This is a genomic window from Novosphingobium sp. ERW19 (genome assembly GCF_012641315.1).
Lineage (GTDB): Bacteria > Pseudomonadota > Alphaproteobacteria > Sphingomonadales > Sphingomonadaceae > Novosphingobium.
The window spans coordinates 334,563-387,820 of sequence record NZ_JABAIC010000001.1 but is presented as its reverse complement, the minus strand read 5'-3'; the positions used below and the strand labels follow the sequence as shown (position 1 = coordinate 387,820).

Here is a 53,258-nt window from a genome sequence, read left to right as displayed (position 1 = left end):
CACATCGGCCCCTACGCCCGCTTGCGCCCCGGCGCGAAGCTGGAGGAGGACGTCAAGATCGGCAACTTCGTCGAGGTCAAGAACACGGTGATGCACCGTGGTGCCAAGGCCAGCCACCTGACCTACCTCGGCGATGCCGAAGTGGGGGCTGAGGCCAACATCGGCGCAGGCACGATCACCTGCAACTATGACGGCTACTTCAAGTACAAGACTACCATCGGCGAGCGCGCGTTCATCGGCTCCAACTCTGCGCTGATTGCCCCGGTCAAGATCGGCGCGGACGCCATCGTCGCGGCAGGCAGCGCAGTGTCACGCGACGTCGCCGACGGCGAATTGCGCATGGTGCGGGCAGAGCAGCTGGTGAAGCCGGGCTGGGCTGACCGCTTTCATGATGCGATGAAGAAGAAGAAGGCGGAGAAGCGGGGGTAGCGTGCCGAACTACCTTATCGAACCAGCAGCGGTCCGCGATGACTCTGAAGCGCTGGAAGTGGCTAGCGTCTGGATTGCCAAGCAGGGCCTGCATTGCGCGCTGAATGTCGGAATCTACGCTGACCACGACCAAGTCGACGGACGTGAGGCTTGGGGTGTGATCATGGCCGATATGATCGGCCACCTTTCCAATGCATTGCAAGATTCGTACGGCTATGACACTGCCCAATCAAAGGCAGCCATTGTGAACTCGCTTCTCAGGGAAGTCGACGTGCCCACTTCGGAGTTGCATGGTTTCTTCGCGGACTAGAGACTGAACCCGTAGACCGAGTTTGGCGGGGCTGGCATTCCAGCCCCGCGTTCGCTCAATCCAGCATCGACGCCGGCACCTTGCCGCCGTTCTGCGCAAGCTTGCGCATGGTGGCCTTGTGGAGCCAGATGTTCATTTCGGCCGAGCCATCCAGAGCGCCGGTATAGCCGAGTTCCTGGGCGAGTTCCTTGCGGTTGGCGAGGCTGGAATCGATGCCCAGAAGCTTCATCAGGTCGACGATCGAGGTGCGCCAGTTGAGGTCCTTGTCCTGGGCCATCTCGCTGAGGTTGGCTTCGACGTCGAACTGCGAAACGGGCGCCGGTGCGGGTGCGGTTGGTGCAGGCGCTGGCGTCGATGCAGAAGGAGCGGCGGGGGTTGTAGTGGGCGCGGGCTTGGGCGTCTGGCCAGTCTGGGTCGGGCGCGTGCCCTTCCACGAGATGGCGTCCATGATCTTGCTGAAAATGCTCATCGATTGCTCCTGCGATGGGTTTCCACAGGCAACCGGCGAGGGCGGGGATGCGTTCCTCAGGGCTTGACGATAGCGCGATATCATATCATGATATCGTCATGACTCGCATCCTTGCCGACATTCCGGATGAAGATATCGCCGCCCTCGATGCGCGCGCGAGCGAGCAAGGCAAGTCGCGGGCCGCGCTCGTGCGCGAGGCTGTGAAGCTCTATCTCGTGCAGAGCGATACCAGCAACGACTGGATCGACCGCTATGCCGGGCTCTGGGCACATCGCACCGATATCGGCGACAGCGTGGAATATCAGCGCGCCATGCGTGAAGATCGCCGCCCCTATGAAGACATCTGACCTTGTCTGCACCGTTCTTCGACACCAACATCGTCATCGATTGGCTGAGGCGCATGCCCCATGCAGCCCAAGAGATCGCGCGTTATCGCAGCCACCGCATTAGCCGGATAGTGTGGACTGAGGTGATGGCCGGCGAGGCGCTGGAAAAGCGGGACCTCGTCCGGGAAGCCCTGAGCCATTTCGATTGCGTGGAAATCGATGCGCGGATCGCCACGGCGGCAGCAGATATCCGCTATCGCAGCCGCATGAAGCTGATGGATGCCTATATCCTCGCTACCGCGCAGGTTAACGGTTCGATCCTGATTACACGAAATACCAAGGATTTTCCGGCAACCATGCCCGGCATCCGGGTGCCCTATACTCTCTAGTCGAAAGCAGTTGCCTGCATGTGCGGAATTATCGGAATCGTCGGCAAGGAACAGGTGGCGGACCGGCTGGTCGATGGCCTGCGGCGGATGGAATATCGCGGCTATGATTCGGCAGGGATCTGCACGGTCGAAGGCGGGCAGCTGGTGCGGCGGCGGGCCGAGGGCAAGCTCAACAATCTTGTGCTGGAACTCGCGCGCAATCCGGCCTCGGGCCTGATCGGCATTGCCCACACCCGCTGGGCAACCCATGGCGCGCCGACAACGAGCAACGCGCATCCACATGCCACGGGCGAAGTGGCGCTGGTTCACAACGGTATCATCGAGAACTTCAAGACCCTGCGCGACGCCCTGATAGCGCGGGGCCGCAAGTTCGAGAGCGAGACCGATACCGAAGTGGTGGCGCATCTCGTGTCCGAACAGGTCGAGGCAGGACTTTCGCCGCAGGACGCGGTGAAGGCCGTGCTGCCGACCTTGCGCGGCGCCTTTGCGCTCGCCATCGCTTTCCGCAGCCATGACGACATGCTGATCGGTGCGCGGCTGGGATCGCCGCTGGTAGTCGGCTATGGCGAGGGCGAGACCTATCTCGGGTCCGACGCGCTTGCGCTCGCGCCGCTGACGCAGCGGATTACCTACCTCGAGGAAGGCGACTGGGTGGTGATCACCCGTGAGGGCGCGCAGATCTTCGATGCGGACAACAATCTGGTCGAACGCCCCATCGTCGCCTCGGGCGCAACCGCTGCAGCAATCGAGAAGGGCAATTACCGCCACTTCATGCAGAAGGAGATCTTCGAGCAGCCGGTGGTGGTGGCGCAGACGCTGCGCTCCTACTTGCGCCGGGTGGAGCAGACCGTGGCGCTGCCGCAGATTGACTTCGACCTTGCCAGCATCAATCGCGTGACCATCGTCGCCTGCGGGACGAGCTTCTATGCCGGCATGGTCGCCAAGTACTGGTTCGAGCAGTTCGCGCGCCTGCCAGTGGACATCGATGTGGCGTCCGAGTTCCGCTACCGCGATCCGGTGCTGGAGCCGGGCGGCCTTGCGCTGTTCATCTCGCAGAGCGGCGAAACCGCCGACACGCTCGCGGCGCTGCGGCACTGCAAGGCGGCGGGGCAGACCATTGCAGTGGTCGTCAACGTGCCGACGAGTTCGATGGCGCGCGAGGCGGATCTGCTGCTGCCGACCCATGCCGGGCCGGAAATCGGGGTTGCCTCGACCAAGGCGTTCACCTGCCAGCTGGCGGTGCTCGCGGCGCTGGCGGCGCACCTTGCGGTCAAGCGTGGGCGGCTGACACGCGAGGAAGAGGCCGAGATCGTCGAGCAGCTGGTCGAGACGCCGGCCTGCCTCAACGCGGCGCTTGCCCATGACGAGGAGATCGCCGGCATGGCGCACCTGATCGCGCCGGCCCGCGATGTCCTCTATCTCGGGCGCGGGCCGGACTATCCGCTGGCGCTGGAAGGAGCGTTGAAGCTCAAGGAAATCAGCTACATCCACGCAGAAGGCTATGCCAGCGGCGAGATGAAGCATGGCCCTATCGCCTTGATCGACGAGGCGGTGCCGGTGATCGTGCTGGCGCCTTCTGGCCCGCTGTTCGAGAAGACCGTGAGCAACATGCAGGAAGTGCGTGCGCGCGGCGGCAAGGTCGTGCTGATCTCCGACGCAGAAGGCATTGCCGAGGCGGGTGAGGGGTGCCTGGCCACGATCGAGATGCCCAAGGTGCACCCGCTGATCGCGCCGCTGGTCTATGCCGTGCCGGTGCAATTGCTCGCCTACCACGTCGCCGTGGCCAAGGGCACCGACGTCGATCAGCCGCGCAATCTGGCAAAGTCCGTCACTGTCGAATAGGCAGGCGCTATAGCGCCCGCCATTCTCCGGGGGCGATGCCGTCCAGCGTCCAGTCGCCGATCTGCCAGCGGACGAGGCGCAGCGTGGGGTGGCCGACGGCTGCGGTCATGCGTCGGACCTGGCGGTTGCGGCCTTCGCGGATGGTGAGGCGCAACCAGCTGTCGGGGATGGATTTTCTCACGCGGATCGGCGGATCGCGGGGCCACAGCGCCGGGTCGTCGATGCGCTCGACCTTGGCGGGGAGGGTGGGGCCGTCCTTGAGCGTGACACCCTTGCGCAGGGCCTGCAATGCGGCCTCGTCGGGCTCGCCTTCTACCTGGACAAGATAGGTTTTTGGCAGCTTGTGGCGGGGGTCGGCGATGCGGGACTGGAGGGGGCCGTCGTCGGTCAGGAGGAGCAGGCCTTCGCTGTCATGGTCCAGCCGGCCAGCAGGGTAAACGCCCGGAAAGTCTATGAAATCCGCAAGCGTAGGCCGGGGCGGGCCGGTGCGTTCGGGGGAGAACTGGCACAGTACGCCGAAGGGCTTGTTGAACGCGATGAGGGCCATGCGGGGGGCTTAGGCGCTTGATTCCTGGGCGGCAATCGCGCGTTTCCAACTCTCTCGGGCAGAGAGGAAACTCCAGCGGTCGCGCAGCGAACTTGGCACGAACTCTTCGAGACCGACCGACAGTGCTAGCATTATCGCGTATCCGACCGAGATATCGGCCATGGTGAACCGCCCGGCAGCGACGAATTTCTCCCCCATCATCGCTTCGGCATTGCGCAATCGCGAGCCGAACCATTCGGCGTAATCGCGAGCGATCTCGGGGCGGCGATCTTCAGGCTTGGCGAAGACCTGATAGCGCAAGTGGATTGTCTGCGGGAAGGTGAGCGTCGCTTCACCCATGACGAGGAAGTTGAGGTAGGCGGCATAGCCATCCTCATGCGGGGCGACGGCGAGGTCCGTGGGGCCGTACTTCGTGGCGAGATAGTGCGGGATCGCGACGCTTTCGGTCATCCGCACGTCGCCATCGATCAGGACCGGGATCGTGCCCAGAGGGTTGATGTCGTGCATGCCTTCGTGGCGGTGGCGGGGCGGGAAGGGGAGGGTGTGGAGCCGGTAGGGCAGCCCCATTTCCTCGAGCGCCCAGAGCGCGCGGAAGGAGCGGGCGTTCTTGCAGTGGTAGAGCGTGAGCATCGCCCGAGGATTGCGGGCCTGCGCCCGCAGCACAAGGGCAAGTTTTCGACACATTGCCGCAAAGTGCGGGTCGTGAAGGCAATCCATAGGACAGCACGGGTCGTTACTTACACTGAGGAGAATAAGGATGCGTGTCATTCGAGCGATGGTGTTCTCTGCCCTGGAATTTTCCTTGGCGAATCTGGCCCTGACGCATCCGGCGCTGGCACAGACGGCACCATCAGCCACTGCGCCCGCGCGCCCGGCGGGGCCGCCGATGGTGCCGCAGGGTTGGACGATGACCGTGGGCGTGGCACCGGTGTTCGGGATGGCGTGGCAAGGTTCGAAGGACACCGCGCTTTCGATCTTCCCGGACCTGCGGGTCAACTACAAGGACACGCTGTTCCTTTCGGTGCAGGACGGGTTGGGCTGGAACGCGGTCAATCAGGATGGCTGGAAGGCGGGGCCGATCGTGCGGGCCCGCTTCGGGCGGAACGAGGATGACGGCGGATCGCCGTTCCTGATCGCGGGAGGCAGCGACGCCCTGCGCGGGATGGGCGACGTGGACATTGCCGGAGAAGCCGGGGGCTTTGTCGAGAAGCGGCTGGGGGCGAAGAAGCAGTGGCGCCTGCGCGCCGAGGTCCGGCAGGGCTTTGGCGGACATGAGGGCGTGGTGGGCGACGTGCTGGCGCAGTATTCGGGGCGTTCGGGCAAGGTGATCTATGCGGTCGGGCCGCGCGCGACCTTTGCCAGCGGCGATTTCATGCGGACCTATTACGGGGTGGATGGTGCCCAGGCGGCACGCACCGGGCTGGCGGTTTCGCGGCCTGACGGAGGGCTGGTTTCCTATGGGATGGGGGCGAATCTGATCCGGCCGCTGGACCGGAAGCGCGCGGTGGCGGTCTTTGCCGGTGTTGACCGGTTGGGCGGTGAGCCGGCCGGGAGTTCATTGATCCGCGAGCGGGGGCAGCGGACGCAGTTTTCGATCGGGCTGGGGTATTCCTACCGGTTCGGGCTTTGATTCCGGCGTAGTGCCTATGCCCACCCCCGACCCCTCCCGCCTGCGGGAGGGGGGAAAGGACGCGTCAGTTGATCGAGATCACGCCATCGACGGCGCGCCATTCCTGCGGGCCGATCAGGTGGTTGTGGGCGATGCGGACCGAGTGGAGTGCGGCCTCGATTTCGCGCCGCCAGTGATCGAGGAAGCCGTGGAGGCGCGGGAAGCGTGGGGCGAGATCGTATTGCTGGAAGGCGAACATCTGCAGCAGGCTGGGGTGGTCCGGCAGGTAGTAGTGGATCTGGATGGTGGTCAGGCCGTAGCCTTCCATCTGCAGCCGGATGTCCTCCCCAAGGGTGTTGGCGCCAGTCACACGTCCCATGCTCTTCCTTCCTTCGTACTGGAAGGAGCATCGGCCGATTGGAGCGCGATGCTCCGACCTCATGCAAAGTCGCAGAAACAGTTACAACTGTGACGAAAATTCCTGAAGAAGCGGTGAACCGTCAAGAGGGCTGAAAAGCGTATTCCACAATCAGCGCGCGGCGATGGGGGCGACCTGTTCGCACTTGGCCTTGGTATCGGACGGGCCGCTGCCGCCAAGCATCGTCGCGGCAATGAAGCCACCGACGACGAGCAGGACGAAGCCGACGGTGACGAGGCCGAGGTACTTGTCGATGAAGCGCTTGATCGGCGCACCGAACAGGCGGAACAGCACGCCGACAATCATGAAGCTGATCGAGCGGCTGACCACGCTGGCGAGGATGAACGGCACCAGCGGCATGGCGATGAAGCCAGCGGTGATCGTCAGCAGCTTGAACGGGATGGGCGTGGCGCCCTTGATCATGATGATCTCGACCCCGTATTCGCGCAGGTAGCAGGCCGCCTTGGGGAAGCTTTCGGTGAGGTGCAGCGCGGCCAGCAGCTGGGTGCCGACAGTATCGTACAGGCCATAGCCGATCGCATAGCCGAGCAGGCCGCCCAGCACCGAGGCGATCGTGGCAACCGCGGCGAAGCGCACCGCCTTTTTCGGTTCTGCCAGGCACATCAGGCCGAGCAGGGGGTGCGGCGGGATCGGGAAGAAGCTTGCCTCCATGAACGCGAACAGCGCGAGCCACCATTCGGCATGGGGGTGCGCGGCCTTGGCCATGGTCCAATCGTAGAGGCGGCGAAGCATCGGAATCCCGTTCGTTGTTGCGGATGTGCGGATAGGGGAGGCGGGGGCGGAGTGCCAGTGGTTCTTTGAGTCTGGTTATGTCGAAGACGATAGATAACCTAATTGGCACTTTTTGATTGACTTTCCCGGTCAATTGAGTACATATCAAGAACATCGCAAGGCCGAATCGTTCTGAAAGCGGGAACGGCGGGCGGTGGCGTCAGAAAAGCTCAATTCCGAAAGGGATGGTCCGCATGGCCAAGCCGAAAGTGCAGCCGGGTGCCGATGAGTCATGTGCGGAGGACGCGTGCGTGGACGTTCCCCATGGGGAACTGGAACCTGCGCAGCCGCCGAAGACGAGGAAGAGCAACAGGCCGTGGCGACCGGTGTTCCTTGCCGTGCTGGCCGAAACATCGAACGTGACGGCGGCGGCGGCGGCGGCGGAAATTCCGGCATCGCGGGCGTACAAGGACAAGCGCGACGATGGCGAGTTTGCCGCGCGGTGGCGCGAGGCGCTGTGCGAGGGCTACGACCTGCTGGAGATCGAAGTGCTCCACCGCCTGCGCTTTGGTGAGCCGAAGGACGGCGCCAAGTTCGACAATGCGACGGCGCTGCGGCTGCTTTCGCAGCACCGCGACACCGTGGCGCGCGAGCGGGCGATCCGTGACAATGCCGACGTGGAAGCGGTGCGCAGATCGCTTCACGCCAAGCTGCTGCAGATCCGCGAGGAAGTGCATCGCCAGCGCCAGACGGCCGCCTGCGACGTGAGCGCGCATGGCTGAGCGGGCGATGCTGGACTGGCTGTCCGAAGCAAGCCCCGAGCGCATTGCCGCCTTCGTCGAAGGACTGGACGAGAAGGAGATTACCGAGTGGCCGTTTGACTGGCGGACCTGGGCGCGGGAAAACCAGCTTGCCCCGGACGACGATTGGCGGGTGTGGCTGGTCATGGCCGGGCGCGGGTTCGGCAAGACGCGACTGGGTGCGGAATGGGTGCGCGGTGTGGCCGAGACCGATCCGGAGGCACGGATTGCGCTGATCGGATCATCGCTCCACGAAGCGCGCAGCGTGATGGTGGAAGGCGAGAGCGGGCTGCTTTCGATCGGCGCACCATGGCGGCGGCCGACCTATGAAAGCTCGGTCCGGCGCCTGACCTGGCCGAACGGGGCTCAGGCCTTCCTCTATTCGGCGGGCGAGCCGGAAGCCTTGCGCGGGCCGCAGCACAGCCATGCCTGGTGCGACGAGATTGCCAAGTGGGACAACATGTCGAACCGGGCGCTTTCGACCTGGGACAACCTGCTGATGGGGCTGCGGCTGGGGAGCGATCCCAGGCTGGTGGCGACGACTACGCCGCGCCCGGTGCCACTGGTGGCGCGGATCGTGGGACAGCGTGAAGATGTGGTGGTGACGCGCGGGACGACGTTCGACAATGCCGCGAACCTGCCCGAGCGCTTCATCGAGGCGATGCGAAAGACCTTTGGCGGGACCATGCTGGGACGGCAGGAACTGCTGGGCGAAATGATCGAGGATCTGGCCGGCGCGCTGTGGAGCCGCCGCCTGATCGAAGGGGGCCGCGAGGACGTGGCGCCGCCGTGTACGCGGATCGTGATCGGGGTGGACCCTCCGGCCAGCGCGCACGGTGATGCTTGCGGGATCGTGGTCTGCGGCATCGGGGATGACCGGATCGCCCGGGTGCTGGCCGATTGTTCGGTGGAACAGGCCAGTCCCGAGCGTTGGGCCCGCGCCGTCGTCAATGCTGCGCAGGCCTGGTCGGCTGACCGGGTGGTGGCCGAGGCGAACCAGGGGGGCGAAATGGTGAGTGCGGTGCTGCGTGCGGCACAGGCGAACCTGCCCCTGCGCCTTGTCCATGCGAGCCGGGGCAAGGCGGCGCGGGCCGAGCCGGTGGCGGCGCTCTATGAAGCGGGGCGGGTGCGCCATGCCGGGATGTTCGCAAGGCTGGAGGACGAGTTGTGCGGAATGATGCCGGGCGGAGAATACCAAGGGCCGGGGCGATCTCCGGACCGGGCGGATGCCTGTGTCTGGGCGCTGACCGAGCTGATGCTGGGGCAACAGGCGGAGCCGCGCATCTGGTTTGATTGAAGGTTTTGGTGGGGCTGCCTGGTTTGTGCCGCTTGCCCACCCCCGACCCCTCCCGCCTACGGGAGGGGAGAAGAGAAATGCGCCCTCCCGCCTGCGGGAGGGGCGGAGAAGTGCGCCTTAAGCGCGGTCGTTCAGTTTCATCATGAAAGGCAGACTATGTCGTTCTTTCAATCGCTTGCTGCTGCCTTCAAGGGCGAGGCGGTGACGCCGCGGGCGCCGCTGGGGCGCAGTTTCGTCTCGCCGTGGATTGCCGCCTCGGACTGGCGCGGGGATGCCGCTCGCGGGCCGATCAACTATCCCGTGGCGATCCGCGAGGCTTACTTGCGCAATCCCGTGGCACAGCGTGCGGTGCGGCTGGTGGCAGAGGGGATCGGCGGGGCGCCGGTCAAGGCATCGCAGCCCGAGCTGCTGGCGCTGATCGGTGAGACCAGTGCGGGCCAGCCGCTGATCGAGACGCTGGCGGCGCATCTCATGCTGCACGGCAATGCCTATGTGCAGGTGCTGCGCGATGCCGACGGGGTGCCGGTGGAACTGTTTGCGCTGCGGCCCGAGCGGGTAACGGTGATTCCCGATGCGGCGGGCTGGCCCGCGGCCTTTGCCTACAAGGTCGGCGAGAAGGCGATGCGGATTGACGCCGCGGACGACTTTGGCCGGCCCAACCTGATCCATGTGAAGCACTTCCACCCCCTCGACGATCACTATGGCGCAGGGTGCCTGGAAGCGGCGGAGGAGGCCGTGGCGATCCACAATGCGGCGGCGGGCTGGAACCGAAGCCTGCTGGAGAACGCGGCGCGGCCTTCGGGGGCGCTGGTCTATGATCCGGGCGAGCCGGGGGCGGCGCTTTCGGCCGACCAGTTCGAGCGGATCAAGGCTGAACTGACGGCGGCCTATTCGGGCATGGGCAATGCCGGGCGGCCGATGTTGCTGGAAGGCGGCCTCAGGTGGCAGGCGCTGGCGCTGACCCCGGCGGACATGGACTTTGCCACGCTGAAGGCAGCGGCGGCGCGCGACATCGCGCTCGCCTTCGGGGTGCCGCCGATGCTGCTGGGGATTCCGGGCGACAACACTTACGCCAACTATCGCGAGGCGAACCGGGCGCTGTGGCGGCTGACGCTGCTGCCGCTGGCGGGGAAGGTGCTTTCCGCGCTGGCCGAGGGCTTGGCGGGATCGTTCAAGGGGGCGGCGTTGAGCGTCGATCTCGATGCGGTGCCGGCACTGGCCGAGGATCGCGAGCGATTGTGGGCGCAGGTTTCGGGCGCGGACTTCCTTTCGGCTGACGAGAAGCGCTCTCTTCTCGGGATCGGTGAGGTGCAGGCATGACGCGCGAGGACATGCTGGCGCGGCTGGTCGCGCAGGCCGAGGACGAGGGCGGCGATCTCGTCACCTTGCGGGCGATCGTGGAGGAGGCTTCGGACCTCGGCGCGGCGCGGGTGCTGAGCCGGATGGGGCTGGCCGACGATCATGCGCTGACCGACATGGCCGAGCTTCGCCAGCTGCTGGGCGCCTGGCGCGATGCCAAGGCGAGCGCGTGGAAGGCCGTGGTGACCTGGGTGGTGCGGGGCCTGTTGGCGCTGCTGCTGCTGGGCATTGCGATGCGCCTTGGCCTGACGGAGCTGGTGCGATGAGCGGCCCGGTGCGGTTTGCCGGCTATGCCGCGATCTTCCGCAAGCGCGACAGCGGCGGGGATACGATCCTGCCGGGCGCATTCAAGGGCAGTCTCGAGCGCAGGCTGGCCGAAGGGCTGAAGCTGCCGCTGCTGTGGCAGCACCGCCCGGACCAGCGCATCGGCTGGATCGAAAGCGCGGGCGAGGACGAGCGGGGTTTGCGTGTCGTGGCGCGGATCGATGCTGCGGATTCGGCAGCGGCGCGGGCGCTCAAGGAGGGGGCCGTGGACGGTCTGTCGTTCGGCTACCGCGTGCTCAAGGGCCGGGCGCTGCCGGGCGGGCGCGAGCTGGAGGATCTCGACCTGTTCGAGGTGAGCCTGGTGACCCGGCCGATGCAGCCACTGGCGCGCGTGCATTTCGTCGAGCCGGAAACGGCCTGATTTTTCCGAAACCGAAGTCCCCGATGGGCCGCGCGGTCCCGTGCGACCTGTTTCATGCAGAAAGGACGTTGAGCCACATGGATAATCTGGAGATCGAAACCAAGGCGGATGCCATCGCTGAATCGTTCGACATCGTCGAGCGCCAGGATGCGCATGATGCAGCCATCGCCGCGCTGCGCAGCGAGGTGGAGGAAGTGAAGGGCCGGATCGAGCGTGCGGGCCGCATGGCGGTGCGTCCGATGCTGGCCGGTGGCGCCGAAGGTGGGCAGGAGCTGAAAGGCTTTGTCGACGGCTATATCCGCCATGGCCGCGAGACCGAGCTGAAGGCGCTTTCGGGCACGGTGGCAGCCGATGGCGGCTTTGCCGTCCCGCAGCAGATCGACGAGATGATCGCGCGCCGTCTGGTCGAGATCAGCCCGATCCGTTCGGTGGCCAACGTGGTGCAGACCGGCACTTCGGGCTTCCGCCGCCTGATCTCGATCGGCGGCGCGGCCTCGGGCTGGGTCAGCGAGACAGGTGCGCGTCCGGAGACGGCGAGCCCCAAGCTGGCCGAGATCCTGCCGCCGACCGGTGAGCTCTATGCCAACCCCTCGGCGACGCAGGCGATGCTCGACGATGCGGCGTTCGACGTGGAAACCTGGCTCGCGAACGAGATCGCGACCGAGTTTGCCCGCGCCGAAGGTGCGGCGTTCATCAACGGCACCGGCACCAACCAGCCCAAGGGCTTCCTTGGTGCGACGATGAGCACGGCGGGCGACAATACGCGCGCGTTCGGTTCGCTGCAGTTCGTGGGTTCGGGCAATGCGTCTGGCTTTGACAGCGCGCCGGATGCCAAGCTGATCGACCTGGTGTTCCAGATGAAGGCACCGCTGCGCCAGGGCGCGGTGTGGGTGATGAACTCGACCACGCTGGCGACGATCCGCAAGCTCAAGACCGCGGACGGCGCATTCCTGTGGCAGCCGGGCCTGGTGCAGGGCCAGCCCGATCGCCTGCTCGGCTATCCGGTGATCGAAGCCGAGGACATGCCGGACGTGGCGGCCAACGCCTTCCCGATCGCGTTCGGCAACTTCAAGGCCGGCTACCTGATCGCGGAGCGTCGCCAGACCACGATCCTGCGCGATCCCTATACCAACAAGCCCTACGTCCAGTTCTATGCCACCCGCCGTGTCGGCGGGCAGGTGATGGACAGCGACGCGATCAAGCTGCTGAGAATCACGGCCTGATCGACGCCTGGCTGATCTTTCCGGAGGCCTGAAATCCTCCGGATGCCTGCGGCGGTTCCTCCCCCTGCCGCCGCAGGCCCCCTTTCCTTCCAAGATGACCGGAGATTGCCATGATGCGGGCAATTGTCGCGCCGCCAGCCGTGGCCTCGGCGGCGCTTAGCGAACTGAAGGCCTGGCTCGGGATTACCCGGACCGCCGACGATGGCGAGCTTGCCGCGCTGATGCGCGCCGCGTTTGACGTGTGCGAAGGCTTTACCGGCACGATGCCGCTGCAATCGGGCTGCGAGGACGTGCTGGAAGCCAGCGGCGACTGGCAGGCACTTTCGGCCCGGCCGGTCACCGCGATCACCGCGATGGCGGGGCTCAGCACCGCCGGCCTGCGCACGGCGCTGGCTTCGACCGATTACGAGCTGGACATCCGTGCCGATGGCACCGGCCTGGTGCGGTTACGCCGACCGATCGACCAGACGCGGGTGGTGGCGACCTATGTTGCGGGTCTTGCCGCTGATTGGACAAATCTGCCCGAGGCGATCCGCCATGGCGTGATCCGCCTAGCCGCGCACCAGCACCGCGCGCGTGACGACGAGAAGAAGGCGGCAACGCTGCCGCCGGCGGTGGTCGCGGCGCTGTGGCGGCCGTGGCGGCGGATGCGCCTCGCATGATCGAGGCGCGGGCCGACGGCGCCGGGCTGGTGCGGCGGCTGACCGAGAAGGCCGAGGCGCTGGCCAAGGCGCGGGCGGCAATGCTGGCGAAAGGCAGGAGTGCAGCGCGCTGGCGCATTTCCGGTTTGCTGTGGCCGCTGTTTGGAAAGGAATAGGCGATGGAGATTCCCTTTCGAGCCGCTTTGATCGACTGGCTGGCGAGCGATCCGGCATTGGGCGCGGCGCTCAATGCCGTGGTTGAGGAAGCACCTTCGCGCGTGGCCTTGCCGTGGCTGGCGCTGACGGCGAGCGCGAGCACCAACTGGGGCACCAAGACGCTGGCAGGCCGCGAGATCCGCGTGGCGCTGGAGCTGAACTTCCGCAGCGACGATCCGCTGGGCGGCGCAGCGCTGGTCGCGGCGATCGAGGCGCGGGTCGAGAGCCTGCCCTACGACCAGACTGCGAGCGGTTTCCGCATTGCCAGCATGGCGATGCTGAAAGCGCGGGCCGAGCAGCGCGGCGAAGCGCTGCGAGTGGTCGTGCTGGAATACCGGGCGCGCGTGATGGCGGCCTGACACCTCATTCTGTTTGAAGGAGAACCGACATGGCAGCACAGAAGGGAAGCGCCTTTCTGCTGAAGATCAGCGATGGCGCGGCAACGCCGACCTACAACACCGTGGCGGGCCTGCGCACCACGCAGATGTCGATCAACGGCGAGGCGGTGGTGATTACCTCGAAAGATTCAGGCGGGTGGCGCGAGCTGCTTTCAGGCGCGGGGACGCGCTCTGTAACGGTCAGCGCGGCGGGCATCTTCCTTGGCAGCGCGGCCGAGGGCCAGGTGCGCGGCAATGCGCTTTCCGGGACCATCGCCGACTACGAGCTTTCGTTCGAGGGCGGCGAGAAGATGCGGGGCAAGTTCCTTGTGCAGCGGCTTGACTACTCGGGCGATTTCAACGGCGAGCGCAATTACACGATGACGCTCGAAAGCTCGGGCGTGGTGGCGCAGGTCTGATGGCTGAAGCAGCCAACCCGCACCGGGGTGAAGCGGTGCTTTCGCTTGGCGGTCAGCCGCTGGTGCTGCGCCCGACATTCGGCGCGCTGGTGGCCGCCGAAGAGGAACTGGGATCGCTGTTCGCACTGGTCGAGCGGGCGAGCGCCGGGCAGCTGCGGCTGGCCGAGATGGTCGCGCTGTTCTGGCATGCCTTGCGCGATCGCAATGGACTGGAACGCGCCGACTTTGCCGAGGCGGTGGCGCGCGAGGGCTTGGCCGCCTGTACGCCGGTGCTGCGTGCACTGATCGTGCAGGTGCTGAAGGGCGGCGGATGAGCGGCACCTTCGGCAAAGTGGCAGCGCGGTTATCGGGACAGGCCGCGCTGCTGCTTGGCTGGCCGCCGCACCGGTTCTGGGCCGCGACGCCCGAGGAGCTGGCCACGATCCTTGCCGCGATGCGGGCGCCCGATGGCGAAGGCGTGGATCGCAGCATGATCGACAGACTGATGGAGCAAGACCGTGACGGATGAACTCGACACGCTGATGATCGACGTGCGCGCCAATACCTCAGGCTTCACAGCGGACGTGGCGCAGATGCGCGGGAGCTTCGATTCGATCCTGGTGGATGGTTTCGGGCGGGCGGGCGACACACTGGAGCGGGGCCTGCTGGGCGCGATCCGGCGCGGCTCGCTGGGCTTCGAGGACCTGCGGCGCGTGGCGCTGAACGTGGTTGGCGACATTGCCGCGCAGGCCGTGCAGGCCGGGATCGGCTCGATTGGCGGCGCGACTGGCGCGCAATCGGGCGGGATCGGCGGGTTGCTGACGGGGCTGGTCTCGTCGATCTTCGGTTTGCCGGGGCGTGCAACCGGCGGGCCGGTGGCTCCAGGCAGGGGCTATCTGGTGGGCGAGCGGGGGCCGGAGCTGTTCGTGCCGACGTCAGCAGGGCGGGTGGAGCCTTCGGTTGGTGGTGGCCGGGGGCGCGACGTCAACGTCTCGATCCGCATTGTCAGCCCGCAAGGCAGCAACCAGCCCGAAAGCTTGCGCCGATCGGGCAAGCAGGTGGCGCAGGCGGTGCGCCGCGCTCTCAACGAATTCTGATCAGGCGGGGAACCGGCGATGAGTTACTGGCTGGCAAAGCGCCGCACGGTGCAGCAGACCGACACGATCCAGCGCTTCGATCCGCGCTTCTGGACGGTGAATTTCCCAAGGCCGGCAATGGCTTCGGTGGTGACGACCGCACCCGATGCACTGCGGGTCGATGCGGTGTTCCGCAAGGCGGACGATCTTGTCGGCCTGATCTGGGAATCCGAGGACAAGTGGGATCACCCGCTGCTGGCCTATGAAACGCGGCGCGATTATTCGCGGCTGACGCTTTCATTTCGGTGGCGCTCTGCGGGTGTCCTGCCGCTGGATGCCGTGAACGGGCCGACGCTGACGATCGAGGGACGCGATGCGGATGGCAATGCGCGGGCGTGGTACGTGCGGCTGTGGAACTATGCCAGCGGAACGCCGACCGACGCGCAGATCACGCTGAAGTTCTCGGAACTTGATGGCGGGTTTCTGCTGCCTGCCGAAGCTGACCCTGTGCATCCAGCGGACATCGACCGGTTGTTCATCTCGCTGGTGGCGCCGGCTTACGCTGCCGGTGATGCGACGCCCTTTGCCACTTCGGCAGCGGGGTGGGCGGAGCTTTCGGGCATTTCCTGCCAGGGACACAAGCCGATGCTGGAACTGGGCGATGTGATGGTCCCGCCGCACGGCCTTGCCATGTGCACCGGCTATGACGATGCCTACAACCTGACGCCGGCGCGACTGCTGCGGCAGATCAGGGGCCTCGGCTATCGCGGGAGCATCAACCATTACATCGGCATGAGCCACTTCTATTCGCTGGTGCCGGATGGCGCTGGCGGGTTCGTGGTCGATCCCTGGCAGCCGGCGATTAATCCGGCGGCGCAGACATGGCACGAGGCGTTCCTTGCCGGGGCGAAGGCGATGGGGCAGACCGTGATTGCCTCGCAATCATACGAGGTGCTGGCGCAGAACTGCCCGGCAGCGTGGCAGCAGAAGGCGTGGGACGGAACCCCGGCGCGGACCGGATGGGTGCCGCCATCGGCGCTGCTTTCGCCTGCGAACGCACAGGCGATGGCTTGGGTGCGCAAGGTGGGCGTGGCGCTGGTTGGCCTGTTGCAGGGCGCAGGCCTTCCGGTGCGGCACCAGGTGGGCGAGCCGTGGTGGTGGGTGACGCAGGACCGGCGCATCTGCATCTATGACGATGCGGCGAAGGCGGCGTTTGGCGGCAGTCCGGTGAACATTCCGGACATGGGCGAGACTCTCAGCGCGGCACAGAAGAGCCTGCTCGATCAGGCAGGGGCCTTGCTGGCGCAATCGACGGCGGACCTCGCCGCTGCGGTGAAGGCGGCTGCGGGTGGCGCGGGGGCGGAGACGCTGCTGCTGGCGTTCCTGCCGACCGTGCTCGATCCTGTGACGCCCGAGGCTTATCGTGCGAACTTGCCGGTGGGGTGGGCCTCGCCTGCTTTCGACGTGCTGCAGCTGGAAGACTACGACTGGGTGACAGCGGGCAAGGATGCGCTGCGGGCCAAGGCGCGCGTGATCGCCGAAGCACGGCTGGGCTATTCGCGATCGCAGCAGCATTACCTGTCCGGGTTCGTCCTGCTGCCTGAGAACGCTGCGAGCGAATGGGCGCGCATTGACGCTGCAGCAAGCGAGGCGGTGGGCCTTGGCGTTGCGGAGACCTTCATCTGGGCGCTGCCGCAGGTTTCGCGCGATGGCTTTACCCGGCTTCCCGACATGAGCGGAGACGAGACCATGCAATCCTTCGACGATGTCCTGTTCCCGCTGGCGTTGGGACGCGATGCTTCGGTGACGCCGGAGTTTTCGACCAATGTCACGATCACGGCTTCGGGTTTCGAGCGGCGCAACAGCCTGTGGTCGGACGCGCGGCTGCGCTTCGATGTGGGGCCGGGGGTGCGCTCGGAGGCCGAGCTGGGCGAACTGATTGCGTTCTTCCGGGCGCGGCGCGGGCAGGCGCGAGGGTTCCGCCTGCGCGATCCTTCGGACTTCAGCTCCAATGGTATGACCGGGGTGCCGACGCCGATGGATCAGGTGCTGGGGACGGGTGACGGCGCGACCTCGCGCTTTGCCCTGGTCAAGCACTATGGCGAGGGCGGCGATGCGCAGAAGCGTCGGATCACCCGGCCGCGCGCGGAATCGCTGCGGGTTAGCGTGAACAGTGCGGAAACCGGCGACTTCTCGCTCGATGCCAAAGGCGTGCTGGTCTTTGCGACGGCACCGGCGGCAGGGTCTGTGGTGCGGGCAGGCTTCTATTTCGACGTGCCGGTGCGTTTTGCCGAGGATCGTCTCGACATCTCGGGCGCGGAGTTTGCCGCTGGCGAAGCACCGAGCGTGCCATTGGTCGAACTGCGAGAAGACGCATGAGCCGGACCTGGTTCAGCCAGTCGCTCGAGACCGTGGCGGTGTGGTGGCGGATCGAGCGGCGCGACGGTGTGGCGCAGGGCTTCACCAGCCATGACCGCGACCTGGTATTCGCCGGGCTTCGCCATAGGACGGCGCCGGGCATGGTGCCATCGGCGGTGCGTCGGACAGCCACGCTTGAGACGGACTCGGCGGAAGTTTCGGGCGCGCTGGCCCACGATGCGATCGGCGAGGCGGACCTTGCCGGCGGGCGCTTTGACGGTGCGCGCGTGGCGATGGGGCTGGTCGATTGGGAAAGCCTCGAGTTCGAGACGCTGTTCACCGGGACGATCGGATCGGTCGGCCGCGAGGGGGAGCAGTTCTCGGCCGAGCTGGAATCGCTCAAGCAGGTGCTGGCGCGCGACCTGGTTCCGCGCACGTCGCCCACCTGCCGCGCCGAATTCTGCGGTGATGGCTGCACGCTTTCGTCGGCGCGCTTCACGCATGAGGCCACGTTGACCGAGGTGGGGGCGGGCCGGCAGTGGGTGAGGGTCGGCGGCATTACGCCGGCTGATTTTGCTTTCGGTTGGCTGAGGCCGGTCGACGGTGGCGATGCCGGGGCGGTGCTGCGCGTGCGCGCGGTGGATGATGGCTGGCTCGTACTCGAACGGCCCTTGGCGGACGATGCGGCGGCGGGGCAGCGGGTGCTGCTGCGCGAAGGCTGCGATCACACGATCGCCACCTGTTCGGCGCGGTTCGGCAATGCCGTGAACTTCCAGGGCGAGCCATACCTTCCCGGCAACGACCTGCTTACCCGTTATCCGGCTGCGCAAGGATGAGCGGGGCGCTTGCCGAGGCGGCGCTGGGCCTGTTGGGCGTGCCGTTCCGGCTGCACGGCCGCGATCCGGCCACGGGCCTCGATTGCGTGGGACTGGTGGCCGAATCACTGCGCCGCGCCGGGCGGCGGCCTGATCCGCCGGAGGGCTATGCCCTGCGTTCTACCAGTGTGGCGCGGTTCCTGCGCTGCGCCGCGGCAAGCGGGCTGACGGAATGTGCGGAAGAGGGCGATATCGTGCTGTGCCGGGTCGGGGCGGTGCAATCGCATCTGGCGGTGCGCGTACCTGGCGGCTTCGTTCATGCCCACGCTTCGTTGGGGCGAGTGACGTTCCTGCCCGGACCCCTCCCATGGCCAGTCAGCCTGCAATGGCGACTGGCAGACGAGAAGGATTGATTGCGATGGCAACCCTGCTTCTTACCGCCGTGGGTACCGCGTTTGGCGGGCCGCTGGGCGGTGCGATCGGCGCGCTGCTGGGACAGCAGATCGACGGCGCGGTATTCGGCAAGCGCAAGGTCGAGGGGCCAAGGCTCAAGGAACTGTCGGTCCAGACTTCCAGTTATGGGTCGGCATTGCCGATGCATTTCGGCCGGATCCGTTCGTCTGGCAGCGTGATCTGGTCGACCGAACTGGTCGAGCACAAGCAGAAGAACGGTGGCGGGAAAGGGCAGCCCTCTGTCACCAGCTATACCTACACCGCGTCCTTTGCAGTCGCCGTATCGAGCAGGCCCATCGCGGGGATCGGCCGCATCTGGGCTGACGGCAACCTGTTGCGCGGTGCAGCCGGCGATCTGAAAGTGGGCGGAAGCGTCCGCGTGCATCAGGGCTATGCCGACCAGGCTCCTGACCCGTTGCTCGTGCAGGCCGAAGGGGAAGCGCTAAATCCTGCTTATCGCAGCATTGCGTACGTCGTGTTCGAGGATCTCGAACTGGCGGATTTCGGCAATCGTCTACCTTCCCTGACCTTCGAAATTCTGGCCGATGAAGGCGCGGTCAGTGCGGCCGAGGTCGTGCAGTTCCTGCTGCCGACGGCCGACGCCTCGGGCCTCGGTTCGCTCACGCTGGCGGGATATTCGGTCGAGCAGGGCGGCGTGGCTGATGCGGTGGCCACGCTGGCCGAACTGTCGCCGATTGCCTGCACTGTGGCCGACGAGAAGTTGCGCTTCCGGCTTGGCGACGACGGCCAGGACAATCCCCTTTGCTTGCCGCAGCCATGCGCCGGAGGCGAATCCGCCGAGGATGCGCGTGCCAGCGGCTGGTCGCGTCGGCGCGATGCCCTTCCGGTTTCACAGCAATGTGCGGTCCGCTACTACGATATCGGGCGGGATTATCAGCCCGGTCTGCAACGCAGCATTGGCCGCAGTGCCCCCGGAGACGTGGCTACCATCGAACTCCCAGCGGCAATGACGGCTGCCGAAGCGAGCGTCATCGCGGATCGTGCAGCGCGCCGACGGACGATTGCGCGCGACACGCTTCGTTACCGCATAACCGAGATCGATCATGCCTTTGCTCCCGGTGCCGTGGTGACAACTCCCGTCACCGAAGGCCGGTGGCGGGTGGAGCAATGGGAATGGCAGGCAGACGGGGTCATGCTGGATCTGGTGGCGGTGCCTCCATCTGCTCCTGTGGATACCGCGATCAGCGATCCGGGCAGGGCCAACCAAGCTCTTGATCTGCAACCGGGGCCTACGTCGCTCGCAGCTTTTGAATTGCCTTGGGACGGCGTGGGCGATCCGACGACGGTCAAGCTTCGGGTGGCTGCTTCATCGCCGAGCGCCGGGTGGACTGGTGCCGCCTTGTTCGTCCAGACCAGCGACGGGCAGCTAGCGGCAATTGGATCGACAGGTCGGCGCCGTGCGGTCTTGGGGCGAAGCCTTACGCAATTGCCCAAGGGGACGCCGCTGATCTTCGATGCGAGTGCTACGGTCGATGTGGCACTTGTGCCGCAGGATGCAGCGTTAGCTAACGCAACCTGGGCCCAATTGATGCAGGGCAGCAATCTTGCATACCTTGGATCCGAGCTCATCCAGTTTTCGCGCGCAGAAAGGCTTTCCAGCGGGACCTGGCGGCTCAGCGGTCTGCTTCGCGGGCGTGGGGGGACCGAGGCGGCCATCGCCAGCCATGCCATCGGCGAACATTTCGTGCTGATTGATGATGCTCTGACAAAAATCGATCCAGCGGACGTTGCCGAAGGTCTCGAAATCGCGGCGCTCGGGCGTGGTGACCCGGAAGTCGTCACCACCGAGGTGATCAACCGTGGCATCGGCTTGCGACCATTGGCCCCTGTGCATGGGCGGGCCAGACGCCTTGCCGATGGAGGGATGCAACTGGACTGGATCAGGCGCGCCCGCGGCGGCTGGGCATGGCTGGATGAGCTCGACCTCCCGCTGAACGAGCCCCAGGAACTCTGGCAGATCACTTATGGCACTACGGAGGCAGTGAACCTTGCCTGGAACACGGCTGAGCCGCAACTGCAGCTGACTGCCGCGCAGGTTTCAGGCTTGGGCATCGCGACGGAGGCGCACCGCTTCAGCATCCGGCAGGTGGGCAGGACCTCGCTGTCGCAGCCGCTGATCATCGCAGTACCAGCATGACCCGATTGCACAGAAAGGCAGGTAAATGACGGACCCTATCAGCTATTCGAACGCCACCGCGCGGCTGGGACTCCCGCTGCTCTTTGCCGGGCAGGCGCAGAAGGAAACCACGGTGAACGAGGCACTTGCCTTGCTGGATCTTTGCGTGGCCGGATCTGTTCAGGGCGTTTTGAGCGATCCTCCGACCGCGCCGGCGGCCGGGCAGGCATGGATCGTGGGAATCAGCCCAACAGGAGCATTCACCGGCCACGCAAACGCAATTGCCGGCTGGACGGAAGGGGGGTGGCGCTTCGTCCAGCCAAGCATCGGCATGCGCAGCTATGATGTCCAGAAAGGCGCGTTCCGCCTGTTTGACGGGGGCTGGACCCTTGCTGCGGCCCCGGACAGCCCGCAGGGTGGCGCGATTGTCGATGCCGAAGCGCGGGCGGCAATCGGAGCGCTGATCGAACTGCTGAAAGTAACCGGCACAATTTCAGACAACTGAGTGGAACCAATTCCCTTTAGCGGCATTTCAACCGGACATGAGGGCGCAATCACCGAGAATTTGCACTGCACAATGGAGTCAATCCGTTGTTTTCATGCAACACTCGGTGTGTTTGTCCGCTTGCATGACCACTTTGGAACCGGTAGACAACCTGCACGACGTGGCATGATGTCGCTAAAAGGGGAAACGATAATGCGGAAACTGGTCCTGGGCCTTGCCCTGGCGTCGAGTGCCTTGGCATCTCCTGCGTTTGCACGAGATGATTCTTGGTACGTCGAGGCCGATGCCGGCGCAATGAAGGTTGAAGATTCGGAAGCTCTGAACGGCCAGGTCGTTCTCAGCAACCATGATGGCTACGACTTCGGCGGCATCGTCGGTTATGACTTCGGCGGTTTCCGCCTTGAAAGCGAAGTCAGCTACCGTCGCGCTTACAACGACTCGGTCGATTTCGGCGGACAGACCTTTACCAACCCTCAGGGCCATGCGGATGCGTTGAGCTTCATGGTCAACGGCCTGCTTGATTTCGGTCCTGACGATGGTCTGCAGGGCTTCGTTGGTGGTGGTGTTGGCGTCGCTCGCGCCAAGTACTTCATCAACGCTGGCGGCACTGGCGGCAACGGTCCGGCTGTGGCGGTCAACGATTCCGACACCGGCTTCGCATGGCAGGCTCTGGCTGGCATTCGTGCACCGATCAGCGATCACGTCGATGTTGGTCTGAAGTATCGCTTCTTCAACGCCGACAAGGTCGATCTGGTTGCTGCTGACGGCACCGCGGCTCGCACGCGCTTCCGTTCGCACTCGATCCTCGGTACGCTGAGCTACAACTTCGGTGGTGCTGCTCCGGTGGAAGAAGCGGCTCCCCCGCCGCCCCCGCCGCCCCCGCCGCCCCCGCCGCCCCCGCCGCCTCCGCCGCCGCCGGCTCCGGTCTGCAACAAGGGTCCGTACATCGTGTTCTTCGACTGGGATAAGTCGGACATCACGCCTGAGGCAGCAACGATCCTCGACAACGCGGTTACCGCTTACGGCAACTGCGCAAGCGTTCCGATCATGCTGGCCGGTTATGCCGACCGTTCGGGCACCGTGAAGTACAACCAGGCCCTTTCGGAGCGCCGCAACGTGTCGGTACGTTCGTACCTGACCTCGCACGGCATTCCGGATGGTTCGATCACCAGCCAGGCCTTTGGTGAAAGCAACAACCGCGTGCCGACCGCCGACGGCGTTCGCGAACTTCAGAACCGTCGCGTGGAAATCACGTACGGTCCGGGTTCGGGCATGTAAGGTTCGGCTTTGCCGAAAAAAGAACGAGGGGTCGGAGAAATCCGGCCCCTTTTTCGTTATGATCCTAAACAGATCGGAGACCGTTACGATGCTTTCCAAGGCCGCAATCCTGCCTCTCGCTTGCTCGCTTCTGCTGGGCGCGTGTGCAACGACGGATGAGATGGACAATACTTCGACGCTGGCACGGGCCACGCTTGCTGACGCGGCGGGTGCTTCGGTCGGCACTGTCAGGATCGAGCAATCGGGGACCGCACTCTCGCTGGTCGCCGATGTGCGGAGCATGACGGCTGGCCAGCATGGCATTCATATGCACACAACCGGAAAGTGCGAGGCTCCCGGCTTCACGTCAGCTGGTGGTCATTTGAATCCGACCGCTCATCAACATGGTACGATGAACCCGGCGGGCCCGCATCTCGGGGATCTTCCGAACATCACTGTCGCGGCTGACGGAACCGGGACACTCCGCGCGCCGCTCAGCGGTACAGCCGCCACAGTGCTCGCCAGCCTTTTCGATGCCGACGGCACCGCCATTGTCGTCCACGCCGGGCCGGACGATTACAAGACCGACCCCAGCGGCAACAGCGGCGGCCGCGTTGCCTGCGGCGTGCTTACCCAGGGCTAATCAGGCCAGGGTTTCCCCGGCAGCGCGCGCCCGCTGCTCCAGGCTGGCCAGCGCGCCGGGGACGCTGCGAATTGCCACGAAGAGAAGAACCAGCCCAATCGGCGCTGACACCAGCGTGGACAGCACCCCAAGCGACAGATCATCGCCGTTGGTCGCGGACACATAGCCTGCCATGAACGGCCCGAGCGCCAGGCCGACAAGCGTGGTGGCAAGGAAGAAGGTTGCCGTGGCAGTACCCCGCATGCGGGGCAGGACCAGCGACTGACTGGTCGCTGCGGCACCGCCAAGCGCGCTGCTCGACATCGTTTGTGCCACGAACAGCATGGCTACGAAAGTTGTGAAGCTTTCGGTTCGGAAGGCGATGATCATGGGAATGATCGGCGCGATCAGCCCGAACAAGGTCACCATGATACGGCCGGCGGAGTGGCGCTTGTACAGATGGTCGGCAATGCGGCCGCCGATGATCACACCGAGGAATCCGGCCAAGGCACCGGGCGCGCCGATGAACCACCCAAGATCACCCTTGGCGATGGCGAACACGCGCTCGGCGTAAGGGGCGGCCCAATAGGATGTGGCGTACGAAGTGAATGCCACCATGCCGTACCCCAGCGTCGTGCACAGGAATGCGGGCGTGCCCCAGATCAGGCGGAAGGTTGGTAGGTCACGCGCCCGCAGGGCACTTGCCCAACTGTAGATCGCGTAGAGGCCGACCCCGACGAAGATCCATTGCTGCCGGGTCGACCGTCCCAGCAGCGAGGTCAGAGCGTAGACGCCACCGGCAATGACCACGGCTACGGCAAGATTGGCGATCAGGGCCAAGGGGCCGCGCCGCGCCGCACCGATCAGCGTCAGCGGCGGGACCACCGTCACGAGCTCGGCGAAGAACCCCTTGAAAGGCCGCTCCACGCTCGGCGTTGGCAGTCCGTCGATTGCGCCGCGAATTGGCTCGCGCAGGGTGGCTACCAGCAGGGCCAGAAGCACCCCGGGCAAGCCGACCGCCATGAACGCCGCCTGCCAGCCGACGAGGCCGAAGGGACCGCCTGCAGGATACGCGGCGTTCCATTTCTCGACGATAAGGCCGCCCACCAGCAGCGACAGCCCGCCCCCCAGGAACAGGCCTGAGGAGTAGATCGACAAGGCGGTGGCGCGCAGCCGTTGCGGAAAGTAGTCCGAAATGAGCGAATAGGCAGCAGGGCTCGCCGTCGCCTCTCCGACACCGACCCCGATGCGCGCGGCGGTAAGCTGCCCACCGGTCCGCGACAGGCCCGAGACCGCCGTCATTACCGACCACAGTGCTAGCCCGGCACTCATCAGCCGGACGCGGTGCCAGCTGTCGGCGAGACGACCCAGAGGAATCCCGAACAGGGAATAGAACACCGCGAAGGCAGTTCCATACAGGAAGCCGAGGTCTGCGTCGGTAAGCGACAGGTCCTTCTTGATATCGTTGGCCAGAATCGAAAGGATCTGACGGTCAACGAAATTGAGGACGTAGACCAGCACCAGAATGCTCAGGACGTACCAGCTGTACGCAGTCGCTCCCTGCTCCTGATGGTGCGTCTGGTCCGTGCTAGTCGCTATACCGGGTTCCGTCATTCAGGCCTGCCTCTTCAAACCCTGCGCGTCGCAGGCGACAGCTGTCGCATACGCCACAGGCTTTCCCATCCGGAAGGGGATCGTAGCAGGACCAGCTCTGGCCAGCGTCGAGCCCCAGTCGCGCTGCTTCCTGCGCGATCTGTGATTTCTTGAGGTGCTGGAGCGGGGCGTGGACGGTGACCGTACCACCCTCGCTGCCGATCTTGGTAGCGATCCGCGCCAGGCCTTCGAAGCCTTGCACGAACTCGGGCCGGCAATCGGGGTAGCCGGAATAGTCCAGCGCGTTCACGCCGATGAAGAGGTCCTTCGAGCCAGCAGCTTCGGCCCAGGCCAGCGCGAGCGACAGGAACACGAGATTGCGGGCAGGGACATAGGTAACCGGAATATCGTCGCCCACGCCGTCTTTGGGGACGTCGATATCCGCAGTCAGCGCAGAGCCGCCGAACTGGCGCAGGTCCAGCGGCAGGATTACGTGGCGCTCCACACCAACGCGCTCCGCGATCACGCGCGCTGCGTCGAGTTCGATGCGGTGGCGTTGGTTGTAGTCGATCGTCAGTGCAAGGACGCGGAAACCCTGCTCCTTGGCCAGGCCTGCGCAAACCATCGAATCGAGTCCGCCCGAAAGGAGAACGACTGCGAGTGGGGCTTGGGCGACTTCAGGGCTTTGCAACATTGCCAATGGGCTAGCCGTGCCGTCGGCCCGATGCAATGGTCTCGCGCGTAACTTTATGCTTCCTGCCTCAACGCGGGCACGGACCGAGCCGCCGCGCCTCGGCGACGAAGTTGAATGGCAGGCCGTTGTCGATGCCTTGCGTTTCCAACTGCGCAAGGCGTGGGTTCTCGAAGCGGACCCGGGTGTGGCCATATCCACCGGCCGGACAGGTGTACTGCACTGTCACCATATTGGGCGCATCGTCGATGACAAACCGCCGGCAGGCCTCGCCACGGTGGCGCACTTGGATAAGCTTGCGGCCATTGTTCACGCAGAGCTGAACGGTATCCGCGTCGTCGCGGGCACGCACTTCCCACAGCCCCGGCTCCAGCCTGTCAAGCATGGCAAGAGCAGGCCCTTGCGCAACGCCGGAAGTCGCGGCGAAGGCTGCAACCGCAATCGCTGACAGGACTGTGGGGCGACCGAGGCCGCGCAGCGGGATCAGACGTGATGACATGAAGCTCTACTCGCACCCATGAGCGCGGGCGTCTGTGCCGTTGCTCACTCGATGCTGGATCATATCACGGCGTTTCGCGCGGCGGAACGGTCTGCGTGCGCGGCCAATTGTGAAAAGTGTTGTTACATTTCGGGCCAGGACCGAAAAGTCAGTCGAGGTCGATCGCAAATTCCCGCGAACAGAAGGCGCAGTCAACCACGATCAGCCCGTCGTCATTCTCCATTTCCGCGCGCTCGGAAGCGGCGAAACGAGAAAGAATGTCGCGATAGTGTTCGATCGTGCAACGGCATCCGCGGGTGAGAGCCGTCCCGGTCTCGGCACGGATCTCCGGCTCCTCGTGGAACAGGCGCCACACCACGCTTTCAAGATCGAGCGCCGGATCGACAAGTTCTGCCTCGCTGATCGAGCCACCAAGGACAGACACATGCTCCCACTCGGGATGGTCCAGCTGCACGTGCAGCCGCTCGCGGCCCTCCTCGCCCTCGGGCAGGTGCTGCAGGAGCAGTCCACCGGCGACACAGGCGCCGGGCGTATTGCTGACGCCGATGCGGATCAGCGTGGGAATCTGTTCTGACTGGAAGAAATAGCTCTGGCACGCTTCGGCCAGCGAATTGCCCTCAAGCGGCACGACGCCCTGATAGCGTTGGCCGGTGGCGGCAAGATCAAACGTGATTGCCAGATAGCCTTCGCCGAACAGGGAGAACAGCGAGGGCACCGGGCCCAGTTCGTCAAGCCGCGCGCGGTCATGCCGGACGTAGCCGCGAAGCTCGCCGTTGCGATAGTCGCAGACCAGCAGGTCGACGATGCCGTCCTGCGTCTGTGCCTGCAGCGTCAACTGGCTGTCCTCCCCCTTGAGCAGCGATCCCAGCAGGGCAGTGATCGTCAGTGCTTCGGCCAGGAGGTGGCGGATCGGCGCGGGATAGGCGTGGGCCGAAAGGATCGTATCTAGAACCGGGCCCAGCCGCACTGCCCGGCCGCGCGCATTCTTGTGCGGCAGGGTGAAGTGCATCACCGTATCGAAACCGGTGGACGGCTGGACCTGTTCACTCACTTTACGTCACATCCTTCAAATCTGGCCGAACACCCAGCGCAGGACAGACTTCTGCGCGTGAATGCGGTTCTCGGCCTCATCCCATACGACCGAGCGGGGACCGTCGATCACCGAGTCTGTGACTTCCTCGTTGCGATGCGCGGGCAGACAATGCAGGAACAGGGCGTCGGCCTTGGCGTGCGCCATCAGTGCATCGTTGACCTGATACGGCTCCATCGCCGCCAGCTTGGCTTCAGCATGGGCTTGGCCCATCGAGATCCACGTGTCGGTGACGACCACGTCGGCCCCGCGCACGGCCTCCATCGGATCGCGGACCACACGGATGCCGCCGCCGCTCAGCCTTGCCGTCTCGATCATCGCAGCGTCGGATTCGTACCCTTCCGGAACGCCGATGCGAACGTTGAACTTCATCAGCCCCGCCGCCTCAACGATCGAGTTCAGCACGTTGTTGCCATCGCCCAACCAGGCGACTTCGAGACCGGGCAGGGCCTTGCCGTGCTCGATCACGGTCAGCAGGTCCGCCATGATCTGGCAAGGGTGGGACAGGTCGGTGAGGCCATTGATCACCGGAACGCTGGCATAGCGGGCCAGTTCCTCGACCTTGGCATGATCGTCGGTGCGCAGCATGATCGCATCGGCCATGCGGCTGAGGACGCGTGCGGTGTCGGCGATAGTCTCGCCCCGGCCGAGCTGCGTCGTCCCGGCATCGAGGATAAGAGCCGAGCCGCCAAGCTGCCGCATGGCAATGTCGAAAGACACGCGGGTGCGGGTCGAGTTCTTCTCGAACACCATGGCCAGGACGCGGCCGGCCAGTGGCGCATCTGCGTCCGGCTGGCCCTTGGGAAGGGCGGCGCGCTCCGTTTTCCGGTCAATCGCGTCATTCAGCATGGCGGCGATGGAATCGCCGCCCGCATCGGTGAGGTTGAGAAAATGCCTGGTCATGTAACCGGTGCCTCCAGCGCATAGCTTGCCGCAGCGGCAGAAAGCCGCTCCATGAACTCGTCGATGTGGCTGTCGTCGATCACCAGCGGCGGGATCACGCGGACAGTGTTGTCACCCGCCGAAACGGTCAGCAACTGGTGGTTATCACGCATGTGGGCTACGAACGGACGCGGATCGACCTTCATCATGAGGCCGAGCATCAGGCCACGCCCGCGCACGCCGATGAACAGGTCCGGGTAGTTGCCGATGAACTGTTCGATGCGCCCGCGCAGCCGCTCACCCTTGGCGCGCACGTCGCTCAGGAACTCCTCGTTGGCAACAACGTCGAGCACCGCTTCGCCCGCTGCCATGGCCAGCGGGTTGCCGCCATAAGTGCTGCCGTGCGTGCCGGCGACCATGCCGCGCGCCGCCTTTTCGGTGGCAAGGCAAGCGCCCATCGGGAAGCCGCCGCCGATGCCCTTGGCCGTCGCCATTACGTCGGGCGTGATGCCATACTGTTCGTAGGCATAGAGCGTGCCGGTGCGGGCAACACCGCATTGCACTTCGTCGAAGATCAGCACGAGGTCATGCTCGTCGCACAGCGCGCGCAGGCCCTTCAGGAACTCGTCCGATGCGTCGCGGATGCCGCCTTCGCCCTGGATTGGCTCGACCAGGAAACCGGCGGTATTTGGTCCCATTGCCGCCTTGGCGCCTTCAAGGTCATCGAAATCGACGTACTTGAAGCCTTCGAGCAAGGGAAGGAAGCCCTTGTGCATCTTCTCCTGATTGGAGGCGCTGATCGTGGCCATGGTCCGGCCGTGGAAGGCGTTCTTGAAGGTGATCAGCTCGTACTTGTGGTCATTGCCCACCGCCGAGTGATAGGCGCGCGCGGTCTTTATCGCACACTCTACCGCTTCGGCGCCCGAATTCGTGAAGAACACGGTATCGGCAAAGGTCAGGTCAACCAGACGCTGCGCCAGATGCTCGCCCTGCGGACTGCCGTAGAGGTTCGACACGTGCATCAGCGTTGCGGCCTGTTTCTGGATCGCGCCGATCAGGTGCTCGTGCGAATGACCGAGCAGGTTCACCGCAATGCCGCTGGCGAAATCGAGGTAGCGGGTGCCGTCCTCGGAAATCAGGTGGCAATGCTCGCCTCGCACCGGACGCACGCCGCACCGGGGGTACACGGGCATCAGCGGGGTGATCGACATAGAGCTCTCCTGTTCAGTCACGAATGTTTCCGGATGGCGCAACAATACTGCGCAAGCCAGATAGAAAAAGGGGAATCGACAAACGACAAATGGCGGCCCTTCAGGACCGCCATCTGTGCGCGTATGTGTTGCAGGCCGCCGGTCAGACTACCGGAAGCGATGCAATCGGGATCAACCCTGAATCGGCACCAGGTTGACCGCCGAGTGCTTGCCTCGTCGATCGACCTCGAGGTCGAATTCCAGCTTGTCGCCTTCGTTCAGCTCGCGCAGGCCCGAGCGTTCGACAGCACTGATGTGCACGAACGCGTCCGGCTGGCCGTCATCACGCGTGATAAAGCCGAAGCCCTTCATCGCGTTGAAGAACTTGACCGTGCCGGTCGCCTTTTCGCCAGTCAGCTCACGCTGCGGGGCAGCGGGCTTCGAAGCGACGGGGATGACATCGCCGACGACTTGAAGGTCTGCAGCCGAAATCTTGCCGCCACGATCGACGAGGTTGAATTCCAGCGTCTGGCCTTCAGCCAGGCCTTCGAGGCCGGCACGCTCGACCGCGCTGATGTGGACGAATACGTCCTCACCACCGTCTTCGCGCGAGATGAAGCCGAAGCCTTTCTGGCCATTGAAGAATTTGACGACGCCCTTGCCGGTGCCGACAACCTGGGCAGGCATGCCGCCGCCGCGCGGGCCGCCGAAGCCGCCACCGCCGCCGCCACGCGGGCCGCCGCCGAAGCCGCCACGATCGCCACCGCCAAAGCCGCCGCGATCTCCACCGCCAAAGCCGCCGCGATCTCCACCACCGAAGCCGCCACGATCGCCGCCGCCGAAGCCGCCACGTCCGCCACCGCCACCGAAGCGATCGCCACCGCCGAAGCCGCCGCGGTCACCATAACCGCCGCCGCCAAAGCCGCCACCGCCGCCGTAGGGATCAAAACCGCCTTCGTCGCCGAATCCGTCGCGCTTGTCTCTGCCGCGACCGCGCCGCCCTCTGTCAAAACCCATAGAAATCAATAGACCTTCAATCCGCCCCAACCTTCACGGCACCGCAGGCCGGACGCGGGAACCGGCGGCGCGACGAGGGAATCAGTGCCGGACTCAAGAGGCCGGACCTTACCTTTGCGGCCAAGACTATAGAGCAAAAACACAGGACCGCTAACGGAATCGACAAGTCAGCCACAATTCGCCTCGAAAACTGTGGCATTTGTGCCGATCCGCCAGATCAAGCGTGCGCTACTTGCCGCCGGGCGATGCTTTGGGCAGAAGCGGAGCACACAGATTGTCAGGACACCACGATGTTTCGCAAGATCGACGACAAGACTTATGCCAGCCCCCAGATCGGCCTCGCCGAAGTGGCCTATGCCAAGGCGCTGGGCATCGGCATGATCATCAACAATCGTCCTGAAGGCGAATCCGACGATCAGACGCCCGGTGCTGACATCGAAGCGGCCGCACGGGATGCCGGAATCGCCTACGTCGCGATTCCGGTCAGCCACGCCGGCTTCTCGATGCCGCAGGTCGAGGCGATGCAGGCAGCCTTGGCGCAGGCAGGCGACGCCCCGGTACTGGCCTACTGCCGCTCCGGCACCCGTTCGACCCTGCTCTGGGCGCTGGCGCAGGCCCGCTCGGGCCTTGATCCGGACGAGATTGCCGCGAGGGCGGCTGGCGCCGGATATGACATTTCGCCGATCCGGGCGACGGTCGACATGCTCGCCGGGCAGGCGGGATAACTTGCTCCGGGCGGCGGCGTGAACACCCTGATCGAGACCGCGCTGGGCAATCCGGTCGTGGCCAAGGGATTGCAATTGCTGGGATCGCTACTGGCGATCCTCGTGCTGGCATGGCTGGCGAGACGCATGCAACTGGGCGGCGATCCCCGCATTCATGGCGCGGACGAGGCGCGCGCTCTGGCCGAGGATGCGATCTGCGGCTTCGATGCGCAAGACGTCGTGGTCGACCGCGCCGGCATTGGGGCGCTTGCCCGCGACACGCTCGGCCGGGTACTGCTGATCCGCCAGCACGGCAGCCATTTCGCTACCCGACAGTTGACCAGCCACGCCGGAGTCCGGCTCGACGGACGCTTTCTCACCATCGCCACCGATGACCGACGTTTCGGCACGGTCACTCTTGACCTTGGCGATCAGGCGCAAGTCTGGGCTGCCAGCCTCCGTCGTCTCGGAGCGACCGCATGAAGCCGATTGACGTTGTCACTTATGCGGTGCCGTTCTTCGTCATCATGGTCCTGGCCGAGATGATCTGGGCCGCACGCCGCGCGCCCGAGAAATACGAACCGCGCGATACCTTGACCAGCCTTGCGCTGGGCCTCGGCAGCACCGTTGCGGGAGCTTTGACGGCTGGCGTCGTCTTTGCTGCGGCGATGTGGCTCTACGACCACCGCGTGGCCACGGTGCCGTTCGCATGGTGGGCGTGGATCGCCTGCTTCGTCCTCGACGATTTCAACTACTACTGGGCCCATCGCACCGGCCACCGCGTGCGCTGGTTCTGGGCGAGCCACGTCAACCATCACTCGAGCCAGCACTACAACCTGTCGACTGCGCTGCGGCAGACCTGGACCGGGTTCTTCGCCCTCTCCTTCGTGTTCCGCATCTGGCCGGCGTTCCTCGGCTTCCATCCGGCGATGCTCGTCACAGTCGGTGGCGCCAACCTGATCTATCAGTTCTGGATTCATACCGAGGCGGTTCGTCGCATGCCGCGCTGGTTCGAGGCGGTATTCAACACGCCATCGCACCACCGCGTCCACCATGCCACCAACCCGTTATACCTCGATCGCAACTATGCCGGGGCGCTGATCGTGTGGGACCGCCTCTTTGGCACGTTCCAGCAGGAGCGCGATGATCTTGCGATCCGGTATGGCATCGTCAAGCAGTTGGGCAGCTTCCACCTGCTGCACGCCGCGTTCCATGAGTGGCGCGGGATGCTGGGGGACTTCTGGCGCGCGCCCTTCCGGCACAAGCTGTCGTACCTGGTGCGCGAGCCGGGCTGGAGCCATGATGGCAGCCGCGAAGGCTCGGACGCTATCCGCGCCCGCTGGCTTGAGCGCAACAGCGCCGACTAGCGCTTCTTTACGGCGTTCAGCTTCTCGGCTTGGGCAATTGCTGCCTTGGCGATCGGCTCCATCACCGCATAGCCCTTGGCGTTGGGATGGATCCCGTCCGGTGCAAGTTCGGGATTGATCCCGCCCTCGGCATTGACCAGCGCCGAGTGATAATCCGCGAAGACCGCGCCGCGGGCCTTGGCATAATCCTTCAGCCAGGTGTTGAGCGCCACTACTTGCTTCGCCGGGGACAGCGCCGGTTTCCACGGGAACTTCGCCGCCGGCAGGATGCTGCCGATCACCACGGCGATGCCATTCGCCTTGGCCAGATCGACCATCGCTGCGACGTGGTTCGTGTACATTTCGGGGCTGTTCGGACCAGTGTTCCCGGCAAGGTCATTGGTACCGATCATGATGTGCACGACCTTGGGCCGCAGGCGCACCACGTCCTGATAGAACCGCACCAGGATCTGCGGGCTGGTCTGCCCGCTGATCCCTCGGCCGACAGCACCTGCCACGAACAGCGACGGTGCCAGGCCAACCCAGTTCTCGGTGATCGAATCGCCGATGAACACCACGCGCGGTGCCTGAGCCAGCTGCTTGTCGGCCTCGGCATAGCGGCATTGCCAGGCCCAGTCGTACTGTCGCACATAGGGGTGGCCGAAGAACAGGCCGCGCGTGTCGGTCGGGCAGGGCTTTTCGATCATGCCGTCCCCCGGCGGCGTCACCACCGGCGGCGAAGCGGCAGGGCGGTTCTGCGCCCATGCCGGGAATGCCGCCAGAGCCAGAACCGCTGCCAGAACCAGCCGCATCAGATGATCCCCACGGCCTTTCCGGCGCGCTCGAACATGCCGATGATCGTCTGCACCTGATCTGCCGAATGCTCGGCACACAGCGAGCAGCGCAGCAGCGTCATCCCTGCAGGCGTTGCCGGTGGGCGGGCCAGGTTCACGTATAGACCTTCGTGCAGGAGCGCTTCCCACATCGCTGCGCCACGTTCCAGATCGGGCATGATCACCGCGATGATCGCGCTTTGCGCTTCGCTGGTGCCCAGCTGGAAGCCCTTGTCACGCAGGCCCTTGTGCAGGGTCTTGGAATTTTCCCAGAGGTGCGCGCGCTTGTTTCCGGCGTGCATCAGCTTGCGGATCGATGTCGCCGCGGTGTGCACCACGCTGGGCGGCAGCGAGGCGGTGAACACGTAGGGACGGCACACCAGACGCATGATCTCGAACTTGGGATGGTTCGAAACGCAGAAGCCGCCGACCGTGCCGACCGATTTCGAGAAAGTGCCGATCACGAAGTCGACATCGTCAAGGCAGCCCTGGTCCTCGGCCACGCCGCGCCCGTTGGGGCCGATGAAGCCCATCGAGTGCGCCTCGTCGACCAGCACCATCGCGCCATGCGCCTTGGCGACGCGGATCATCTCCTTGAGCGGCGCAATGTCGCCCAGCATGGAATAGACACCTTCGAGCACCACCAGTTTGCCTGCGCCTTCCGGCACGCGCTTCAGGCGCTTTTCCATGGCCTCGATGTCGTTGTGCTTGAACGGCACGACTTCGGCATCGCCCATCTTGCAGCCGTCCCAGATGGAAGCGTGGCTGTCGATGTCGAGGATGATGTAGTCACCCTTGCCGGCGATCGTGCTGATGATGCCGAGGTTGGCCTGGTAACCGGTGGAGAACACCATGGCATGATCCATGCCATAGAACTCCTTGAGCGCTTCTTCGCACGCCTTGTGCCCGGCATATGTGCCGTTGAGCACGCGGCTACCGGTGGTGCCCGAACCGAAATCATCAAGGGCCTGCTTGCCCGCCGCGATCACGTCGGGGTCGAAGGTCATGCCCATGTAGTTGTAGGTGCCGAGCAGGATCGTCTCGCGCCCGTTGCACACCGCAACGGTCGGGCTGATCACCCGCTCCATCACCAGGTTGAACGGGTCTTCCACACCGCCCGCCAGCAGCGCGCGGCGTTGTTCGATCAGCGGGTCGAACTTCGAAAACAGGTCGGTCATCTTCGATCTCATCCTGAAATCCGCACTGCACCCGCTCAGGACGTGCGGCTGTGCGCGGACGTTGGCCTCAGCCCTGGAGCTTCGTCACCGCATCGATCAACTGGCCATAGGTCTCGATCTCGGCTTGCTGGTTCATGCTGATGATGATGTCGAAGTCGTCCTCGATGGCCGCGACGAAGTCCATCACCGTCAGGCTGTCCCACTCAAGATCGCCGGCAAAAGTGGTCGCTTCGGTAATTGCGATGCCCTTCTTGTTAAAGGGTTCGATCAGTTCGGCGATCTTTTCGGCGGTTGCGGCGCGATCCATCAATTCTTCTCCAAGGAGCAGGAGAGGCCCCCTGCCAGACGATTAAGGCCGAAAAGCGGCCAATGCCCACGCTTGTCAAGCACGCTGCCTCTGTGTCATCCCCGGAAATACGGATAACCGCACAGAACGGCGCCCAGAACGGGGCCAAGAACGGCGCCAAGAACGGCGAGGGGGGAATGATGGCACAAGTCGATGAACAGGCCGAACAACCGCTGGCCGCCCCATCAATGCCGTCACCCTCGGGATACTCAAATCACGCCATTCACCTGGTGCGCACCTCGCAGCAGATCAATCTGACGCTGAGCCAGATGGCCGATGCCAAGGCCTCGATCCTGATGGGCGCGACGTTCCTCGTATTCACCATCGCAGTGGGGCAGGCGAAGAGCGGTGCGATGCCTTGGTCGCTGGGGGTGCTGGCGCTGTTTGCGTTCATTTCGGCGATGTGCGCGGTGTTTGCAGTCCTGCCCTCGGTCAGCAACCCCAGGTCTGCAAAGCTGAACGACGGCAAGCCCAACAAACTGTTCTTCGGCTACTTCACCCACATGGACGAGGGCGAGTGGGCCGATTCAATCCTGTCCGAACTGCGCGCCGATGAAACCGTGTTCCGCACGATGTTGCACGACATCTACCAGAACGGGCAGGTCCTGCAGCGCAAGAAGTACAAGTACCTCGCCTACGCCTACAAGAGCTTCATGGCGGGCCTCTGCCTGACGGTGCTGACCTTCGTCATCGAGCACGCAAGCAGCGTTGCAGCGGCGATTTAACCTTCAGACCAAAGCGTTCACCGCCACCATGAACGGCCCGATCGATACCGGCTTGGCAAGATAACCTTCGGCCCCCGCAGCGCGGATCGTCTCTTCATCGCCCTTGCCGGCATAGGCGGTCACTGCAAGGATCGGGATCGCCTTCAACTCCTCGTCCGCCTTGATCGCCTCGATCAGATCGATGCCCGAAACGTTCGGCAGCTGGATGTCCATGATCACCAGATGCGGCATGAACAGCCGTGTCTTCTCGATCGCCTCGCGCCCGTCGGCCACCGGCTCCACCTCGAAACCCTTGGCGCGCAGCAGGTCGCAGAACAGCTTGCGGTTGAGGTCGTTGTCCTCGACAACCAGAATTCTTTTTGCCACTGACACGCCTGTTTTACGAAAGCTGACGGCGCCACCCTTATTGCCCGCGAAAGGCCCTGACAATCATCCGCGAGCCTTCCTCCCCCGTCGATCCCGCTGCCCTTGCGCTGCAGGCTCTCGGCTGGGTCCTTTCCGATGGCGACCGTGCCGAGCGGTTCCTGAGCCTCACCGGCCTGACGCCGGATGAATTGCGGGCGGGGCTCGGCGATCCGGCGATGCTCGGCGCTGTTCTCGATTTTCTCGCCAACCACGAGGCAGACCTTGTCAACGCGGCCTTCGCGCTCGACATCTCGCCCGAAACCCTGATTGCCGCCCGGAAGGAATTGTCATGAGTAGCCGCCCCCTGATCGTCAGCGATTGCGACGAGGTGCTGCTGCACATGGTCGCCCCCTTCCGTGACTGGCTGGGCGAAAGCCAAGGCGTCAGCTTCAAGATGGACAGCGCCGATTTCTCCAAGGCGATGCGCTACGCCAAGGATGGCGAGCTGGTGCCGCCACAGGAAATCTGGAACCTGCTCAACAAGTTCTTCGATACCGAGATGTATCGCCAGCAGGCCATTGCCGGTGCCGTCGCCGGGATCAACGCGGTCGGGCAGGACGCCGACGTGGTGATCCTGACCAATCTCAACGATCACCGCCGTGACATGCGCGCGCGCCAGCTGGCCGATGTCGGCATCAACGCTCGCGTCTTCACCAACCAGGGGCCGAAAGGCCCTGCGCTCAAGGCGATCCTCGACGAGTACAATCCCTCACGCGCCCTGTTCATTGACGATCTGCCGCAGCACCACGATTCGGTTTCGCAACTGACGCCCGAGGTGATCCGCCTGCACCTGTGCGGCGAACCGCTGCTCAGCCCACATATCGACTGCGCCCACAAGGCCGGCCATGCCCACGCCCGGATCGATGACTGGGAAGCGGCACTGCCCTGGATACTCGAACAAATACATGGAGAAGACGCGTGACCGATCCCGTTGAAGCAAAGCTGGCAGCCCTCGGGCACACGCTGCCGCAGGCCGCCGCGCCTGTTGCCGCCTATGTGCCGACGGTCGAGGCGAACGGGCTGCTCCACGTCTCGGGCCAGCTTCCCTTCATCGATGGCAAGCTGGTGACTGGCCGCCTCGGCGAGAACGTCAGCCTTGAGGATGGCACCGCCGCCGCCCAGGCTTGCGGGTTGATGATCCTCGCCCAGGTCAAGGCGGCATTGGGCTCGCTCGATCGCGTGGAGCGCGTGGTCAAGCTTGGTGCGTTCATCAGCTCGACCGCGGACTTCACCGATCAGCCGAAGGTCGCCAATGGCGCGTCCGAGCTGATGGCTGCGGCTTTTGGCGACGCTGGCAAGCACGCCCGCAGCGCGGTCGGCGTGCCTGTCCTGCCCTTGGGCGCTGCGGTGGAAGTCGATGCTGTCCTTGCTGTTCGCCCTGCTTGACCGCTTTCTGGTCCCCGCGCCGGATCAGGCGCGGGTCGGCTGGCTGCGAGGCGTGAGCTACGCCCATCGCGGCTTGCACGGGGCCGGCGTTCCCGAAAATTCGCCCAGCGCGTTCGCCCTTGCCGTCGAGCGGGGCATGGGCATCGAATGCGATGTCCAGCGCACCGCTGATGGTCAGGCAGTGGTCTTCCACGATTGGGACCTCGATCGCCTGACCGCCGAAACCGGTCCGGTGATCGAACGGCTCGCCGATGCGCTGGCCAGAACCCAGCTTTCGGGCAGCACCGATCGTATCCCCACTTTGCAAGGATTTCTGGATCAGGTCGCCGGTCGCGCGCCGCTGCTGATCGAACTCAAGTCGAAGCGCGAAATCCGGGTCGCGCCGTTGTGCCTTGCCGTGCGGCGCGCGCTCGAGGGCTATCGCGGTCCGGTCGCGGTGATGAGCTTCGACCCCCGCGTCAGCCGCTGGTTCGGTCGCCATTCCCCGCGCATCGTTCATGGACTTGTTGTCACGGAAGAGGGCAAGCGTACTGTGTTCGCCGCGCTCAAGCTGCACCTCGCCTTCTGGCAGGCCCGCCCGCAGTTCCTCGCCTGGGACGTGCGCGACCTGCCGAGCAAGTTTGCTGCCACCCAGCGCAAGCGCGGCTTCCCGGTCCTCACCTGGACCGTCCGCTCTGCCGAACTTGCAGCCCGCGCGGCCGACTGTGCCGATGGACCTATTGCCGAGGGGGCAGGCGTCGAGGCATGACCCGCGCGTGACCTACACCGCGCGCATCCACAAGTCCGTCTCGGAAATCGCTGCCGAAGACTGGGATCGACTGGCGGGGCAGGGCAACCCTTTCGTATCCCACGCTTTCCTGAAGCTGCTGGAAGATTCGGGCTCGGTCGGTGGTCGCTCCGGCTGGTCACCGCTGCCGATCGTGATCGAGGGTGAGGGCGGACGACCCGCCGCCGCACTCCCCGCCTATCTCAAGAGCCACAGCCAGGGCGAATATGTATTCGACCATTCGTGGGCGGACGCCTGGACGCGGGCAGGGGGCAGCTACTACCCCAAGCTGCAGATCAGCGCTCCCTTCACCCCGGCTACCGGACCGCGCATGCTGCTGGGAGACCGCCCGGACCTTGCGATCCCGCTCCTGCGCGCAGCCGAGCAGCTGTGCGACAACAACGGCCTGTCCTCGGCTCACGCCACCTTCATCGAACCTGCCCAGTTGCCGCTTTTCGAGCAGGCGGGCTGGCTCCCACGCTCCGACATCCAGTTTCACTGGGAAAACCGCAACTACCAGAACTTCGCCGATTTCCTCGGCGCGCTCAGTTCCGAAAAGCGCAAGAACGTGCGCAAGGAACGCGCCCGAGCGCAGGATGGCGTCGAGATCCGCCAGCTGACTGGCGATGCTATCCGGCCCGAACACTGGGACGCCTTCTGGGTGTTCTATCAGGACACGGGCGCGCGCAAATGGGGCCGCCCCTATCTGACCCGCACTGCATTCGACCTGATCGGCCAGCGCATGGCCGACAAGGTTCTCCTCGTCCTCGCCTTTGATGGGGACGAACCGGTGGCCGGAGCACTCAACTTCATCGGCAGCGATGCGCTTTACGGCCGCTACTGGGGCGCGGTGGTGGAAAAGCCCTTCCTCCACTTCGAGTTATGCTACTATCAGGCGATCGACGCCGCCATCGCGCTCGGTCTGTCACGAGTGGAGGCAGGCGCGCAAGGTGGTCACAAGCTCGCAAGGGGTTACGAACCCGTGCGCACCTGGTCAGCCCACTACATCGCCGATCCCAACTTCCGCAGCGCGGTCGCCGACTTCCTCGAACGCGAACGCGCAGGCATCGCGCAGGACCAGATTTATCTGGGCGAAAGAACGCCGTTCAGGAAGGGGTGATTGGGCAGACTCAAGCCGCCGCCCGGCCACTCCGCAACCATTCGCGCGCGCGGCGCTGGGCTTCGGCGATCTCGCGCGCGGTCATCTCGTCGGCCACGTCTGCCCGGCACTGTGCGGCTTCGTCATGCCCACCGACGGCTGCAAGGTTGAACCACTTGTGCGCTTCGATCAGGTCGCAGTCCACGCCGTGGCTCCCGGTCGAATAGGCAACGCCCAGGTCGAACAGCGCGCTCGTGTCGCCTGAAGCTGCGGCTGCCAGGCACGTTGCCACCAGCATGTCGGCAATGTCGCGTGATTCGCCGATCGGCGCGCCTTCTTCAGCAACCAGCTTTATCCAGGCCTGCCCCATAACCTCTACCCCCTGAAAGGAAGGCCGAACCCCCGGTCTTCCGACAAGGCAAAGGTCAACGATCTTGGTCAACAAATGGTTAACGACGAAACGATTCCGTTTTCGGATGAAACAGTTTGGGAAAACCTTGTGTGCCTGCTCACCCTTCAGTCGTCATTAATGCATCATAGCCGCCTAAGTGCTTGTGCGCGTCACGGGCCAATCCTATAGGCGCGCCAAGACAAGAGCTTGCGCGCCTGACAAGGGAATGATGCAGGCCGGGAGGGGCGGATAGCTTGTTATGCGGAGGGCCGAATGGCTGGGGTCTTGAGTGACGAGATTGACGTTCTGGCAAAAGCGCGTCGTGCGATGCCGAGCGATTATGTTCCCAATGACGACGAACCCTACATGAATGAAGCCCAGCAGGACTGGTTTCGCCGCCTGCTGATGGAATGGAAGAAGTCGATCCTTTCCGCCGCGGCTGGTACGCTGACCGCACTTCAGGACGGACCGATCCGCGAACCCGACCTCAACGACCGCGCTTCGAGCGAGACCGACTGGGGTATCGAGCTGCGCACGCGCGATCGTCAGCGCAAGCTCATCGCCAAGATCGATTCCGCCATGCGCCGAATTGATGAAGGCGAATATGGTTACTGCGAAGTGACCGGTGAGCCCATCGGCCTTGGCCGCCTCATCGCCCGCCCGATCGCAACGATGACCGTTGAAGCACAGGAAGCGCATGAACGCAGGGAAAAAATTTCCCGCGACATGTGAGGCATGCGTCCCGGGCACGTCGTGTCCGGGACCATGACATTCAGGTTAACAAAGGGCGGCAGCAACTTCTTGTTTACCCTCGACGTTTAGGAAAGTTCTACGAATTTTGACTAGTTCGGTGCGTGCGGACCCACATGGGTTCACAGGCGTGGGTTTTCTCGAAGGAAGACGGGACCTTTGGTGACAGACATCGACCATCGGCAACTGGGGCGCGACAGCCTTTTCCTGATGGCCGAGGTGCGCCTTTCGGGCAGCGAGGCTGAACACCGCATCAAGGTTCGCAATCTTTCCGCAGGCGGCATGATGGCCGAAGGCGAGATGAAGGTGCTGCGCGGAACGCCGGTCCAGGTGAACCTGCGCAACATCGGTTGGGTCGAAGGGGTTGTCGCCTGGATCCAGGATAACCGCTTCGGCATTGCCTTTGTCGAGGAAGTCGATCCCAAACTCGCTCGTGCTCCCGTTGGCAACGGGCCTTCGACACCGCGTTTCGTGAAAGTTCCGATCGCGACCCAGACGGGGCCACTGCGCAAGATCTGACCTGCTGGACGCTGGCGCGCTGCTGCCTTAGGCTGACGCCATGATCCTGCGCTACGCTGTCATTACTGCCTTGGCCCTTGCGCTTGGCGCTTGCGGAAAGTCGCGGGAAGGCACCCTTGAAATCGCCGTGATGGGCAGCCCCTCGGCACTCAAGGAGTCCGGACAGCGCCTTTCGCCTGCCGCGCAACTCCTGCGTTCTGCCACGCACGAAGGCCTTGTCAGCTTTGACGAGCAGGGCCGCGTCGTGCCAGCGCTGGCGGACCGCTGGATCGTTACCGACAATGGGCAAAGCTACATTTTCCGCCTGCGCGACGGCACCTGGCCCGATGGCAAGCGCATTACCGCCGATGCTGCCGCCGCTGCCCTGCGCAAGACCATTGCCGGGTTGAAAGGCAGGGCGCTGGGGCTTGATCTCGCCGCGATCGACGAAGTGCGCGTGATGGCCGATCGCGTGATCGAGATTGATCTATCAGCGCCCGTTCCTGAATTGCTGATCCTGCTGGCCCAGCCTGAAATGGCGCTGCTTTGGCAGGGCAAGGGCACCGGGCCAATGACGAAGGGGCAGGACGAGGAAGGCGCCAGCACCTTTGCGCTCATCCCGCCCGAACAGCGGGGCTTGCCCAAGCAGCCCGACTTCGGCCGGCGCGCACGCAAGCTTGCGCTGACGTTCGCCCCGCCTGACAAGGCCGTGGCTCTCTTCAATGACGGCTATGCCGATGTCCTGCTCGGTGGGCGGATCGATACGCTGCCTCTCGCCGGCTCGATCGGGCTAACCCGAGGCAACGTCCAGCTTGATCCGGTCATCGGCCTGTTCGGCCTGATGGTCGATAGCACCCAGGGTTTTCTCGGCGCTTCTGCCAATCGCGAGGCGCTGGCCATGGCGATCGACCGGGAGGCGGTGATTGGCCGGTTCAATATCGGCGGCTGGCAGGGTACCACCCGCGTCGTCTCGCCCGATGTCGAGGACGATCTCGGCACGATTGGCGAACGCTGGCAGGGCATGTCCGTCGAGGAACGCCAGAGTCAGGCGGCCGCCCGTGTTTCTGCCTGGAAAGGTGCCGGCAGAAGCATCCCGACGCTCAACATCGCCATGCCGTCGGGGCCTGGCTCGGGACGGGTCTTTGACCAGTTGCAAAGCGATTTTGCTCGCATCGGCCTGTCGATCAGGCGCGTGGGTGAGCGGGACCGGGCAGACTTGCGCCTGGTTGACATCGCCGCGCGCTATGGCCGGGCCACGTGGTTCCTCAACCAGCTGTCATGCACCGTGCAAAAGGCAGTGTGCAGCCCCGTCGGAGACGAGCGCGTGGCCGAGGCCCGCAAGTCCATCGACTCAGCCACACGTGCGGCCTTGCTGGCCGAGGCAGAGGCTGAGATCACTGCGGCCAACGGTTTCATCCCGATTGCCCGGCCCTTGCGCTGGTCGATGGTTCGCAGCGGCACGTCGGGCTTTGCGGCGAATCCGTGGGGATGGCATCCCTTGCCGCCGATGGCATGGCTTCCCAGATAAAGGGCATGGACCACTCCGTTTCTGCCACCCGTCCCCAGCGCATTCGCCCGGAATTGCCGGGCATCGGCAACGATCCCGCCGCGGTGCGCCAGCGTATCGAAATGCTTGAGCGCGTGCTCGAACGCAGTTTCACCATCCCCGGCATTCGCCGCGATGTGGGCCTGGATGCGATTGCGGGTCTTGTCCCGATTCTGGGTGACGTGCTGACCGCCGCGATGGGCGCTTATATCGTATGGGAAGCGCGCAACCTTGGCCTGCCGAAATGGAAGCTGTGGCGCATGGGCGCGAATGTCGCGTTCGATACAGCACTCGGCGCCGTGCCGCTGGTGGGCGATGCCTTCGACTTGTTCTTCCGCTCGAACTCGCGCAATCTCAGGATCCTGCGCAAGCATCTCGACAAGCACCATCCCCAAAGCCGCGTGATCGAGGGGTGATTTGCGCCGGGTGTCGATTCTTGACGCGAATTTGAAACAATTGCCAAATGCTGGCGTTCACCCGCGGTTAGGCCGATAGCGCGCAGGCAATGGCAATGATGTTCAACCTTCAAGAGCGGGCGGCGGGAATCGGGCAGACAGCTGCCCGTCTTGCGATGTTGCGCAACGAAATCGCCAGGCGCGGCGCGCTGGCATTCCAGCCGCGTCCGGCTGACGCTCGTGGCCCGAAATGGCAGGCGCTGCTTGGCGAATTGCGCACGCCGGTGGAGCATTGGCAGGCGTCACGACAGGCCCCTGTGCCAAGCGAACCCGCCGCGCAACCGCGCGCCGTCATGCTGCTGCCGGGCTTCGGCACGCACCCCGTGCGCATGAAACCGCTCCGCCTTGCGCTGGAAGCCGCCGGGCACCGCGTCAGCGACTGGGGCCTCGGCTTCAACTTCGGCCCGACCGAGGACCGTTTCGAACGCCTGTGCGAGCGTGTCGTGGCGATGGCGCGCAAGGAAGGCGAGCCGTTGGTGCTGGTCGGCTGGAGCCTTGGCGGCCTGTTCGCGCGTGAGGTGGCCAAGCGCCATCCCGAAGCGGTGCGGCTGGTCATCACCATGGGCACGCCCTTTTCCGGAGACCGCCGCGCCAACAACGCCTGGCGCGCCTACCAGTTGATTGCGGGCCATTCGGTGGACGAACCGCCCATCGGCCGCGACATGGCAACCAAGCCGCCAGTGCCGACTGTCGCGCTGTGGAGCCCCCGCGACGGCATTATCGCACCCCGCTCCGCCTGTGGTCGCAAGGGCGAGCGAGATCTCGCAATTCCAATGCGTTGCACGCACCTCGCCTTCGCCGCGCATCCCGATGTGGCGGCGATGCTGAAGCGGTTGGTGGCAGTCCATTGTGGCATTGCAAAGTCGCCGGAATACCGAAGTGAATTGACTGTAAGCTGACGCTGTTTGACAAGAAGCGGTGTCCGACCGTTTTGCAGACTTGTCGCCGTTCATTGCCATCATCTGGATCACGTTTGTGATTGCAGTTTCGGTTCTCTACCGGAGAAGGGCTGGCAAACCTGTCTTTCCCCAAGTTCCAGAAGATGCTTTGTTTGCGGAGCATTGGGCGTCGGGCATGTTCGCGTCAAACTGCCTTCTTGTTGCGATCACTCCAAACAGTATCTCGGTGGTTCCAAGGTTTCCGTTCAATCTCATGTTCCTGCCGGAAATCTATAGACTGGAAAGGATAATCCCAACTGCCAGTGTCTCCGCCGTTTGGCGGATAAAGGGAATTGTTGGAAACAATGTGGCATTCACCTACGGACCGGATCAAAGAACCCTGAGACTGCGTTTGAGTAAGCCCGACAAGTTCATGGAAACCTTGCGCCCGCTCGTGCCACCTACCGCCAGCTGGCGCGTGAGTTAGCGAAAAGAGAAGTCAAGCCGCCTCCACCTCCACGGCGATGCCGCTCAGCGCGGCGTTGCCTGACAGCGGGTCGACTTCGTTCAGGGTGATGTCGTTGACGCTGACGCCGGGTTTGCCGAGGGCATTGGCCATGGCGACGCCGGGGAGGGCGTGGCCCCAGCCGTGGGGGATGGAGACGGTGCCGGGCATCATGTCGTCGGTGACTTCAGCAGAAAGGCTTATTTCTCCGGCACTTGAGCGGACCTTGACGGTGGCGCCATCAGCGATGCCGCGGCGTTCTGCGTCGGCTGGATTGATCATCACCGTGCAGCGGTCGGGGCCCTTGATGAGGCGGTGACTGTTGGCGAGCCAGGAGTTGTTGGTGCGCAAGTGGCGTCTTCCGATAAGTCTCAGAGAACTAACGGAATCATCATTTTCGGGGATTTCCAACTCTTCGAGGCAAACCATGAACTCTGGTATGGCACAGGCCACACTCTTCGAGGCAGAGCGCAGGCGGGCAGGTAACTGACCGGTGGGCGGTGGACCCAGATCGATGCCCGAAGGCGAGGCTTCTATCTGTTGGAGAGTGAGGGCGTAGGGCCCGGTTTGGAGAAGTCCGTCAAGCGCCTCGCGCGGGGTGGGCGCTTGCACCGATTCACCGCTGATCGCGCTGGCGAGGCCGCGTAGGATTTCCCAATCGTGCAGGGTGCCTTCGGCTTGCGGCAAGGTCGGCGGCGAATAGACCGCAATGGTGCGCGCGGCCATGGGCAGGAGGAACAGGCCGTAGTGGTCGCGCTCCAGCGGGCCGGTGGGGGGCAGGATGTAGTGGGCGTGGGCGCTGGTGGCGTTGCGGTAGATGTCGATCGAGACCATCAAGTCCAGCGAATCCAAGGCCTTGGCGAGGCGGGAGCCATTGGGCGTGGACAGGACCGGGTTTCCGGCGACAACGAACAGCGCCTTGATCTGCCCTTCGCCCGGCGTCTCGATCTCCTCGGCCATGGCGGCGGCGGGAAATTCGCCGAGGACCGAGCGGTGGCCGGAGACGCGCGAGGTGTGCTTGCCGATGGAGCCGGGCGGGAGGACGCTGACGGTGTCCACCGCTGGCCGCCCGAACACCCAGCCGCCCTCGCGATCGAGCTGGCCGGACGCTATGTTAATCAATGAGATAAGCCAGGCGTTCAGTGTTCCATGTGGCTGCGTCGCCACGCCCATGCGCCCGTAGAGCGCGGCGGGGCCGGCGGCGAAGCGGTCAGCCAGGCGCTCGATTTCAGGCAAGGGGATGCCGCAGGCCGTGGCGCAGGCCTCGCTGTCGAAGCGTTGCAGCAGGGCGCCGACTTCATCGAGGCCGGTGACGAAATCCTGCACCGGGCGGTTTGGCTTGCGCGCCATGACCGCTTGCAACAGCGCGATCAGGAAGAAGACGTCGGTGGCCGGTCGGATGAACAGGTGCCTGTCAGCGATCTTCGCGGTCTCGGTCTGGCGCGGGTCGATGACGACCAGTTGGCCACCACGGGCTCGCAAGTCCCTCATGCGATTGCGGAAATCGGGGACAGTCCACAGCGAACCGTTCGACGCCATCGGATTGCCGCCGAGAATGACCAGCGTCTGCGTGCGGTCCGCGTCGGGAATGGGGAACATGCTGGCGTGGCCCCACAGGCGCAGATTGGCGACCTGATGCGGCATCTGGTCGACCGTGCTGGCCGAGAACTTGTTCCGCGTGCGCAGCGCCTTTTCGAGAAAGCCGATGTTGAGCGCGTTGCCATAGGAGTGCGCGTTGGGATTGCCGACGTAGACCGCCGTGCTGTCAGGATCGCGGGCAAGGATGGCGCGGGTCTTATCACCGATCTCGGCAAAGGCCTGTTCGAAGCTGATTTCGTGCCAGTCCGACCCGATGCGCTTCAAGGGTTTGCGCAAGCGGTCAGGGTCTTCCTGCAGGTCTTGCAGGGCAGTGCCCTTGGGACAGATATGCCCGCGCGATAATGGGTTGTCGGGATCGCCCTTGATCGAAAGGACCTTGCCCGCATCGACCTCGACCAGCACGCCGCAGTTGGCTTCGCAGATGTGGCAGGTGCGCTTGTGGACCTGTGGCATCGCCGTTCTCCCGAACTTTTAGTTGAGCGATTAAGTCTCATTCCACGCGCGCCGAAGCAAGCGGAATTGCTTGCCGGATTCTTCGCCGCATTGCTGCAGCCAGTGCGCATCAACTTTATTTCGCAGTGCAGCATTGGCGCGCTTGGCAAAGCGGATTCGTTGTGCAAGCTTGGGGCTCAGACGGGATGAGCCTATGAAAACAACCTCGCCCTCGTCGTATGACGAGATGCTCAACGCCGATGGATCGGTGCGGTCAGCCTACGCTGGATATTGCCAGTGGTATGACGAGCAGCCGCCGGACCTTTTGAGGCGCAAGGGCAGCGAGGCCGAGGCCTTCTTCCGTCGCACCGGGATCACTTTCAACGTCTATGGCAACGAGGACGCGGAAGAGCGCCTCATTCCCTTCGACATGGTGCCGCGGATCATCACCGCGCAGCAATGGCGCAAGCTGTCGCGCGGGATCGAGCAGCGGGTGCGGGCGCTCAACGCATTTCTGCATGACCTGTATCACCGGCAGGAGATCGTGCGGTCGGGCAGGCTTCCGGCGCGCCTGCTCAAGGGCAATGTGGCGTTCCTGCCCGAGATGGTCGGCTTCACGCCGCCCGGCGGGGTCTACACTCACATCGTCGGCATCGACCTGGTCCGTACCGGCGAGGACGAGTTCATGGTGCTGGAGGACAATGCCCGCACCCCGTCCGGGGTCTCCTACATGCTGGAGAACCGCGAGACGATGATGGCGATGTTCCCGGAACTGTTCACCCGCGTGCGGGTGCGCGAGGTTTCGGACTACCCGCGCCGCCTTGCCCGCAGCCTTGCCGCCTGCGCGCCGCCAGCGTGCGATGGCAAGAAGCCGGTGGTGGCAGTGCTGACGCCGGGGATCTACAATTCCGCCTACTTCGAACATGCCTTCCTGGCCGACCAGATGGGGGCGGAACTGGTCGAGGGCAGCGACCTGCGCGTGGAAAACGGGCGCATCGCGATGCGGACCACTTGCGGATACGAGCCGATCGACGTGCTCTATCGCCGGGTGGATGACGAATATCTCGATCCGCTGACGTTCAATCCCAATTCGGTGCTCGGCGTATCGGGCATCATGGACGTCTATCGCGCGGGCGGGATCACGATTGCCAATGCGCCGGGGACGGGGATCTGCGACGACAAGGCAATCTATTCGTTCATGCCCGAGATCGTCGAGTTCTACACCGGCGAGAAGCCGATCCTGCAGAACGTGCCGACCTGGCGCTGTGCCGAGCCGGAATCGCTGAAGTACGTGCTCGACAATCTGGCGGAGCTGGTGGTCAAGGAAGTGCACGGTTCGGGCGGCTATGGCATGCTGATCGGGCCGACCTCTTCGCGCAAGGAACTGGCGGCGTTCGAGGCGAAGCTGCGCGCCAAGCCCGAGAACTACATCGCGCAGCCGACGCTTTCGCTTTCGACTGTGCCGATCCTGACCAAGGCCGGGCTGGCACCACGCCATGTCGACTTGCGGCCCTTCGTGCTGGTCAGCCCCAACGGCATCGACATCACGCCGGGCGGCCTGACGCGGGTGGCGCTGAAGAAGGGTTCGCTGGTGGTCAATTCGTCGCAAGGCGGCGGGACCAAGGACAGCTGGGTACTGGACGACTGATGTTAGGTAGATCCGCAAACGGCATTTTCTGGCTGTTCCGCTACCTCGAGCGCGCGGAGAACATCTCGCGCCTGATCGAGGCGGGGTTCCGCATGGCGCTGACCCGCGACGCTTCCGATGCTTCGGACGAGTGGCGCTCGCTGATCGTGACGCTGGGGCTGCGGCCGGGCTACGAGGCGCGATACGGCCCCGAGTACACCGGCAGCCACGTGTTCAACTACATCCTGCGCGACAAGGACAATCCCGGCAGCGTGCTGGCGATGACCGAGATGGCCCGGACCAACGCGCGCATGGTGCGAGGCGGCATTACGCGCGAGGTGTGGGAATCGGTCAACGACGGCTGGATGAAGCTCAAGGAAGCGCTGGCGCGACCGGTCACGGAGACGCGGCTGGGCGATGTGCTCGATCTTGTCCGGCGGCAGTCGACGCAAGTGCGCGGGGCCATGGAAGGCACCATGCTGCGCAACGAGATCTACAACTTCGCGCGGCTGGGCAGCTTCATCGAGCGGGCGGACAACACCGCGCGCATCCTCGACGTGAAATACTATGTGCTGCTGCCCTCGATATCCTATGTCGGGTCGAGCCTCGACAATGTGCAGTGGGAAAACGTGCTGCGCTCTGTGGCGGGCGAGCGGGCCTATCGCTGGCTCAATGCCGGGCGGATGGACCCGCGCGGCATTGCCGAGTTCCTGATCCTCGACGGACGTTTCCCGCGCAGCCTGGCATTCTGTTATTCCAAGCTGCGATCAAACCTCGCCAGCCTGGCGCGGGAGTATGGCAGTGAGATGCACTGCCATGAAATCCTGCGCGATGCCGATTGCCAATTCCATCAGGCGACGATCGATGCGATCTTCGAGCAGGGCCTGCACGAGTTCATCGGCACGTTCATTCGCAACAACACCACGCTGGCGATGCAGATCCAGCGCGATTATCGCTTCATCGACTAGGGTTCCATGCGCCTCGCCATCGATCATACCACGCATTACGTGTTCACGGGACCGGTCAGCCGGGGCCTGCAGAGGCTGCGGTTGAAGCCCAAGACTTCTGCCGGGCAGCGCGTGCTTGAATGGCGGATGTCGTTCGAAGGGGCGCAGCTGCAGTGCGAATACGATGATGCCCATTGCAATCATGTGGCGTTGATCTCGTTCGATCCGGGCGTGCAGGAAGTGACGATTCGTTGCGAAGGCCTTGTGGCCACCAACGATGAGGCCGGGATCATGGGCAAGCATTCGGGCTTCGTGCCGATGTGGCAATTTCTCGAGCCGACCGACCTGACCAAGGTTGGCCCCCGCATCCGCTCGCTGGTTTCGGCGTTGTCGCAGGAGGGGAACACGCTTGCCACGCTGCATGCCCTCTCCGCGCTGATCCGCGAGCGGGTGGCCTATTCGACCGGGCACACCAATGCCGAAACGACGGCCGAGAGTGCGCTCGCGGCGGGACGGGGCGTGTGCCAGGATCATGCGCACGTGTTCATCGGCGCGGCGCGGTCGCTGGGGATACCGGCGCGCTATGTCAGTGGTTACCTGATGATGAATGACCGGATCGAGCAGGACGCCGGCCACGCCTGGGCGGAGGCGCATGTCGAAGGGCTGGGCTGGGTCGGCTTTGACGTGTCCAACGGCATCAGCCCCGATGCCCGCTATGTCCGCGTGGCGACCGGTCGCGACTATCAGGATGCAGCCCCCATCACCGGTATAAGATACGGTGCGCTGGACGAAACGATGCATGTGAAGCTTGCCGTGGAACAGCAGCGTGTGGAACAATAGACCACACGTTATTAGGCTGGGACAGGGCAAGATCGGGGCAAGGCGATGACGTATTGCGTGGGGATGATCCTCGACAAGGGCCTGGTGATGATGAGCGACACCCGGACCAATTCGGGCGTCGACAACATATCCGTGTTCCGGAAAATGCATCATTGGTCCGTGCCGGGCGAACGCCAGATCACGATCATGACCGCTGGCAACCTGGCGACGACGCAGGCCGTCATCTCGCAGCTTGAGGAGCGCAACAAGGCGCCAAGCGATCGGCGGCCTTCGATCCTCGAAGCGCCGACCATGTTTCAGGTGGCGACGCTTGTCGGCAATCTCCTGCGCAACGTGATCGAGGGGCGGCAGGACAACGGGATGAAGTCGGAGGGGCCGCGCTTCACGGCATCGATGATCGTGGCCGGGCAGATCCAGGACATGGAGCCGCGGCTGTTCATGATCTATCCGGAGGGCAACTTCATCGAGGCCAGCTTCGATACGCCGTTCTTCCAGATCGGGGAGACCAAGTACGGCCGCCCGATCCTGCTGCGCGGCTATGACCGGACGATGAGCTTCGAGGATGCGGTGAAGCTGCTGATGGTCTCGTTCGACTCGACGGTGGCCGCCAATCTTTCGGTCGGGCTGCCGTTCGACCTGCTGGTGATGGAGCGTGACCGCTTCGAGCCGCTGCACCAGCGCCGAATTCTGGCGAGCGATCCTTACTTCAAATCGATCTCGTCGAGCTGGAGCGAGGCACTGCGCCAGGCCTTCCATTCGCTGCCGGACTACACGTTCAAAGCGGACGAGGGCTGATTCCGGAACAGCGATACGAAAAAACTGATTCGAGAATACCGATTCGAAACGAGGCGTTCCTGGTTAATGGCGGTTTTTCAAGATGCTCATAAGTGATGGAACTGCTTGCGAAAAACCGGCGAATTTTGTGTCCTGCATCACATTTTTTGGTTAACCTCGCCCTAAATGGTCCGTTCCGGAAGCGTTCATCCTAAGGAAAAACCTTTATAGCAGGCCGATGAACGTCAGTTCTGGTTCATTACGAAGCTAACCCAAGTGGCAAAGTCAAAAAATCAGGCGCTTAATGAGCGTCATGGTTGATCGTGTCACACTTCATATCCTCGATGGGGATTCCGCTCGTAGGGCGCAATTGGCCCGGCTTGCTTTCGCTGCCGGCCATCACGCCGAGATATACGCCAATGCCGAGGAGCTGCTGGCGCATGCGCCTTCCGGCGGCCTTGTCCTGGCCCAGGATGAGCCGGTGGGAGAAGGCATCCCGCGGCTCATTTCGGTGATGATGCAGGCGGGCCACTGGCTGCCGGTCATCGCAATCGCCGAACCGCCGCAGACTGCCGCGGTCGTCCGTGCCATCAAGGCCGGTGCGCTTGATTATCTCGCCATGCCGACGCAGATCGGCCCCCTGAATGAAGCCGTCGCCCGCGCCAGCCGCGAAGCCGAAGCCTACCGCGCCCAGCGCGCCCGTGCCGCCGAAGCGCGTCAGCGCATTGCCCGCCTTTCCCTGCGTGAACGTGAAGTCCTCGATCGCCTTGCCGAAGGGCAGAGCAACAAGGCGATCGCGCGCGAGCTCGACATCAGCCCGCGCACCGTGGAAATCCATCGCATGAAGATGATGGGCAAGCTTGGCGCCCGCCATGCCGCCGAAGCCGTCCGCCTGCGGATCGAGGCGACCGGACTGGACGACGTCGCCGCCTGACGCAACTTGGCACGATTGACCGGAACGCGAAGGGCGGGGGGCAACCTCCGCCCTTTGCTTATGCGCGTCGGCGATCTAGGGTCAGGACCCTAGCGGCAGAAGGATTTGAGGCCCCCCGGTTCAAGATGCAGATGATCGCGGTGGGCGGCGTTGTAATCCGGGGTCAGAACGGTGCCGAAGCGCTTGCAGGCGCTGTCGCGGATCGTGCGCAGGAAGGCCCGGACTTGCGGCGATGGCGAGTTCCAGTCGTTGACGATGCTGATGCGGCGACCATCGGCGAGTCGAAATGCGGCAATGTCGATCGCATTGGCAGTTGCGTGGGCTGACAGGCGGCTGGTGCCCGCGACGTTGCGGCAGGAATAGCTGCCCATCGTCTCGATCCGTTGCAGCGGGCTGCCGAGGATCTGGCGCGCAGCGCGGTCAACGCCGAAACGCGCCCAACCTTGCAGCGCGGTGGCTGCCGGGCAGGAGACGGGACCAAGATTGGTGACGTTGAGCAGGCCATTGTCGGCCTGCAGGGATTCAAGCCGAACGGTGCCAAGGGTCGAGCAGCCCGCGCCGTAATATTGATCAGAGAGCGGGGTGAAACGCGCTTGCGCGGCGCCAAGATTGGCAAGGCACGCCCGCGTCTGCGGGGACTGGCTGAGCGAAGCCCCAGTGCTTCCGCGCGACGGCTTGCGCACCGGCTGGTCGGGCGAACCGATGCACCCGGCAAGCGTGGCGGTCAGCGATAGGGCGATGAGAGCGCGCCGGACCATGCAGCGGACGATACCGGCAATCGCCTCGCTTGCACAGCACGCAGACGCACGGACTGTCGCATCGGGAGCATAGACCGGGGGAGCATGGGCTGGGAGGAAATGGTGGGCGCTGACGGGCTCGAACCGCCGACCCTCTCGGTGTAAACGAGATGCTCTACCAACTGAGCTAAGCGCCCCTCTTGCGAGGTGGGGCGCTATTGCGCGGATTCGCCGGCAAGGTCAATGGGGTGCGGGGATGAAGATCGAGCAAGCGTGGTGACGGCAGCTTTGTCTGCCGCCACCACGCTTCGTTCAAGATGTCAGAACCTGGCGCGCAGGCCGGCATAGATCGCCCGGCGCTCAACCGGATAGTAGATTGCCGAGGTGCCACTGGCGGTGATGACGGCGGCGATGTCGCCCACGGCCTTCTTGCTGGTGATGTTGCGCAGATCGGCGAAGAGGTCGATACCGCTGGTCAGCGAGGCTCCTGCGCTTACGCCGAGCAGGGCATAGCCGGGCGCGCGCACGGTATTGCGATAATCCGCAAAGGCGCCCTGCGGCACCCATTCCAGGCTGGGTGCGATATGCAGGGCATCGCCGCCAAGCCTGACTTCGCTGCGCAGGACATGGCGTGGCACGACGGGGAGGCGGTTGTTCGCAAACTGGATATCGCCGCGGAAGCGGAAGTCCGAATATTGCCAGATCTGGCGAAGGCGCAGCCAATCAGCCGGCTGCCATGAGAGACCGGCCTCGACGCCCTGATGGCGCGTGCGCCCTGCGTTGAACGTGGCGGCGGGAATGCCGACGTTGGCATCCGGTGTGTATTGCAGCATCTCGCCGGTAAGGTCGGCGCGATAGAGCGATATGTCCCATTCCAGGGTGCCGAGGCGGCCACGAGTTCCCAGTTCTGCCGTCCAGGCGCGCTGTGGGCGCACAGGGACGAACGCGGCTTGCTGGGCGAGCTCGACAAAGGTCGGAAACTCGGCCGAGCGGCTGTAGTTGGCATAGACCTGAACCCCGGCGGCCGGAGTCCACAGGGCACCGAAGCGGGGGGAGAAGGCATCGAAGGCAGCGTTGCCTGTCACCGTGGACGGCAGTTCGCGGACCTGTCGACGCGCGCCGTTGGCATAGATGCCCCCGGCAATCAGCGTCAGGCTCTCTGCGGGGGAGACCCGCAGTTCGCCATAGGCAGTGGACGTGCGCGCGCGCTGCAGTGCGCGGAAGGTGAGCGCGCCGCGCTTGCCGCCGTTGTTGATGAACTGGCGGGCGCGGGTCGTGCCCCACCGGGATTCGCCGCCCAAAGTG

66 protein-coding genes and 1 tRNA gene (2 of these 67 cut by a window edge) are annotated in these 53,258 nt (G+C 64.4%); 46 read left to right on the top strand and 21 right to left on the bottom strand.

The genetic code is table 11. The features are described from left to right. Both glmU and HGI46_RS01990 read left to right on the top strand, forming a co-directional pair. A protein-coding gene (gene glmU, locus HGI46_RS01995) for a bifunctional UDP-N-acetylglucosamine diphosphorylase/glucosamine-1-phosphate N-acetyltransferase GlmU (RefSeq protein WP_168902878.1) crosses the window boundary here: on the top strand, nt 1-429 show its 3' portion. The gene continues 933 nt to the left of window position 1, outside the view; the window shows 429 of its 1,362 coding nt (coding positions 934-1,362); the start codon falls outside the window, past its left edge; its stop codon occupies nt 427-429. A 1-nt stretch (nt 430) separates the two neighbouring features. After that, nucleotides 431-739, top strand: a complete 309-nt coding sequence (locus HGI46_RS01990; protein WP_168902877.1) for a DUF5076 domain-containing protein — start codon at nt 431-433, stop codon at nt 737-739. A gap of 55 nt (nt 740-794) precedes the next feature. On the opposite strand, the gene HGI46_RS01985 is transcribed toward HGI46_RS01990, so the two are convergent. Further along, nucleotides 795-1,208: a DUF3597 domain-containing protein gene (locus HGI46_RS01985; RefSeq protein WP_118072325.1), complete on the bottom strand. Its 414-nt coding sequence runs from the start codon at nt 1,206-1,208 to the stop codon at nt 795-797. A 98-nt stretch (nt 1,209-1,306) separates the two neighbouring features. Here HGI46_RS01985 and HGI46_RS01980 point away from each other — a divergent pair, with 98 nt between their 5' ends. Genes HGI46_RS01980 through glmS form a run of 3 tightly spaced genes read left to right on the top strand, consistent with a single transcriptional unit; the run spans nt 1,307 to nt 3,765 of the window. Continuing rightward, nucleotides 1,307-1,555, top strand: a complete 249-nt coding sequence (locus tag HGI46_RS01980; RefSeq protein ID WP_062341970.1) for a ribbon-helix-helix domain-containing protein — start codon at nt 1,307-1,309, stop codon at nt 1,553-1,555. 2 nt (nt 1,556-1,557) lie between these two features. Next, the gene (locus tag HGI46_RS01975) at nt 1,558-1,923 is read left to right on the top strand and encodes a type II toxin-antitoxin system VapC family toxin (protein WP_118072324.1); all 366 of its coding nucleotides are present in this window, start codon (nt 1,558-1,560) and stop codon (nt 1,921-1,923) included. Nucleotides 1,924-1,941: 18 nt separating this feature from the next. Further along, nucleotides 1,942-3,765: a glutamine--fructose-6-phosphate transaminase (isomerizing) gene (glmS, locus tag HGI46_RS01970; RefSeq protein WP_168902876.1), complete on the top strand. Its 1,824-nt coding sequence runs from the start codon at nt 1,942-1,944 to the stop codon at nt 3,763-3,765. A gap of 7 nt (nt 3,766-3,772) precedes the next feature. Here glmS and HGI46_RS01965 read toward each other — a convergent pair whose 3' ends face one another. Together HGI46_RS01965 and HGI46_RS01960 are read right to left on the bottom strand one after the other, a co-directional pair. Beyond that, nucleotides 3,773-4,312: an rRNA large subunit pseudouridine synthase E gene (locus tag HGI46_RS01965; protein WP_168902875.1), complete on the bottom strand. Its 540-nt coding sequence runs from the start codon at nt 4,310-4,312 to the stop codon at nt 3,773-3,775. 9 nt (nt 4,313-4,321) lie between these two features. After that, nucleotides 4,322-4,942, bottom strand: coding sequence for a glutathione S-transferase (locus HGI46_RS01960; protein WP_168902874.1), 621 nt, complete (start codon nt 4,940-4,942; stop codon nt 4,322-4,324). Between the two features lie 127 nt (nt 4,943-5,069). Between HGI46_RS01960 and HGI46_RS01955 the strand changes: the two genes are divergently transcribed. Then, the gene (locus tag HGI46_RS01955; protein WP_240946525.1) at nt 5,070-5,942 is read left to right on the top strand and encodes a MipA/OmpV family protein; all 873 of its coding nucleotides are present in this window, start codon (nt 5,070-5,072) and stop codon (nt 5,940-5,942) included. A 64-nt stretch (nt 5,943-6,006) separates the two neighbouring features. Here the strand turns inward: HGI46_RS01955 and HGI46_RS01950 are convergent, their stop codons facing one another. Further along, on the bottom strand, nt 6,007-6,300 hold the full coding sequence (locus HGI46_RS01950; RefSeq protein ID WP_168902873.1) for an usg protein: 294 nt from the start codon (nt 6,298-6,300) through the stop codon (nt 6,007-6,009). A 150-nt stretch (nt 6,301-6,450) separates the two neighbouring features. Then, complete coding sequence (locus HGI46_RS01945; RefSeq protein WP_168902872.1) at nt 6,451-7,092, bottom strand: YqaA family protein; 642 nt, start codon at nt 7,090-7,092, stop codon at nt 6,451-6,453. Between the two features lie 290 nt (nt 7,093-7,382). Here HGI46_RS01945 and HGI46_RS01940 point away from each other — a divergent pair, with 290 nt between their 5' ends. From HGI46_RS01940 to HGI46_RS01845, 20 genes are all read left to right on the top strand, one after another. Then, complete coding sequence (locus HGI46_RS01940) at nt 7,383-7,853, top strand: hypothetical protein (protein ID WP_205525237.1); 471 nt, start codon at nt 7,383-7,385, stop codon at nt 7,851-7,853. Continuing rightward, the gene (locus tag HGI46_RS01935; RefSeq protein ID WP_168902871.1) at nt 7,846-9,168 is read left to right on the top strand and encodes a terminase family protein; all 1,323 of its coding nucleotides are present in this window, start codon (nt 7,846-7,848) and stop codon (nt 9,166-9,168) included. Before HGI46_RS01940 ends, HGI46_RS01935 begins: the two co-directional genes overlap by 8 nt. 156 nt (nt 9,169-9,324) lie before the next feature. Then, nucleotides 9,325-10,488, top strand: a complete 1,164-nt coding sequence (locus tag HGI46_RS01930) for a phage portal protein (protein ID WP_168902870.1) — start codon at nt 9,325-9,327, stop codon at nt 10,486-10,488. Further along, entirely contained in the window at nt 10,485-10,793 is a 309-nt protein-coding gene (locus HGI46_RS01925) for a DUF6127 family protein (protein WP_168902869.1), read from the top strand. The genes HGI46_RS01930 and HGI46_RS01925 overlap by 4 nt, the downstream gene beginning before the upstream one ends. Further along, nucleotides 10,790-11,212, top strand: coding sequence for an HK97 family phage prohead protease (locus HGI46_RS01920; RefSeq protein WP_168902868.1), 423 nt, complete (start codon nt 10,790-10,792; stop codon nt 11,210-11,212). Before HGI46_RS01925 ends, HGI46_RS01920 begins: the two co-directional genes overlap by 4 nt. A 77-nt stretch (nt 11,213-11,289) precedes the next feature. Further along, nucleotides 11,290-12,435, top strand: a complete 1,146-nt coding sequence (locus HGI46_RS01915) for a phage major capsid protein (protein WP_168902867.1) — start codon at nt 11,290-11,292, stop codon at nt 12,433-12,435. 110 nt (nt 12,436-12,545) lie between these two features. Then, nucleotides 12,546-13,097, top strand: coding sequence for a hypothetical protein (locus tag HGI46_RS01910; protein WP_168902866.1), 552 nt, complete (start codon nt 12,546-12,548; stop codon nt 13,095-13,097). Further along, the gene (locus tag HGI46_RS01905; protein WP_168902865.1) at nt 13,094-13,252 is read left to right on the top strand and encodes a hypothetical protein; all 159 of its coding nucleotides are present in this window, start codon (nt 13,094-13,096) and stop codon (nt 13,250-13,252) included. The genes HGI46_RS01910 and HGI46_RS01905 overlap by 4 nt, the downstream gene beginning before the upstream one ends. A gap of 3 nt (nt 13,253-13,255) precedes the next feature. After that, complete coding sequence (locus HGI46_RS01900) at nt 13,256-13,651, top strand: DUF3168 domain-containing protein (RefSeq protein ID WP_168902864.1); 396 nt, start codon at nt 13,256-13,258, stop codon at nt 13,649-13,651. Between the two features lie 29 nt (nt 13,652-13,680). After that, nucleotides 13,681-14,088 carry a phage major tail protein, TP901-1 family gene (locus HGI46_RS01895; RefSeq protein ID WP_168902863.1) on the top strand — a complete coding sequence of 136 codons (408 nt, stop codon included), beginning with the start codon at nt 13,681-13,683 and terminating at the stop codon, nt 14,086-14,088. Continuing rightward, complete coding sequence (locus tag HGI46_RS01890) at nt 14,088-14,402, top strand: gene transfer agent family protein (RefSeq protein WP_206065474.1); 315 nt, start codon at nt 14,088-14,090, stop codon at nt 14,400-14,402. The genes HGI46_RS01895 and HGI46_RS01890 overlap by 1 nt, the downstream gene beginning before the upstream one ends. After that, complete coding sequence (locus HGI46_RS01885) at nt 14,399-14,596, top strand: phage tail assembly chaperone (RefSeq protein WP_168902862.1); 198 nt, start codon at nt 14,399-14,401, stop codon at nt 14,594-14,596. The genes HGI46_RS01890 and HGI46_RS01885 overlap by 4 nt, the downstream gene beginning before the upstream one ends. Further along, nucleotides 14,586-15,164, top strand: a complete 579-nt coding sequence (locus tag HGI46_RS01880) for a phage tail tape measure protein (RefSeq protein WP_168902861.1) — start codon at nt 14,586-14,588, stop codon at nt 15,162-15,164. Before HGI46_RS01885 ends, HGI46_RS01880 begins: the two co-directional genes overlap by 11 nt. An 18-nt stretch (nt 15,165-15,182) precedes the next feature. Further along, nucleotides 15,183-17,522: a DUF2460 domain-containing protein gene (locus HGI46_RS01875; protein ID WP_168902860.1), complete on the top strand. Its 2,340-nt coding sequence runs from the start codon at nt 15,183-15,185 to the stop codon at nt 17,520-17,522. Next, complete coding sequence (locus HGI46_RS01870) at nt 17,519-18,337, top strand: DUF2163 domain-containing protein (protein WP_168902859.1); 819 nt, start codon at nt 17,519-17,521, stop codon at nt 18,335-18,337. The genes HGI46_RS01875 and HGI46_RS01870 overlap by 4 nt, the downstream gene beginning before the upstream one ends. After that, on the top strand, nt 18,334-18,729 hold the full coding sequence (locus HGI46_RS01865) for a peptidoglycan endopeptidase (protein ID WP_168902858.1): 396 nt from the start codon (nt 18,334-18,336) through the stop codon (nt 18,727-18,729). Before HGI46_RS01870 ends, HGI46_RS01865 begins: the two co-directional genes overlap by 4 nt. Nucleotides 18,730-18,734: 5 nt before the next feature. Further along, the gene (locus HGI46_RS01860; protein ID WP_168902857.1) at nt 18,735-20,927 is read left to right on the top strand and encodes a phage tail protein; all 2,193 of its coding nucleotides are present in this window, start codon (nt 18,735-18,737) and stop codon (nt 20,925-20,927) included. Between the two features lie 25 nt (nt 20,928-20,952). Continuing rightward, nucleotides 20,953-21,411 carry a DUF2793 domain-containing protein gene (locus tag HGI46_RS01855; RefSeq protein WP_168902856.1) on the top strand — a complete coding sequence of 153 codons (459 nt, stop codon included), beginning with the start codon at nt 20,953-20,955 and terminating at the stop codon, nt 21,409-21,411. Nucleotides 21,412-21,603: 192 nt separating this feature from the next. Beyond that, nucleotides 21,604-22,689, top strand: coding sequence for an OmpA family protein (locus HGI46_RS01850; RefSeq protein ID WP_168902855.1), 1,086 nt, complete (start codon nt 21,604-21,606; stop codon nt 22,687-22,689). A gap of 160 nt (nt 22,690-22,849) precedes the next feature. Beyond that, a complete protein-coding gene (locus HGI46_RS01845) occupies nt 22,850-23,311 on the top strand; it encodes a superoxide dismutase family protein (protein WP_240946524.1) in 462 nt (153 codons plus the stop codon). Here HGI46_RS01845 and HGI46_RS01840 read toward each other — a convergent pair whose 3' ends face one another. The 7 genes from HGI46_RS01840 to HGI46_RS22335 all read right to left on the bottom strand — a co-directional run bounded on the left by HGI46_RS01840 (nt 23,312) and on the right by HGI46_RS22335 (nt 30,252). Then, complete coding sequence (locus HGI46_RS01840) at nt 23,312-24,904, bottom strand: MFS transporter (RefSeq protein WP_168902853.1); 1,593 nt, start codon at nt 24,902-24,904, stop codon at nt 23,312-23,314. It lies immediately after the preceding gene. Then, nucleotides 24,879-25,577: a 7-cyano-7-deazaguanine synthase QueC gene (gene queC / locus HGI46_RS01835; protein WP_118072318.1), complete on the bottom strand. Its 699-nt coding sequence runs from the start codon at nt 25,575-25,577 to the stop codon at nt 24,879-24,881. Before queC ends, HGI46_RS01840 begins: the two co-directional genes overlap by 26 nt. Nucleotides 25,578-25,644: 67 nt before the next feature. Next, nucleotides 25,645-26,073 carry a hypothetical protein gene (locus tag HGI46_RS01830; protein ID WP_206065473.1) on the bottom strand — a complete coding sequence of 143 codons (429 nt, stop codon included), beginning with the start codon at nt 26,071-26,073 and terminating at the stop codon, nt 25,645-25,647. 148 nt (nt 26,074-26,221) lie between these two features. Beyond that, the gene (locus tag HGI46_RS01825) at nt 26,222-27,082 is read right to left on the bottom strand and encodes an Hsp33 family molecular chaperone HslO (protein ID WP_118074514.1); all 861 of its coding nucleotides are present in this window, start codon (nt 27,080-27,082) and stop codon (nt 26,222-26,224) included. 57 nt (nt 27,083-27,139) lie between these two features. After that, nucleotides 27,140-28,066, bottom strand: coding sequence for an ornithine carbamoyltransferase (gene argF / locus HGI46_RS01820; protein WP_168902852.1), 927 nt, complete (start codon nt 28,064-28,066; stop codon nt 27,140-27,142). Beyond that, a complete protein-coding gene (locus tag HGI46_RS01815; RefSeq protein WP_168902851.1) occupies nt 28,063-29,256 on the bottom strand; it encodes an aspartate aminotransferase family protein in 1,194 nt (397 codons plus the stop codon). Before HGI46_RS01815 ends, argF begins: the two co-directional genes overlap by 4 nt. A gap of 171 nt (nt 29,257-29,427) precedes the next feature. Further along, the gene (locus HGI46_RS22335) at nt 29,428-30,252 is read right to left on the bottom strand and encodes a cold-shock protein (protein WP_168902850.1); all 825 of its coding nucleotides are present in this window, start codon (nt 30,250-30,252) and stop codon (nt 29,428-29,430) included. 290 nt (nt 30,253-30,542) lie between these two features. Between HGI46_RS22335 and HGI46_RS01805 the strand changes: the two genes are divergently transcribed. Genes HGI46_RS01805 through HGI46_RS01795 form a run of 3 tightly spaced genes read left to right on the top strand, consistent with a single transcriptional unit; the run spans nt 30,543 to nt 32,323 of the window. Next, nucleotides 30,543-30,977 (top strand): TIGR01244 family sulfur transferase, encoded by a 435-nt coding sequence (locus HGI46_RS01805; RefSeq protein ID WP_062347231.1) that lies wholly within the window; start codon nt 30,543-30,545, stop codon nt 30,975-30,977. An 18-nt stretch (nt 30,978-30,995) separates the two neighbouring features. Then, nucleotides 30,996-31,439, top strand: a complete 444-nt coding sequence (locus HGI46_RS01800; protein ID WP_240344768.1) for a hypothetical protein — start codon at nt 30,996-30,998, stop codon at nt 31,437-31,439. Further along, on the top strand, nt 31,436-32,323 hold the full coding sequence (locus tag HGI46_RS01795; protein ID WP_168902849.1) for a sterol desaturase family protein: 888 nt from the start codon (nt 31,436-31,438) through the stop codon (nt 32,321-32,323). The genes HGI46_RS01800 and HGI46_RS01795 overlap by 4 nt, the downstream gene beginning before the upstream one ends. On the opposite strand, the gene HGI46_RS01790 is transcribed toward HGI46_RS01795, so the two are convergent. From HGI46_RS01790 to HGI46_RS01780, 3 genes are all read right to left on the bottom strand, one after another. After that, nucleotides 32,320-33,114 (bottom strand): SGNH/GDSL hydrolase family protein, encoded by a 795-nt coding sequence (locus HGI46_RS01790; protein WP_168902848.1) that lies wholly within the window; start codon nt 33,112-33,114, stop codon nt 32,320-32,322. The two genes, HGI46_RS01795 and HGI46_RS01790, sit on opposite strands and share 4 nt — an antisense overlap. Then, nucleotides 33,114-34,313 (bottom strand): aminotransferase class I/II-fold pyridoxal phosphate-dependent enzyme, encoded by a 1,200-nt coding sequence (locus HGI46_RS01785; protein WP_118074512.1) that lies wholly within the window; start codon nt 34,311-34,313, stop codon nt 33,114-33,116. The genes HGI46_RS01790 and HGI46_RS01785 overlap by 1 nt, the downstream gene beginning before the upstream one ends. 67 nt (nt 34,314-34,380) lie before the next feature. Then, nucleotides 34,381-34,620 carry an acyl carrier protein gene (locus HGI46_RS01780; RefSeq protein WP_039332481.1) on the bottom strand — a complete coding sequence of 80 codons (240 nt, stop codon included), beginning with the start codon at nt 34,618-34,620 and terminating at the stop codon, nt 34,381-34,383. Nucleotides 34,621-34,799: 179 nt separating this feature from the next. Here HGI46_RS01780 and HGI46_RS01775 point away from each other — a divergent pair, with 179 nt between their 5' ends. Further along, nucleotides 34,800-35,384 (top strand): Pycsar system effector family protein, encoded by a 585-nt coding sequence (locus HGI46_RS01775; protein WP_168902847.1) that lies wholly within the window; start codon nt 34,800-34,802, stop codon nt 35,382-35,384. A gap of 3 nt (nt 35,385-35,387) precedes the next feature. Here the strand turns inward: HGI46_RS01775 and HGI46_RS01770 are convergent, their stop codons facing one another. Continuing rightward, nucleotides 35,388-35,750 (bottom strand): response regulator, encoded by a 363-nt coding sequence (locus HGI46_RS01770; protein WP_039332483.1) that lies wholly within the window; start codon nt 35,748-35,750, stop codon nt 35,388-35,390. A 56-nt stretch (nt 35,751-35,806) separates the two neighbouring features. Between HGI46_RS01770 and HGI46_RS01765 the strand changes: the two genes are divergently transcribed. The 5 genes from HGI46_RS01765 to HGI46_RS01745 are packed head-to-tail and all read left to right on the top strand — an operon-like array spanning nt 35,807 to nt 39,061. Further along, a complete protein-coding gene (locus HGI46_RS01765; RefSeq protein ID WP_168903108.1) occupies nt 35,807-36,082 on the top strand; it encodes a DUF3572 domain-containing protein in 276 nt (91 codons plus the stop codon). Further along, on the top strand, nt 36,079-36,711 hold the full coding sequence (locus HGI46_RS01760) for a hypothetical protein (RefSeq protein WP_039332486.1): 633 nt from the start codon (nt 36,079-36,081) through the stop codon (nt 36,709-36,711). The genes HGI46_RS01765 and HGI46_RS01760 overlap by 4 nt, the downstream gene beginning before the upstream one ends. Next, the gene (locus HGI46_RS01755; RefSeq protein ID WP_039332489.1) at nt 36,708-37,175 is read left to right on the top strand and encodes a RidA family protein; all 468 of its coding nucleotides are present in this window, start codon (nt 36,708-36,710) and stop codon (nt 37,173-37,175) included. The genes HGI46_RS01760 and HGI46_RS01755 overlap by 4 nt, the downstream gene beginning before the upstream one ends. Next, the gene (locus HGI46_RS01750) at nt 37,147-37,923 is read left to right on the top strand and encodes a glycerophosphodiester phosphodiesterase family protein (protein ID WP_240946523.1); all 777 of its coding nucleotides are present in this window, start codon (nt 37,147-37,149) and stop codon (nt 37,921-37,923) included. The genes HGI46_RS01755 and HGI46_RS01750 overlap by 29 nt, the downstream gene beginning before the upstream one ends. A gap of 7 nt (nt 37,924-37,930) precedes the next feature. Next, on the top strand, nt 37,931-39,061 hold the full coding sequence (locus HGI46_RS01745; RefSeq protein ID WP_168902846.1) for a GNAT family N-acetyltransferase: 1,131 nt from the start codon (nt 37,931-37,933) through the stop codon (nt 39,059-39,061). 10 nt (nt 39,062-39,071) lie between these two features. On the opposite strand, the gene HGI46_RS01740 is transcribed toward HGI46_RS01745, so the two are convergent. Continuing rightward, a complete protein-coding gene (locus HGI46_RS01740) occupies nt 39,072-39,410 on the bottom strand; it encodes a sel1 repeat family protein (protein ID WP_168902845.1) in 339 nt (112 codons plus the stop codon). Nucleotides 39,411-39,704: 294 nt separating this feature from the next. Between HGI46_RS01740 and dksA the strand changes: the two genes are divergently transcribed. From dksA to HGI46_RS01710, 6 genes are all read left to right on the top strand, one after another. Then, complete coding sequence (dksA, locus tag HGI46_RS01735; protein ID WP_039332497.1) at nt 39,705-40,163, top strand: RNA polymerase-binding protein DksA; 459 nt, start codon at nt 39,705-39,707, stop codon at nt 40,161-40,163. Nucleotides 40,164-40,343: 180 nt separating this feature from the next. Beyond that, nucleotides 40,344-40,700: a PilZ domain-containing protein gene (locus tag HGI46_RS01730; protein ID WP_346766657.1), complete on the top strand. Its 357-nt coding sequence runs from the start codon at nt 40,344-40,346 to the stop codon at nt 40,698-40,700. A gap of 40 nt (nt 40,701-40,740) precedes the next feature. Continuing rightward, entirely contained in the window at nt 40,741-42,207 is a 1,467-nt protein-coding gene (locus HGI46_RS01725; protein WP_168902844.1) for an ABC transporter substrate-binding protein, read from the top strand. Between the two features lie 5 nt (nt 42,208-42,212). After that, nucleotides 42,213-42,641, top strand: a complete 429-nt coding sequence (locus HGI46_RS01720) for a DUF4112 domain-containing protein (RefSeq protein ID WP_118074508.1) — start codon at nt 42,213-42,215, stop codon at nt 42,639-42,641. A gap of 98 nt (nt 42,642-42,739) precedes the next feature. Further along, a complete protein-coding gene (locus HGI46_RS01715) occupies nt 42,740-43,579 on the top strand; it encodes an alpha/beta fold hydrolase (protein WP_168903105.1) in 840 nt (279 codons plus the stop codon). Nucleotides 43,580-43,598: 19 nt separating this feature from the next. Continuing rightward, nucleotides 43,599-44,045 carry a hypothetical protein gene (locus HGI46_RS01710; RefSeq protein WP_168902843.1) on the top strand — a complete coding sequence of 149 codons (447 nt, stop codon included), beginning with the start codon at nt 43,599-43,601 and terminating at the stop codon, nt 44,043-44,045. Nucleotides 44,046-44,057: 12 nt separating this feature from the next. On the opposite strand, the gene HGI46_RS01705 is transcribed toward HGI46_RS01710, so the two are convergent. Further along, nucleotides 44,058-46,115, bottom strand: a complete 2,058-nt coding sequence (locus tag HGI46_RS01705) for a molybdopterin oxidoreductase family protein (protein ID WP_168902842.1) — start codon at nt 46,113-46,115, stop codon at nt 44,058-44,060. 193 nt (nt 46,116-46,308) lie between these two features. Here HGI46_RS01705 and HGI46_RS01700 point away from each other — a divergent pair, with 193 nt between their 5' ends. The 5 genes from HGI46_RS01700 (at nt 46,309) to HGI46_RS01680 (ending at nt 51,216) form a co-directional block, all read left to right on the top strand. Next, complete coding sequence (locus tag HGI46_RS01700) at nt 46,309-47,742, top strand: circularly permuted type 2 ATP-grasp protein (RefSeq protein WP_168902841.1); 1,434 nt, start codon at nt 46,309-46,311, stop codon at nt 47,740-47,742. Next, entirely contained in the window at nt 47,742-48,689 is a 948-nt protein-coding gene (locus HGI46_RS01695) for an alpha-E domain-containing protein (RefSeq protein WP_118072304.1), read from the top strand. The genes HGI46_RS01700 and HGI46_RS01695 overlap by 1 nt, the downstream gene beginning before the upstream one ends. Before the next feature lie 6 nt (nt 48,690-48,695). After that, nucleotides 48,696-49,508 (top strand): transglutaminase family protein, encoded by an 813-nt coding sequence (locus tag HGI46_RS01690; RefSeq protein WP_168902840.1) that lies wholly within the window; start codon nt 48,696-48,698, stop codon nt 49,506-49,508. A gap of 45 nt (nt 49,509-49,553) precedes the next feature. After that, the gene (locus HGI46_RS01685) at nt 49,554-50,303 is read left to right on the top strand and encodes a proteasome-type protease (protein WP_118072303.1); all 750 of its coding nucleotides are present in this window, start codon (nt 49,554-49,556) and stop codon (nt 50,301-50,303) included. A gap of 292 nt (nt 50,304-50,595) precedes the next feature. Continuing rightward, nucleotides 50,596-51,216 (top strand): LuxR C-terminal-related transcriptional regulator, encoded by a 621-nt coding sequence (locus HGI46_RS01680; protein ID WP_039332870.1) that lies wholly within the window; start codon nt 50,596-50,598, stop codon nt 51,214-51,216. A gap of 89 nt (nt 51,217-51,305) precedes the next feature. Here HGI46_RS01680 and HGI46_RS01675 read toward each other — a convergent pair whose 3' ends face one another. The 3 genes from HGI46_RS01675 to HGI46_RS01665 all read right to left on the bottom strand — a co-directional run. Beyond that, nucleotides 51,306-51,974, bottom strand: a complete 669-nt coding sequence (locus tag HGI46_RS01675; protein WP_168902839.1) for an extensin family protein — start codon at nt 51,972-51,974, stop codon at nt 51,306-51,308. Between the two features lie 100 nt (nt 51,975-52,074). Further along, nucleotides 52,075-52,150 (bottom strand) — tRNA-Val (locus HGI46_RS01670). Nucleotides 52,151-52,273: 123 nt separating this feature from the next. Beyond that, on the bottom strand, nt 52,274-53,258 hold the final stretch of the coding sequence (locus HGI46_RS01665; protein ID WP_168902838.1) for a TonB-dependent receptor. It continues 998 nt past the right edge of the window; 985 of the gene's 1,983 nt are visible here — the last part of the coding sequence; its start codon lies off the right edge, out of view; it ends in the stop codon at nt 52,274-52,276.

Coding starts and splice junctions, on each gene's coding strand:
- HGI46_RS01915 (WP_168902867.1), top strand. CDS start 11,290: ATGGATAATCTGGAGATCGAAACCAAGGCGGATGCCATCGCTGAATCG.
- HGI46_RS01845 (WP_240946524.1), top strand. CDS start 22,850: ATGGACAATACTTCGACGCTGGCACGGGCCACGCTTGCTGACGCGGCG.
- HGI46_RS01775 (WP_168902847.1), top strand. CDS start 34,800: ATGGCACAAGTCGATGAACAGGCCGAACAACCGCTGGCCGCCCCATCA.
- HGI46_RS01690 (WP_168902840.1), top strand. CDS start 48,696: ATGCGCCTCGCCATCGATCATACCACGCATTACGTGTTCACGGGACCG.
- HGI46_RS01955 (WP_240946525.1), top strand. CDS start 5,070: ATGCGTGTCATTCGAGCGATGGTGTTCTCTGCCCTGGAATTTTCCTTG.
- HGI46_RS01685 (WP_118072303.1), top strand. CDS start 49,554: ATGACGTATTGCGTGGGGATGATCCTCGACAAGGGCCTGGTGATGATG.
- HGI46_RS01945 (WP_168902872.1), bottom strand. CDS start 7,092: ATGCTTCGCCGCCTCTACGATTGGACCATGGCCAAGGCCGCGCACCCC.
- argF (WP_168902852.1), bottom strand. CDS start 28,066: ATGACCAGGCATTTTCTCAACCTCACCGATGCGGGCGGCGATTCCATC.
- HGI46_RS01720 (WP_118074508.1), top strand. CDS start 42,213: ATGGACCACTCCGTTTCTGCCACCCGTCCCCAGCGCATTCGCCCGGAA.
- HGI46_RS01855 (WP_168902856.1), top strand. CDS start 20,953: ATGACGGACCCTATCAGCTATTCGAACGCCACCGCGCGGCTGGGACTC.
- HGI46_RS01910 (WP_168902866.1), top strand. CDS start 12,546: ATGATGCGGGCAATTGTCGCGCCGCCAGCCGTGGCCTCGGCGGCGCTT.
- HGI46_RS01750 (WP_240946523.1), top strand. CDS start 37,147: ATGCTGTCCTTGCTGTTCGCCCTGCTTGACCGCTTTCTGGTCCCCGCG.
- HGI46_RS01725 (WP_168902844.1), top strand. CDS start 40,741: ATGATCCTGCGCTACGCTGTCATTACTGCCTTGGCCCTTGCGCTTGGC.
- HGI46_RS01875 (WP_168902860.1), top strand. CDS start 15,183: ATGAGTTACTGGCTGGCAAAGCGCCGCACGGTGCAGCAGACCGACACG.
- HGI46_RS01805 (WP_062347231.1), top strand. CDS start 30,543: ATGTTTCGCAAGATCGACGACAAGACTTATGCCAGCCCCCAGATCGGC.
- HGI46_RS01795 (WP_168902849.1), top strand. CDS start 31,436: ATGAAGCCGATTGACGTTGTCACTTATGCGGTGCCGTTCTTCGTCATC.
- HGI46_RS01860 (WP_168902857.1), top strand. CDS start 18,735: ATGGCAACCCTGCTTCTTACCGCCGTGGGTACCGCGTTTGGCGGGCCG.
- HGI46_RS01960 (WP_168902874.1), bottom strand. CDS start 4,942: ATGCTCACGCTCTACCACTGCAAGAACGCCCGCTCCTTCCGCGCGCTC.
- HGI46_RS01825 (WP_118074514.1), bottom strand. CDS start 27,082: ATGCACTTCACCCTGCCGCACAAGAATGCGCGCGGCCGGGCAGTGCGG.
- HGI46_RS01850 (WP_168902855.1), top strand. CDS start 21,604: ATGCGGAAACTGGTCCTGGGCCTTGCCCTGGCGTCGAGTGCCTTGGCA.
- HGI46_RS01830 (WP_206065473.1), bottom strand. CDS start 26,073: ATGTCATCACGTCTGATCCCGCTGCGCGGCCTCGGTCGCCCCACAGTC.
- HGI46_RS22335 (WP_168902850.1), bottom strand. CDS start 30,252: ATGGGTTTTGACAGAGGGCGGCGCGGTCGCGGCAGAGACAAGCGCGAC.
- HGI46_RS01790 (WP_168902848.1), bottom strand. CDS start 33,114: ATGCGGCTGGTTCTGGCAGCGGTTCTGGCTCTGGCGGCATTCCCGGCA.
- dksA (WP_039332497.1), top strand. CDS start 39,705: ATGGCTGGGGTCTTGAGTGACGAGATTGACGTTCTGGCAAAAGCGCGT.
- HGI46_RS01985 (WP_118072325.1), bottom strand. CDS start 1,208: ATGAGCATTTTCAGCAAGATCATGGACGCCATCTCGTGGAAGGGCACG.
- HGI46_RS01680 (WP_039332870.1), top strand. CDS start 50,596: ATGGTTGATCGTGTCACACTTCATATCCTCGATGGGGATTCCGCTCGT.
- HGI46_RS01900 (WP_168902864.1), top strand. CDS start 13,256: ATGGAGATTCCCTTTCGAGCCGCTTTGATCGACTGGCTGGCGAGCGAT.
- HGI46_RS01885 (WP_168902862.1), top strand. CDS start 14,399: ATGAGCGGCACCTTCGGCAAAGTGGCAGCGCGGTTATCGGGACAGGCC.
- HGI46_RS01675 (WP_168902839.1), bottom strand. CDS start 51,974: ATGGTCCGGCGCGCTCTCATCGCCCTATCGCTGACCGCCACGCTTGCC.
- HGI46_RS01920 (WP_168902868.1), top strand. CDS start 10,790: ATGAGCGGCCCGGTGCGGTTTGCCGGCTATGCCGCGATCTTCCGCAAG.
- queC (WP_118072318.1), bottom strand. CDS start 25,577: ATGTTGCAAAGCCCTGAAGTCGCCCAAGCCCCACTCGCAGTCGTTCTC.
- HGI46_RS01740 (WP_168902845.1), bottom strand. CDS start 39,410: ATGGGGCAGGCCTGGATAAAGCTGGTTGCTGAAGAAGGCGCGCCGATC.
- HGI46_RS01785 (WP_118074512.1), bottom strand. CDS start 34,313: ATGACCGACCTGTTTTCGAAGTTCGACCCGCTGATCGAACAACGCCGC.
- HGI46_RS01760 (WP_039332486.1), top strand. CDS start 36,079: ATGAGTAGCCGCCCCCTGATCGTCAGCGATTGCGACGAGGTGCTGCTG.
- HGI46_RS01935 (WP_168902871.1), top strand. CDS start 7,846: ATGGCTGAGCGGGCGATGCTGGACTGGCTGTCCGAAGCAAGCCCCGAG.
- HGI46_RS01865 (WP_168902858.1), top strand. CDS start 18,334: ATGAGCGGGGCGCTTGCCGAGGCGGCGCTGGGCCTGTTGGGCGTGCCG.
- HGI46_RS01780 (WP_039332481.1), bottom strand. CDS start 34,620: ATGGATCGCGCCGCAACCGCCGAAAAGATCGCCGAACTGATCGAACCC.
- HGI46_RS01705 (WP_168902842.1), bottom strand. CDS start 46,115: ATGCCACAGGTCCACAAGCGCACCTGCCACATCTGCGAAGCCAACTGC.
- HGI46_RS01815 (WP_168902851.1), bottom strand. CDS start 29,256: ATGTCGATCACCCCGCTGATGCCCGTGTACCCCCGGTGCGGCGTGCGT.
- HGI46_RS01980 (WP_062341970.1), top strand. CDS start 1,307: ATGACTCGCATCCTTGCCGACATTCCGGATGAAGATATCGCCGCCCTC.
- HGI46_RS01950 (WP_168902873.1), bottom strand. CDS start 6,300: ATGGGACGTGTGACTGGCGCCAACACCCTTGGGGAGGACATCCGGCTG.
- HGI46_RS01895 (WP_168902863.1), top strand. CDS start 13,681: ATGGCAGCACAGAAGGGAAGCGCCTTTCTGCTGAAGATCAGCGATGGC.
- HGI46_RS01715 (WP_168903105.1), top strand. CDS start 42,740: ATGTTCAACCTTCAAGAGCGGGCGGCGGGAATCGGGCAGACAGCTGCC.
- HGI46_RS01925 (WP_168902869.1), top strand. CDS start 10,485: ATGACGCGCGAGGACATGCTGGCGCGGCTGGTCGCGCAGGCCGAGGAC.
- HGI46_RS01695 (WP_118072304.1), top strand. CDS start 47,742: ATGTTAGGTAGATCCGCAAACGGCATTTTCTGGCTGTTCCGCTACCTC.
- HGI46_RS01965 (WP_168902875.1), bottom strand. CDS start 4,312: ATGGCCCTCATCGCGTTCAACAAGCCCTTCGGCGTACTGTGCCAGTTC.
- HGI46_RS01870 (WP_168902859.1), top strand. CDS start 17,519: ATGAGCCGGACCTGGTTCAGCCAGTCGCTCGAGACCGTGGCGGTGTGG.
- HGI46_RS01905 (WP_168902865.1), top strand. CDS start 13,094: ATGATCGAGGCGCGGGCCGACGGCGCCGGGCTGGTGCGGCGGCTGACC.
- HGI46_RS01930 (WP_168902870.1), top strand. CDS start 9,325: ATGTCGTTCTTTCAATCGCTTGCTGCTGCCTTCAAGGGCGAGGCGGTG.
- HGI46_RS01840 (WP_168902853.1), bottom strand. CDS start 24,904: ATGACGGAACCCGGTATAGCGACTAGCACGGACCAGACGCACCATCAG.
- HGI46_RS01700 (WP_168902841.1), top strand. CDS start 46,309: ATGAAAACAACCTCGCCCTCGTCGTATGACGAGATGCTCAACGCCGAT.
- HGI46_RS01890 (WP_206065474.1), top strand. CDS start 14,088: ATGGCTGAAGCAGCCAACCCGCACCGGGGTGAAGCGGTGCTTTCGCTT.
- glmS (WP_168902876.1), top strand. CDS start 1,942: ATGTGCGGAATTATCGGAATCGTCGGCAAGGAACAGGTGGCGGACCGG.